The organism is Salinivibrio sp. ML323 (assembly GCF_001995745.1).
GTDB classification, from domain to species: domain Bacteria; phylum Pseudomonadota; class Gammaproteobacteria; order Enterobacterales; family Vibrionaceae; genus Salinivibrio; species Salinivibrio kushneri.
In genome coordinates this window covers 1-57,671 of the sequence record NZ_MUES01000001.1, presented here as the reverse complement: position 1 = coordinate 57,671, position 57,671 = coordinate 1, and the positions used below count along the sequence as shown (strand labels likewise).

At 52.6% G+C, this 57,671-nt stretch carries 52 protein-coding genes, 1 tRNA gene, 3 rRNA genes and 1 riboswitch (1 of these 57 running past the window's edge); of the genes, 26 read left to right on the top strand and 30 right to left on the bottom strand.

Annotated features, from left to right (window positions below):
- The 6 genes in view from ibaG to mlaF are tightly spaced (at most 5 nt apart) and all read right to left on the bottom strand, a layout consistent with a single transcriptional unit that may run on beyond the window.
- Positions 1–138, bottom strand: the 5' portion of a protein-coding gene (gene ibaG, locus BZG13_RS00280; RefSeq protein WP_077484160.1) for a BolA family iron metabolism protein IbaG. Its footprint begins 132 nt before the window's first position; only the first 138 of its 270 coding nucleotides appear in the window; the start codon lies at positions 136–138; its stop codon lies beyond the left edge, outside the window.
- 2 nt (positions 139–140) lie between these two features.
- Positions 141–455, bottom strand: coding sequence for an STAS domain-containing protein (locus BZG13_RS00275; RefSeq protein ID WP_077484158.1), 315 nt, complete (start codon positions 453–455; stop codon positions 141–143).
- Positions 452–1,126: a phospholipid-binding protein MlaC gene (gene mlaC, locus BZG13_RS00270; RefSeq protein ID WP_069363314.1), complete on the bottom strand. Its 675-nt coding sequence runs from the start codon at positions 1,124–1,126 to the stop codon at positions 452–454. The genes BZG13_RS00275 and mlaC overlap by 4 nt, the downstream gene beginning before the upstream one ends.
- Positions 1,127–1,131: 5 nt before the next feature.
- Positions 1,132–1,611 carry an outer membrane lipid asymmetry maintenance protein MlaD gene (gene mlaD / locus BZG13_RS00265; protein WP_069363313.1) on the bottom strand — a complete coding sequence of 160 codons (480 nt, stop codon included), beginning with the start codon at positions 1,609–1,611 and terminating at the stop codon, positions 1,132–1,134.
- A 2-nt stretch (positions 1,612–1,613) separates the two neighbouring features.
- Positions 1,614–2,393, bottom strand: coding sequence for a lipid asymmetry maintenance ABC transporter permease subunit MlaE (mlaE, locus tag BZG13_RS00260; RefSeq protein WP_369801985.1), 780 nt, complete (start codon positions 2,391–2,393; stop codon positions 1,614–1,616).
- On the bottom strand, positions 2,393–3,190 hold the full coding sequence (gene mlaF, locus BZG13_RS00255) for a phospholipid ABC transporter ATP-binding protein MlaF (RefSeq protein ID WP_077484156.1): 798 nt from the start codon (positions 3,188–3,190) through the stop codon (positions 2,393–2,395). The genes mlaE and mlaF overlap by 1 nt, the downstream gene beginning before the upstream one ends.
- Positions 3,191–3,561: 371 nt before the next feature.
- Between mlaF and BZG13_RS00250 the strand changes: the two genes are divergently transcribed.
- From BZG13_RS00250 to mgtE, 12 genes are all read left to right on the top strand, one after another.
- On the top strand, positions 3,562–4,524 hold the full coding sequence (locus tag BZG13_RS00250; protein ID WP_046073915.1) for a calcium/sodium antiporter: 963 nt from the start codon (positions 3,562–3,564) through the stop codon (positions 4,522–4,524).
- Positions 4,525–4,536: 12 nt separating this feature from the next.
- Positions 4,537–5,511, top strand: a complete 975-nt coding sequence (locus tag BZG13_RS00245; protein WP_069363309.1) for a KpsF/GutQ family sugar-phosphate isomerase — start codon at positions 4,537–4,539, stop codon at positions 5,509–5,511.
- Entirely contained in the window at positions 5,511–6,071 is a 561-nt protein-coding gene (gene kdsC / locus BZG13_RS00240) for a 3-deoxy-manno-octulosonate-8-phosphatase KdsC (protein WP_069363308.1), read from the top strand. The genes BZG13_RS00245 and kdsC overlap by 1 nt, the downstream gene beginning before the upstream one ends.
- The gene (lptC, locus tag BZG13_RS00235) at positions 6,068–6,631 is read left to right on the top strand and encodes an LPS export ABC transporter periplasmic protein LptC (RefSeq protein WP_069363307.1); all 564 of its coding nucleotides are present in this window, start codon (positions 6,068–6,070) and stop codon (positions 6,629–6,631) included. The genes kdsC and lptC overlap by 4 nt, the downstream gene beginning before the upstream one ends.
- Complete coding sequence (lptA, locus tag BZG13_RS00230) at positions 6,612–7,145, top strand: lipopolysaccharide transport periplasmic protein LptA (protein WP_077484491.1); 534 nt, start codon at positions 6,612–6,614, stop codon at positions 7,143–7,145. The genes lptC and lptA overlap by 20 nt, the downstream gene beginning before the upstream one ends.
- 8 nt (positions 7,146–7,153) lie before the next feature.
- A complete protein-coding gene (lptB, locus tag BZG13_RS00225) occupies positions 7,154–7,879 on the top strand; it encodes an LPS export ABC transporter ATP-binding protein (protein ID WP_046073911.1) in 726 nt (241 codons plus the stop codon).
- A gap of 172 nt (positions 7,880–8,051) precedes the next feature.
- Positions 8,052–9,527, top strand: coding sequence for an RNA polymerase factor sigma-54 (locus BZG13_RS00220; RefSeq protein ID WP_069363306.1), 1,476 nt, complete (start codon positions 8,052–8,054; stop codon positions 9,525–9,527).
- Positions 9,528–9,552: 25 nt separating this feature from the next.
- Positions 9,553–9,840, top strand: a complete 288-nt coding sequence (hpf, locus tag BZG13_RS00215; RefSeq protein ID WP_046073909.1) for a ribosome hibernation promoting factor — start codon at positions 9,553–9,555, stop codon at positions 9,838–9,840.
- A gap of 3 nt (positions 9,841–9,843) precedes the next feature.
- Complete coding sequence (gene ptsN / locus BZG13_RS00210) at positions 9,844–10,287, top strand: PTS IIA-like nitrogen regulatory protein PtsN (protein ID WP_069363305.1); 444 nt, start codon at positions 9,844–9,846, stop codon at positions 10,285–10,287.
- Between the two features lie 25 nt (positions 10,288–10,312).
- Positions 10,313–11,164 (top strand): RNase adapter RapZ, encoded by an 852-nt coding sequence (gene rapZ, locus BZG13_RS00205; RefSeq protein ID WP_069363304.1) that lies wholly within the window; start codon positions 10,313–10,315, stop codon positions 11,162–11,164.
- A complete protein-coding gene (locus BZG13_RS00200; protein WP_069363303.1) occupies positions 11,161–11,436 on the top strand; it encodes an HPr family phosphocarrier protein in 276 nt (91 codons plus the stop codon). Before rapZ ends, BZG13_RS00200 begins: the two co-directional genes overlap by 4 nt.
- A gap of 135 nt (positions 11,437–11,571) precedes the next feature.
- Positions 11,572–12,939, top strand: coding sequence for a magnesium transporter (gene mgtE, locus BZG13_RS00195; RefSeq protein ID WP_069363302.1), 1,368 nt, complete (start codon positions 11,572–11,574; stop codon positions 12,937–12,939).
- Positions 12,940–13,007: 68 nt separating this feature from the next.
- On the opposite strand, the gene rpoD is transcribed toward mgtE, so the two are convergent.
- The 4 genes from rpoD to rpsU form a co-directional block, all read right to left on the bottom strand.
- Complete coding sequence (gene rpoD / locus BZG13_RS00190; protein ID WP_069363301.1) at positions 13,008–14,855, bottom strand: RNA polymerase sigma factor RpoD; 1,848 nt, start codon at positions 14,853–14,855, stop codon at positions 13,008–13,010.
- Between the two features lie 93 nt (positions 14,856–14,948).
- Positions 14,949–16,700: a DNA primase gene (gene dnaG, locus BZG13_RS00185; RefSeq protein ID WP_069363300.1), complete on the bottom strand. Its 1,752-nt coding sequence runs from the start codon at positions 16,698–16,700 to the stop codon at positions 14,949–14,951.
- A gap of 83 nt (positions 16,701–16,783) precedes the next feature.
- The gene (locus tag BZG13_RS00180; RefSeq protein WP_069363299.1) at positions 16,784–17,227 is read right to left on the bottom strand and encodes a GatB/YqeY domain-containing protein; all 444 of its coding nucleotides are present in this window, start codon (positions 17,225–17,227) and stop codon (positions 16,784–16,786) included.
- 24 nt (positions 17,228–17,251) lie between these two features.
- Positions 17,252–17,467, bottom strand: a complete 216-nt coding sequence (gene rpsU / locus BZG13_RS00175; RefSeq protein ID WP_046073901.1) for a 30S ribosomal protein S21 — start codon at positions 17,465–17,467, stop codon at positions 17,252–17,254.
- A gap of 250 nt (positions 17,468–17,717) precedes the next feature.
- On the opposite strand from rpsU, the gene tsaD reads away from it, so the two are divergent.
- The gene (tsaD, locus tag BZG13_RS00170; protein ID WP_069363298.1) at positions 17,718–18,743 is read left to right on the top strand and encodes a tRNA (adenosine(37)-N6)-threonylcarbamoyltransferase complex transferase subunit TsaD; all 1,026 of its coding nucleotides are present in this window, start codon (positions 17,718–17,720) and stop codon (positions 18,741–18,743) included.
- 88 nt (positions 18,744–18,831) lie between these two features.
- Here tsaD and plsY read toward each other — a convergent pair whose 3' ends face one another.
- A complete protein-coding gene (gene plsY, locus BZG13_RS00165) occupies positions 18,832–19,431 on the bottom strand; it encodes a glycerol-3-phosphate 1-O-acyltransferase PlsY (RefSeq protein WP_077484154.1) in 600 nt (199 codons plus the stop codon).
- A gap of 170 nt (positions 19,432–19,601) precedes the next feature.
- Between plsY and folB the strand changes: the two genes are divergently transcribed.
- From folB to BZG13_RS00150, 3 genes are read left to right on the top strand one after another with little or no spacing between them, the layout of a single operon-like run.
- Positions 19,602–19,955 (top strand): dihydroneopterin aldolase, encoded by a 354-nt coding sequence (gene folB, locus BZG13_RS00160; protein ID WP_077484152.1) that lies wholly within the window; start codon positions 19,602–19,604, stop codon positions 19,953–19,955.
- Positions 19,952–20,449, top strand: coding sequence for a 2-amino-4-hydroxy-6-hydroxymethyldihydropteridine diphosphokinase (gene folK / locus BZG13_RS00155; RefSeq protein WP_077484150.1), 498 nt, complete (start codon positions 19,952–19,954; stop codon positions 20,447–20,449). Before folB ends, folK begins: the two co-directional genes overlap by 4 nt.
- Positions 20,450–20,454: 5 nt before the next feature.
- Positions 20,455–21,252: an undecaprenyl-diphosphate phosphatase gene (locus tag BZG13_RS00150; protein ID WP_077484148.1), complete on the top strand. Its 798-nt coding sequence runs from the start codon at positions 20,455–20,457 to the stop codon at positions 21,250–21,252.
- A gap of 67 nt (positions 21,253–21,319) precedes the next feature.
- Here BZG13_RS00150 and pmbA read toward each other — a convergent pair whose 3' ends face one another.
- On the bottom strand, positions 21,320–22,660 hold the full coding sequence (gene pmbA / locus BZG13_RS00145) for a metalloprotease PmbA (protein ID WP_077484146.1): 1,341 nt from the start codon (positions 22,658–22,660) through the stop codon (positions 21,320–21,322).
- A 128-nt stretch (positions 22,661–22,788) separates the two neighbouring features.
- Here pmbA and yjgA point away from each other — a divergent pair, with 128 nt between their 5' ends.
- Positions 22,789–23,316: a ribosome biogenesis factor YjgA gene (gene yjgA / locus BZG13_RS00140; protein WP_046073894.1), complete on the top strand. Its 528-nt coding sequence runs from the start codon at positions 22,789–22,791 to the stop codon at positions 23,314–23,316.
- Positions 23,317–23,358: 42 nt separating this feature from the next.
- Here yjgA and tldD read toward each other — a convergent pair whose 3' ends face one another.
- From tldD to csrD, 10 genes are all read right to left on the bottom strand, one after another.
- The gene (tldD, locus tag BZG13_RS00135) at positions 23,359–24,807 is read right to left on the bottom strand and encodes a metalloprotease TldD (RefSeq protein WP_077484144.1); all 1,449 of its coding nucleotides are present in this window, start codon (positions 24,805–24,807) and stop codon (positions 23,359–23,361) included.
- Between the two features lie 66 nt (positions 24,808–24,873).
- Complete coding sequence (locus BZG13_RS00130; RefSeq protein WP_077484142.1) at positions 24,874–25,692, bottom strand: carbon-nitrogen hydrolase family protein; 819 nt, start codon at positions 25,690–25,692, stop codon at positions 24,874–24,876.
- 2 nt (positions 25,693–25,694) lie between these two features.
- Positions 25,695–29,543, bottom strand: a complete 3,849-nt coding sequence (locus tag BZG13_RS00125) for a YhdP family protein (protein WP_443216348.1) — start codon at positions 29,541–29,543, stop codon at positions 25,695–25,697.
- A gap of 12 nt (positions 29,544–29,555) precedes the next feature.
- Positions 29,556–31,025: a ribonuclease G gene (gene rng, locus BZG13_RS00120; RefSeq protein ID WP_069361774.1), complete on the bottom strand. Its 1,470-nt coding sequence runs from the start codon at positions 31,023–31,025 to the stop codon at positions 29,556–29,558.
- Between the two features lie 47 nt (positions 31,026–31,072).
- Positions 31,073–31,639 carry a Maf family protein gene (locus tag BZG13_RS00115; protein ID WP_077484138.1) on the bottom strand — a complete coding sequence of 189 codons (567 nt, stop codon included), beginning with the start codon at positions 31,637–31,639 and terminating at the stop codon, positions 31,073–31,075.
- 23 nt (positions 31,640–31,662) lie between these two features.
- Positions 31,663–32,151: a rod shape-determining protein MreD gene (gene mreD / locus BZG13_RS00110; protein WP_077484135.1), complete on the bottom strand. Its 489-nt coding sequence runs from the start codon at positions 32,149–32,151 to the stop codon at positions 31,663–31,665.
- Positions 32,151–33,080, bottom strand: coding sequence for a rod shape-determining protein MreC (gene mreC / locus BZG13_RS00105; RefSeq protein WP_077484133.1), 930 nt, complete (start codon positions 33,078–33,080; stop codon positions 32,151–32,153). Before mreC ends, mreD begins: the two co-directional genes overlap by 1 nt.
- A 33-nt stretch (positions 33,081–33,113) precedes the next feature.
- Positions 33,114–34,157, bottom strand: a complete 1,044-nt coding sequence (locus BZG13_RS00100; protein WP_046073887.1) for a rod shape-determining protein — start codon at positions 34,155–34,157, stop codon at positions 33,114–33,116.
- Between the two features lie 158 nt (positions 34,158–34,315).
- Positions 34,316–34,825 carry a hypothetical protein gene (locus BZG13_RS00095; RefSeq protein ID WP_077484131.1) on the bottom strand — a complete coding sequence of 170 codons (510 nt, stop codon included), beginning with the start codon at positions 34,823–34,825 and terminating at the stop codon, positions 34,316–34,318.
- The gene (gene csrD / locus BZG13_RS00090) at positions 34,822–36,801 is read right to left on the bottom strand and encodes an RNase E specificity factor CsrD (RefSeq protein WP_069361771.1); all 1,980 of its coding nucleotides are present in this window, start codon (positions 36,799–36,801) and stop codon (positions 34,822–34,824) included. The genes BZG13_RS00095 and csrD overlap by 4 nt, the downstream gene beginning before the upstream one ends.
- A gap of 120 nt (positions 36,802–36,921) precedes the next feature.
- Here csrD and BZG13_RS00085 point away from each other — a divergent pair, with 120 nt between their 5' ends.
- Entirely contained in the window at positions 36,922–37,809 is an 888-nt protein-coding gene (locus BZG13_RS00085; RefSeq protein ID WP_077484129.1) for a LysR family transcriptional regulator, read from the top strand.
- A 144-nt stretch (positions 37,810–37,953) separates the two neighbouring features.
- The gene (locus BZG13_RS00080; RefSeq protein WP_077484127.1) at positions 37,954–39,114 is read left to right on the top strand and encodes an alpha-hydroxy acid oxidase; all 1,161 of its coding nucleotides are present in this window, start codon (positions 37,954–37,956) and stop codon (positions 39,112–39,114) included.
- 105 nt (positions 39,115–39,219) lie between these two features.
- Here the strand turns inward: BZG13_RS00080 and BZG13_RS00075 are convergent, their stop codons facing one another.
- Positions 39,220–39,768: a single-stranded DNA-binding protein gene (locus BZG13_RS00075; RefSeq protein WP_069361768.1), complete on the bottom strand. Its 549-nt coding sequence runs from the start codon at positions 39,766–39,768 to the stop codon at positions 39,220–39,222.
- Between the two features lie 285 nt (positions 39,769–40,053).
- Here BZG13_RS00075 and BZG13_RS00070 point away from each other — a divergent pair, with 285 nt between their 5' ends.
- The 5 genes from BZG13_RS00070 (at position 40,054) to BZG13_RS00050 (ending at position 47,462) form a co-directional block, all read left to right on the top strand.
- The gene (locus tag BZG13_RS00070) at positions 40,054–40,761 is read left to right on the top strand and encodes a LuxR C-terminal-related transcriptional regulator (protein WP_069361767.1); all 708 of its coding nucleotides are present in this window, start codon (positions 40,054–40,056) and stop codon (positions 40,759–40,761) included.
- A 63-nt stretch (positions 40,762–40,824) separates the two neighbouring features.
- Complete coding sequence (locus BZG13_RS00065) at positions 40,825–41,790, top strand: acetyltransferase (RefSeq protein WP_077484125.1); 966 nt, start codon at positions 40,825–40,827, stop codon at positions 41,788–41,790.
- A gap of 180 nt (positions 41,791–41,970) precedes the next feature.
- Positions 41,971–42,834, top strand: a complete 864-nt coding sequence (galU, locus tag BZG13_RS00060) for a UTP--glucose-1-phosphate uridylyltransferase GalU (protein ID WP_069361765.1) — start codon at positions 41,971–41,973, stop codon at positions 42,832–42,834.
- A gap of 132 nt (positions 42,835–42,966) precedes the next feature.
- The gene (gene uvrA, locus BZG13_RS00055; RefSeq protein ID WP_077484124.1) at positions 42,967–45,792 is read left to right on the top strand and encodes an excinuclease ABC subunit UvrA; all 2,826 of its coding nucleotides are present in this window, start codon (positions 42,967–42,969) and stop codon (positions 45,790–45,792) included.
- Positions 45,792–47,462, top strand: a complete 1,671-nt coding sequence (locus BZG13_RS00050) for a Wzy polymerase domain-containing protein (protein ID WP_077484123.1) — start codon at positions 45,792–45,794, stop codon at positions 47,460–47,462. Before uvrA ends, BZG13_RS00050 begins: the two co-directional genes overlap by 1 nt.
- Here the strand turns inward: BZG13_RS00050 and BZG13_RS00045 are convergent.
- Positions 47,459–48,592, bottom strand: coding sequence for a pyridoxal-phosphate-dependent aminotransferase family protein (locus BZG13_RS00045; protein ID WP_077484122.1), 1,134 nt, complete (start codon positions 48,590–48,592; stop codon positions 47,459–47,461). The two genes, BZG13_RS00050 and BZG13_RS00045, sit on opposite strands and share 4 nt — an antisense overlap.
- Positions 48,593–48,855: 263 nt before the next feature.
- Positions 48,856–49,043: riboswitch (Lysine riboswitch) on the top strand.
- 120 nt (positions 49,044–49,163) lie between these two features.
- Here BZG13_RS00045 and lysC point away from each other — a divergent pair.
- Positions 49,164–50,522 carry a lysine-sensitive aspartokinase 3 gene (lysC, locus tag BZG13_RS00040; protein WP_077484121.1) on the top strand — a complete coding sequence of 453 codons (1,359 nt, stop codon included), beginning with the start codon at positions 49,164–49,166 and terminating at the stop codon, positions 50,520–50,522.
- A 38-nt stretch (positions 50,523–50,560) separates the two neighbouring features.
- Here lysC and metH read toward each other — a convergent pair whose 3' ends face one another.
- Positions 50,561–54,220 (bottom strand): methionine synthase, encoded by a 3,660-nt coding sequence (gene metH, locus BZG13_RS00035; protein ID WP_077484120.1) that lies wholly within the window; start codon positions 54,218–54,220, stop codon positions 50,561–50,563.
- 183 nt (positions 54,221–54,403) lie between these two features.
- On the opposite strand from metH, the gene BZG13_RS00030 reads away from it, so the two are divergent.
- On the top strand, positions 54,404–55,696 hold the full coding sequence (locus tag BZG13_RS00030) for a cation:proton antiporter (RefSeq protein WP_077484119.1): 1,293 nt from the start codon (positions 54,404–54,406) through the stop codon (positions 55,694–55,696).
- 45 nt (positions 55,697–55,741) lie between these two features.
- Here BZG13_RS00030 and metA read toward each other — a convergent pair whose 3' ends face one another.
- From metA to BZG13_RS00005, 5 genes are all read right to left on the bottom strand, one after another.
- Positions 55,742–56,689 (bottom strand): homoserine O-acetyltransferase MetA, encoded by a 948-nt coding sequence (gene metA / locus BZG13_RS00025; RefSeq protein WP_077484117.1) that lies wholly within the window; start codon positions 56,687–56,689, stop codon positions 55,742–55,744.
- Positions 56,690–56,869: 180 nt separating this feature from the next.
- Positions 56,870–56,985 (bottom strand): 5S ribosomal RNA (gene rrf / locus BZG13_RS00020).
- A 7-nt stretch (positions 56,986–56,992) separates the two neighbouring features.
- Positions 56,993–57,068, bottom strand: a tRNA-Thr gene (locus tag BZG13_RS00015).
- Between the two features lie 197 nt (positions 57,069–57,265).
- Positions 57,266–57,381: ribosomal RNA gene (gene rrf / locus BZG13_RS00010) — 5S ribosomal RNA — on the bottom strand.
- Positions 57,382–57,496: 115 nt separating this feature from the next.
- Positions 57,497–57,671 (bottom strand): 23S ribosomal RNA (locus tag BZG13_RS00005); the annotation flags it as partial.

Genomic DNA, 57,671 nt, shown 5'->3' with positions numbered 1-57,671 from the left:
TGACATCCCGTCAAACATCTCTGCCACAGCAATCACTTCAAAATGGCTGCCATCGCCTTTGACGTGCAGCTCGTCCACTGACAAAGCCTTTTCTGAAAAAGCGGCCTCTAAAATGGCTTTAACTTCGCTTGCTTCCACGTTTAAACCCCTTCTTGATGCTCAGCATCGTCAAAAAATGTGTCTAAATTACTCAGCGTTAACAACAGCTTAAGTTGCTCTGGCACCCCTTGATAACGCACCTGTTGCCCCTGGCTGCGTAGTTGCTTATCAAGGTGTAGCAACATCGCCATACCGGCGGAATCGACGCGTGACAACGCGCTTAAATCCAGGCTAAAGGCGGTGTCGGCGGGGAGCCACTGTTCACGCTGACGCCAAAAGTCAGGCACTGTGTCACGATCTAATCGCCCTGACAAGTGATACTGTTGCCCGTCCCCGGCGGTTAAGCGGATGCTCATGAGGCGTCCTGTTTTTGCTTATCTTCGCGACGGATGGGGCGCTCTGCCAAGGTTTTTAATTGTTCGATGACCGAATCAATGCCATCACGACGTAGCGGCGCTTTCCACTCCGACTGCTTAGACTGGATCATACTCACCCCTTCAGCGGTGACGTCATAGGCTTGCCAATTTCCTGTCCGAGAATTTTTACGTAAGCTAAAATCAAGGCGAATTGGCGGTCGTGATGGGTCGGTAATGTCCACCCGCACTTTGACAATTTTATCGTCCGGGGCAATCGGCTGATCTTTTTGTACCTCGACGGCCTGGTCATCATATTCGAGCAGGATTTGGGCATAAGAAGCAATCATGTATTCAGTGAAGGCCTCGGTAAAGGCATCACGCTGCGCCGGTGTCGCTTTGCGATAATACTGCGCCCCTAACACCAACGATGCCGCATACCGGGTATGGATATAAGGCAGCAACTCGTCTTTCACCACATCTCGCAGCAAGTCCGGATCGGCGCGGAATAAGGTGCGATCTTTACGCAAGCGACTAAACGTGTTGTCCGCAACTTGCTCAATCAGCTGATAAGGGTTGGATTGATCAACCGGCTCACTGGCCTGCGCCACAGAACTAAGGCTAGAAACCATTAAGCAAATGGCGCTACCCAGAGCGATCAATGTCTTCTTCATGCTGTTTACTCCTTGTCACCCATGCTGTAGAGGAATTGACCGATCAGGTCTTCTAGCACCAGTGCCGATTTGGTGTCCTGAATTTTATCTCCCGCCTCGAGATAGCCAATGCCGAGGGCTTCATCCACGAAACCTGGGGTAATACCAATGTACTGCTCGCCCAATAACCCCGCGGTATAAATCGAGGCCGAACTTGATTCCGGAAAGCGCCCGGCGTCCGCGTTTATTTGCAAGGTGACCTGAGGGACATACGTCTCTGCATTCAAAGAAATATCTGTGACCTGGCCGACCGTCACGCCGCCCACCTTGACGGGTGAGCGTACTTTCAAACCACCAATATTGTCGAACTCAGCGGTTAAGGTATAGGTATCCGCCCGCCCCCAACGTTGGACGTCTGCCACTTGAAACGCCAAGACCAATAACGCTGCAATGCCCGCAATGACAAAGCAGCCTACCCAAAATTCTGTTTTACGACTCTGTTGCATGATTAATTCCCAAACATGAGTGCAGTAAGGACAAAGTCAAGGCCAAGCACGGCCAACGATGAATGTACCACAGTACGTGTGGTGGCGCGGCTGATCCCTTCCGATGTCGGCGTGGCATCATAGCCGTTAAAAAGCGCAATCCAGGTCACAGCCACCGCAAACACCACGCTTTTGATCAGGGCGTTGCCCACGTCATAACCCAGATCAACCGACGCTTGCATCACTGACCAGAAACTGCCGTGATCAATGCCTTTCCAGTCGACGCCAACTAACTCGCCGCCCCAAATGCCCACCAGCATAAAAATCACGGCCAGCAGTGGCATGGCGATTACGCCCGCCCAAAAACGCGGGGCAATCACTCGGCGTAGCGGGTCGACCGCCATCATTTCAAGGCTAGAGAGCTGCTCGGTGGCTTTCATCAAGCCTATTTCTGCGGTCAGTGCTGACCCGGCGCGTCCGGCAAACAGCAAGGCGGTCACCACGGGGCCAAGCTCACGCAGCAGCGACAAGGCCACCATTTGCCCAAGGCTGGTTTCCGCGCCAAAGTCTGACAACACCAGATAGCCTTGCAAGCTCAGTACCATGCCAATAAATAAGCCGGACACCATAATGATCGCCAGTGAGCGAACGCCCACCGAATAAAGCTGTTTGACCAACAATGGAAAGGTTTTGCTCGGCTGTGGACGGCCAATCAGTGCGCCTGCCATCACAAAGGTTGCACGGCCCATGGACTCGGCCACACGCATCGCCCGGCGGCCCACATCTTCAATTTGTGTTCTGATCACCGGAAAATCTCCTGCGTTAACTCGCCAGCGGGGTAGCGAAAAGGCACAGGGCCATCGGCATGGCCTTCTAAGAATTGTTTGACCCAAGGATCAGGATTGTCACGCAGCGACTGGGGCGAGCCACTGGCGATAATGCGGCTATCGGCCAGTAAATAAACCTGATCAGCAATGCTCATCACCTCAGGGACATCGTGTGAGACCACCACACAGGTCAACCCTAGTGCTTGGTTGAGTTGGCGAATCAAGGTGACCAGTACGCCCATGGTAATCGGGTCTTGGCCAACAAAGGGCTCATCAAACAAAATCAGTTCAGGATCGAGGGCTATCGAGCGTGCGAGTGCTGCACGACGTGCCATGCCGCCAGACAGATCACTGGGCATTAAGTCGTGTGCACCACGCAACCCCACCGCTTCTAACTTGAGCATCACGATGGTGTGGATCAATGACTCGTCTAAAGCGGTATGTTCGCGCAATGGGAAAGCGACATTATCAAACACCGACATATCGGTGAACAGCGCCCCTGATTGAAATAGCATGCTCATTCGCTGACGGACTTCAAACAGCTTGCGTCGTCCCAAGGTAGGAATAGCGTGACCATCAAACACAATCTCGCCCGCATCCGGTTTAAGCTGACCGGCAATCAAACGTAGCAAGGTGGTTTTGCCAATGCCTGATGGCCCCATGATCGCGGTTACCTGGCCACGTGGCACTTGCAAATCAATATTGTCAAAAATGCATCGATTGCCCCGTGAGAAAGTCATCCCACTGATATCTATCAGGCTCTGTGCTGCCATGGCCGCATCTCATGGTTATAAAGGAACAAAATGAAGTGGCTGATAATAAGGCGTCACCCATTCTAACACAAGCCACGCCGCACCTCAGCGCCCGCAGGACGTGACTTATCCCTGATAATAGCAGCTTCTTTTCGCTTTTCGTGTCAGACATCAGTCAGCTAACGTCCGGTAAATGTAACGCTGCCATTGATGCTGACTGTTTCACGGCGACCATTTCATGGCGACCGTTTCATGGCGACAACTCTCATGTTGATGAATGAAATCGCTGATTTCATCGCTAAAGCACGGGCTTTTCGCTTCACATTTACCCCGTTAGCCGTCAGAATTGCACCTCATTTGTACCCAATCAAAAAACGCAAAGGATAGGTGTCATGGTCATAGCGGTTGCCATACTCATTGTTGGACTCATCGTGCTAGTGTGGAGTGCCGACCGATTAGTGTTCGGCGCGGCAGCAATCGCGAAAAACTACGGGGTCTCTCCGCTGGTGATCGGGATGACTATTTTGGCCATGGGCTCCTCTGCCCCCGAGATGATGGTCTCGGCCAACGCCGCCTTAGCGGATAAAACCGACACCGCCGTAGGAAATGTGTTGGGCTCCAACATCGCCAATATTGCGCTGATCCTCGGTTTCACCGCACTGATCAAGCCCCTTTCTATTGGCTCGACCATTATCCGCCGCGAGCTGCCTCTGATGCTAGGGGTCACCGTATTGGCTGGGGTGCTGCTTTGGAACAACCACCTGGGCTTTTTTGAAGGCGTGGGGCTGTTCACCCTGTTTGTGATTTTCATCCTAATGATGCTAAAAATCGGCAAAGACTCGGGTGGCACCGATCCAATACTGGCCGACCAACAGTCGGATATTCCTAATGATGTCAGTAACCTGAAAGCGGTGCTGTGGATCATCATTGGTTTGCCATTGCTGCTGGTCTCTTCCGATCAAGTGGTTGACTCGGCGGTGACCATCGCGCAGTACTTTGGCATGAGCGATTTGGTGATCGGCTTGACCATCATCGCCATTGGCACCAGCTTGCCTGAGCTCGCCGCGTCGATAGCGGGGGTAATGAAAGGGGAAGATGATTTGGCCGTCGGCAATATTATCGGCTCAAACGTGTTCAATATTCTCGCGGTGATGGGGATCCCAGGATTACTCAACCCCTCAGCGATCAGTGAGTATGCCATGAGCCGCGATTATTATATTATGTTGGTGCTTTCCATCATGTTGCTGATTTTTGCACTCGGTAAATCACGTAGCATCAACCGCATTGAAGGCGCTGTTTTTCTCCTTTGTTATATCGGCTATCAAGGCTACCTGTTTGTTAACGCAGCAGCCTAAACGGACACGAGTATGAGTGATTACAGTTTTGATTTTCGCCGCGCAGGGCTTGATGTGCTCAACATTGAGCAAGACGCGATTGCCCAACTAAAAACRGCAATTGATGCCCACTTCGAGGCCGCATGCGAGCTTATTTTGCACGCCACCGGCAAGGTCGTGGTCATGGGCATGGGTAAATCCGGTCATATTGGTAAAAAAATTGCCGCGACATTGGCGAGCACGGGCACACCGGCGTTTTTTGTCCACCCAGGGGAAGCCAGCCACGGCGATCTGGGCATGATTCACCAAGGTGATGTGGTCCTTGCTATCTCTAACTCGGGTGAGGCGGGTGAAATTTTAACCCTGCTGCCCGTGATTAAGCGCCTCGGGATCCCACTGGTGTGTATGACCGGCAACCCCAATTCCAGTATGGGCCAGCTGGCAAAGGTCAACTTGAACATTCATGTGCCACAGGAAGCCTGTCCATTGGCTTTGGCCCCCACCTCCAGCACCACGGCGACCTTGGTGATGGGTGATGCCCTTGCGATGGCATTAATGCAAGCCAGAGGCTTTACCGCGAACGATTTCGCCCTCTCCCACCCCGGCGGCGCACTGGGGCGTAAGCTATTATTACGTATCAGTGATTTGATGCACCAAGACGCGCGCTTGCCCATGGTAAAGGAAACCGCCACTGTCCGTGATGCACTTTTAGAGGTGTCGGAAAAAGGCCTGGGTATGACAGCGATTGTTGATAGTCATGGGCAACTCACGGGCGTGTTTACCGATGGTGATTTGCGCCGCTTGCTGGATATGCGCATTGACCTGCACACCACCACCATCGGCTCGGTGATGTCGAAAAATCCGGTCACCATTGAGCCGGAACTGCTCGCGGCAGAAGGACTCAAACTCATGGAAGAGCGTAAAATTAACGGGTTGCTGGTTGCCAAAAACGGCCAGCTGCTTGGCGCCCTTAACATGCATGACCTTTTAAAAGCCGGAGTAATGTAATGGCTTCCACTGTGATTGACACCCTTTATGGCCCTGTAGCCGCCGACGTATTTCAACGTGCCGCGGCGATAAAGTTGCTGATTTGTGATATTGATGGCGTGTTCTCCGATGGCCGCGTTTACATGGGCAATCATGGCGAAGAGCTCAAGGCGTTCCACACCCGTGATGGGTATGGTATCAAATCGATCATGAATGCCGGCATTGAGGTCGCGGTGATCACTGGCCGCCAATCGCAGATTGTCGCGAACCGCATGCAGGCGCTCGGTGTCCAACATGTGTATCAAGGACAAAGTGATAAACTTTCGGCGTATCAAGACTTGTGCCGCCATGTTGATGTTTTACCCGCCCACACCGCCTATATGGGCGATGACTTAATTGATTGGCCGGTGATGGAGAAAGTCGGGCTTGCCTGCTGTGTCGCGGATGGTCATCCACTCCTTAAGCGTCGCGCGCACTTTGTCACGCAAACAGGCGGTGGCTTCGGCGCCGTGCGTGAAGTGTGCGATCTCATGTTAGAGGCGCGTGGTGAACTCGACCAACACAAGGGCTTGAGTTTATGATCCGGCGGCTTGGCCTGCTTCTATTGGTCGTGCTTTGTAGCGTAAGCGGTTACTATCTATTGGTTCAGCATGGCTGGCAGCAAGTACAACAGGTTACCCCTGATGCCGAAAAGCCGCTTTTTACTGGCGAAGCGATCCAAACTGTGCAATATGATGCGGATGGTGTGCGCAGCTACACCGTACACGCCAAGCATCTTGAGCATTATGCCAAGATTGATGAAACCCACTTTAATGAGCCCGTTCTGTGGACGTACAAAGCAGGCACAGAGGAAGAGTGGCGGGTGAGTGCAGACTACGCAATATTGTCCGATGACCACCTGTTGACCATGACGGGCAACGTGCGCATTTTTAACCTACTACCGAATGCACAAATAGATTCGGTAGCCACTGATTCGGTGACCTTGAATCTCACCACGCGAGATTTTTGGTCTGAGAGTCCGACGACGATCACCGGCACCCGTTTTCAAACCAAAGGTCAACGGGTGAAAGGAAATTTCGGTAACCACCAGATGGAATTGTTAGACGATGTTAGAGGCCGATATGAAACGACCCCTCGTTAAAGCGCTGGCAGGTGCCATGTTGCTACTGTCGCATTACTCACTGGCTCTAAGCAGTGATACTGAGCAACCTATTCACATTCAATCAGAAAGCCAGCACCTGGATATGGCCACCAACACGGTGACCTTTACCCAGAATGTGGTCCTGACCCAAGGCAGCATTAAAATCTTGGCTGATAAACTGATCGTGATTCGCCCGGAGGGCCAAGAGGGGGATGAAACCATCGAAGCCTATGGCAAGCCGGCCACGTTTGAGCAAACCATGGACGATGGCAAAGAGATTCATGGCGAAGCCAACAAGCTGCGCTACGAAGTGGGCAATGAATTTCTTAAAATGTCGACCAATGCGATGCTTGAGCAAAGTGGCAATCAGGTGGAAGGCAACGTGATCACCTATGAAATCGACAAGCAACAGCTTGTGGCAGAAAGTGATAGCACCAAACGCGTCACCACGATTTTGCAGCCGAGCACCAAGTCGTCATCCTCTCAGGATGCATCCACGTCAGACGAGCAATAAGAGGCGACATGGCAACACTCACAGCGGCCAATCTGGCCAAAAGTTATAAAGGGCGAAAGGTGGTCGCCGATGTCAGCTTAGAAGTGAAATCCGGTGAAATTGTTGGCCTTTTAGGCCCTAACGGTGCGGGTAAAACCACCTCGTTTTACATGATTGTCGGCTTGGTCGCTCGTGACGAAGGGGCCATCTATATCGATGACAAAGACATCAGCATTCAGCCGATGCATAACCGTTCACGCTTGGGGATCGGCTACTTGCCACAAGAGGCGTCGATATTTCGTAAGCTGAGCGTCTACGATAACCTGATGGCTGTGCTACAAACCCGTAAGTCGCTAAGCAAAGAAGAGCGCCAAGACAAGGCAGAAGATTTGCTCGATGAGTTTAATATCCAGCATATCCGTGACAGCTTGGGGATGGCCTTATCCGGCGGTGAACGCCGTCGGGTAGAAATCGCGCGTGCATTGGCCGCCAATCCGAAATTTATTTTGCTGGATGAGCCCTTTGCCGGGGTCGATCCGATATCGGTGATCGATATTAAGAAAATCATCGAGCATTTACGTGATCGTGGCTTAGGCGTATTGATCACCGACCACAATGTGCGCGAAACGCTCAGTGTCTGTGAACATGCTTACATTGTCAGCCAAGGACACTTGATTGCACACGGCACCCCTGATGAAGTGCTTAATGATGAGCATGTCAAACGGGTCTATTTGGGTGATCAATTCAAACTCTAGTGCGCCCGATCATGCCAGCTTGGTGAGCGTGTTCGGATAAAATATAGTGGACTGGCTCACGCTACAAACTGCCAATCAAGGCTATAGTTACTAAAGAGCGCTTGCCCTGTTAGCCAGAGCAAGCGTTTTTAACCTCTTCGGTCGTTGAAATAAGGAAAGGTGTACCGCCTCTATGAAACCCACGCTTCAGCTTAAGCTTGGACAACAACTCGCAATGACACCGCAGTTGCAACAGGCGATCCGCCTGTTGCAACTATCGACGCTGGACTTGCAACAGGAAATCCAAGAAGCGTTGGAAAGTAACCCGCTGTTGGAGCATGACGAGGGCCAAGAGCAAGAGGCCACTCAGCACGAGCCATCCCATGATAAAGACGCGGACGCACAAGAAACTGCAACCGCCAGCGCGGACACCATGGAAGCCTCTGACGCGTTTGAAAAGAACGAAATGCCAGACGATCTCCCGGTCGATACCACCTGGGATCATCTCTACTCGGCTGGCACGGGCAACACGGGCGCAGGTGCCAGCGGATACGACGACCAACCGGTTTATCAAGGCGAAACCACCCAAACGCTTTACGACTACTTAAAGTGGCAGCTCGAGCTGACGCCTTTTTCGGAAAACGATCAGGTGATTGCGATGGCGATCATTGATGCGGTGGACGATCAAGGTTACCTGTCAGTGAGTACCGAAGAGATCCTCGATAGCTTAGGCAGCGAAGAGATTGAACTTGACGAAGTCGAAGCGGTGCTCAAACGCGTGCAGCATTTTGATCCCCTAGGCGTTGCCTCTCGCACACTGCAAGAGTGCTTGATGCTGCAACTGGCCACCTACGACGCCGATACCCCTTGGCTGGACGACGCGCGGAAGGTGCTCACCGAACACATGGACTTGCTCGCCAACCGTGATTATCGCCAGTTGATGCGTGAAACTCGGCTAAAAGAGCCTGAGCTTAAATCCGTGATGCAATTGATTCATAGCCTCGAGCCACGCCCAGGTAACTTGATTGTGACCAACGAGGCCGAATACGTCGTCCCTGATGTCTCCGTATTTAAGCATCAAGGTCAGTGGGTAGTTCAAATCAACCCAGATAGTGTGCCCAAACTAAAAGTGAATGAGCAATACGCCGCCTATGGCCGTAATGGGTGTAGCCCTTCTGATAGCCAGTTTATTCGCTCACACCTGCAAGAAGCCAAGTGGCTGATCAAAAGCCTCGAGAGCCGCAATGACACCTTGCTGAAGGTAGCGCGCTGTATTGTCGAACATCAGCACGACTTCTTTGAGTATGGGGAAGAGGCCATGAAGCCGATGGTGCTTAACGACATCGCCTTGGATGTCGATATGCATGAGTCGACCATCTCCCGTGTGACCACCCAAAAGTTCATGCATACGCCACGCGGTATTTTCGAGCTGAAATACTTTTTCTCTAGTCATGTCAGTACCGACAATGGCGGCGAGTGCTCATCCACGGCGATTCGCGCACTGATCAAAAAATTGGTCGCTGACGAGCCGGCTAACAAACCGCTCAGCGACAGTAAGATTGCCACATTGCTGGCCGAGCAAGGCATTAAAGTTGCACGACGGACCATTGCTAAATACCGAGAATCTCTAGGTATTGCACCGTCAAACCAGCGTAAGCGTCTACTATAGGCGCCTCAACAGAAGGAAAGTGTGTATGCAAATCAATCTGACCGGACAGTCTGTCGACGTCACGCCACCACTACGCGAGTATGTGGAGACCAAGTTTGCTAAACTCGAGCGCTTTTTCGAGCACATTAATAATGTCCATGTTGTACTGAATGTCCAAAAGCTCGACCAGATTGCAGAAGCAACGCTCCACGTCAACAACGGGGAGATCCATGCAAAAGCACAATCGCATGATATGTATGCGGCCATCGATGGGCTGACCGATAAGCTGGTCAAGCAACTGAGTAAACACAAAGAAAAGCTCAAACAGCACTAAGCTATGGAACTGAAAGAAGTACTGTCAGTGGACTGCACCCGCAGTGCCGTCCACTGCTCTAGCAAGAAACGCGCACTGGAAATTATCAGCCAGGTTGCTGCGGACAAGCTAGGCACCAACGCACAAACCTTGTTTGAATGCATGCTAAGTCGCGAAAAGCTGGGGACGACCGGCATAGGAGCGGGGATTGCCATTCCCCATGGTCGCACACTCGATAGCCAACATGCCGTGGGGGTGCTGCTACAATGCGCCCAGCCCATTGAGTTTGATGCGGTGGACAAACGGCCTGTCGATCTGCTGTTCGCGCTACTGGTCCCCGACGAACAGTGTAAGGTACACCTGCAAACCCTGTCCGCGATTGCCGAGAAGTTGAATGACAAAAAGCTGTGTCGTCAACTGCGCAATGCTAATTCAGACCAAGAGCTGTACAATATCATTACCCAATAATGGGCAATGCTGACGGGAGCGAACTATGATGCTAAAAATTGTTAGTGGCCGTTCCGGCTCAGGAAAGTCAGTGGCATTGCGGGTGCTGGAAGATCTTGGCTATTACTGCGTTGATAACCTGCCCGTCAACTTACTGCGTGACTTTGTGGTCTCTCAAGACGATGTGGACGCCAAGATTGCGGTCAGTCTCGATATTCGCAATTTCCCTAACGCTAAAGAACCGGTTGCCGACACCTTGGCGGCGCTGCGCGACATCTGCGATGTCACTGTGTACTATTTAGACGCCGACGATAAAGATCTGATTAAACGCTTCAGTGAAACACGTCGGTTGCATCCACTGTCTCGCCAAAACCTTTCTTTAGAGCAAGCCATTTTGGCCGAGCGTCAGCAGATGGCACCGATTAAAGAGCACGCCGATCGGGTGATTAACACCACGGGCTTGTCGATTCACGACTTAAGTGAGTCCGTCCGTTCATTGGTGCTAGGTCGCACCAGTAGCGATTTGGTGATGGTGTTTGAATCTTTTGGCTTTAAACATGGCTTGCCTGCCGATGCCGATTATGTGTTTGATGTTCGCTTTCTCCCCAATCCACACTGGGAGCCCGCGCTCCGCCCTCATACTGGGTTGGAAAAACCGGTGCGTATGTTCCTCGCCGCCCAACCTGACGTGGCCATGTTAGTGGCGCAGATTAAAGGGTTTCTCGAGTCTTGGTTACCTGCGCTTAAAAATAACAACCGTAGTTATGTCACCGTGGCGATTGGCTGTACTGGGGGCAAACACCGCTCGGTGTATGTCGCGCAATACTTATCGGATTATTTTCAGGAGCTGGGCGAGCAAGTGCAAACACGTCACCGTACCTTGGAGCAAAAACAGTGACCTCGATATCGGCTCAAGTGTGTATTCGTAACCGCTTAGGTTTGCATGCGCGCGCGGCGATCAAATTAGTGGAACTGATGCAAGATTATGATGCTGATGTGATACTGCAAAGCGCGGATAAATCCGCGACGGCTGACAGTGTGATGGCGATGCTGATGCTGGAATCGGCGCAAGGTGAAACTATTACCGTTTCAGCCACTGGCCCACAAGCATCGCCTGCTCTCGATGCCGTGAAAGCATTATTTGAAGCCGGCTTCGACGAAGACAGCTAAATCGTCTCTCCTTCTATGCCACTGCGCAGACCAGCGCGTTGAATCGCGCTAAATCCCGCCGATAACCGATTTGTCATGCGACAGACTCCCCTGATTGGGTTAGAATTTTAGTCATTGCATTTGGGGGAGTGGCCGATGGCAGAAACACTAGAACAAGAACAAAGTAACCTAACCCACCAACGGCTCCAAGAAGTCACTCAATTGCTCGAGCAAGGGATGTTCGTTCGCGTACGCCGTATGCTCGAGGACATGGAGCCAGAAGACATAGCACACCTTTTAGAGGCCTCTCCACCGAAAGGCCGTCTAGTGCTTTGGCAGCTCACCGATCCTGAAGATCAAGGTGAGATCCTTGATGAGCTATCAGAAGATGTGAAAGACGGCATCATGGTTCGCATGGCCCCTGACCAGCTCGCGGCAGCGACGGAGGGGATGGAAACCGATGATGTGGCTTACTTGCTCCGCAGCCTACCGCAAGACGTGTCCCAAGACGTGCTGGCGGAAATGGACGCCCAAGACAGGACGCGGGTACAGCAAGCCCTTTCTTACCCCGAGGAGTCCGCTGGCGGGATCATGAACACGGACGTCATCACTATCCGTGATGATGTCACCGTGGATGTGGTATTGCGCTATTTGCGGATGCGCGGTGAGTTACCCGACACCACAGATACCCTGTATGTGATCGACCCCAACGGCCGCTTGATTGGTAACTTGCCGATCAGTGCCCTGTTGGTTAACCAGCCGGATACCGATATCGCTGACATCATGGATGCCCCGGATGAAGCGATCAGTGTCACCATGGACGACGGGGATGTCGCCAGCTTGTTTGAACGCCGTAATTGGGTCTCTGCGCCCGTGGTGGATGAGCATAATCACTTGGTTGGTCGGATCACCATTGATGATGTGGTAGACATTATTCGTGAAGACGCTGAACACTCAATGATGAGCATGGCAGGTCTTGATGACGAGGAAGACACCTTTGCCCCCGCGTTTAAAAGTGCGCGTCGCCGTAGTATTTGGCTAGGGATCAATGTGTTGGCAGCGTTAACCGCGGCCTCGGTGTCCAACATGTTTGAAGGGACCCTGGATAAAATGGCGGCGATTGCGGTGTTGATGACCATTGTTCCCTCCATGGGCGGTGTGGCCGGTAACCAGACCGTCGCCTTGGTGATTCGCGGCCTGGCCGTTGGCCATATTGGTGATTCCAACACCCGCTGGCTGTTGGCCAAAGAAGCCACTGTCGGCATGATTAACGGCCTAGTGTGGTCGATGATCATTGGCGGTGTAGTGGTGTTATGGAAAGGTAATATTGAGCTGGGCTTGATCATCTCAGGCGCGATGATGGTTAACCTGTTTGTCGCAGGTATTGCTGGGGTAGCGATACCGACGTTGCTGAAAAAGTACAATATCGATCCGGCATTGGCGGGGGGGATGGCGCTGACCACGGTCACCGATGTGGTCGGTCTGCTCGCCTTTTTAGGGCTGGCTACCTTATTTATTACTTAGCCTCTGTCGTATAAAAAAGGCGAGCCACCTGGCTCGCCTTTCTCATTGGATAGCTTGAAACCGCGTCATTACTCGTCCAAGAAACTACGCAATGTCTCAGAGCGGCTTGGGTGACGTAACTTACGCAGCGCTTTCGCCTCAATCTGGCGAATACGTTCACGGGTCACATCAAACTGCTTACCCACTTCTTCCAGGGTATGGTCGGTATTCATTTCAATACCAAAGCGCATACGCAGGACTTTCGCTTCACGCGGTGTCAGACCGGCCAGCACATCATTGGTTGCCATCTTAAGGTTGTTCGACGTCGCCGAATCCATCGGTAGCTCCAAGGTGGTGTCCTCGATAAAGTCACCCAGGTGTGAATCTTCGTCATCACCGATTGGGGTTTCCATCGAGATCGGCTCTTTAGCGATCTTCAATACCTTGCGAATTTTGTCTTCCGGCATCAACATCCGTTCAGCCAGCTCTTCAGGCAACGGCTCTCGGCCCATTTCCTGAAGCATCTGACGCGAAATGCGGTTGAGCTTGTTGATGGTCTCAATCATGTGCACCGGAATACGGATGGTTCGCGCTTGGTCAGCAATCGAGCGCGTGATTGCCTGACGGATCCACCAGGTCGCATAGGTTGAGAACTTATAGCCACGGCGATATTCAAACTTATCGACCGCTTTCATCAAGCCAATGTTACCTTCCTGGATAAGGTCCAAGAACTGTAGGCCACGGTTGGTGTATTTCTTAGCAATCGAAATAACCAGACGTAGGTTGGCCTCAACCATTTCTTTTTTCGCACGGCGTGCTTTCGCTTCACCGATAGACATGCGACGGCTGATGTCTTTGATCCGCTCGACCGACAAGCCCGTCTCTTCTTCGATAATCTTCAGCTTCTGCACACAGCGGCGAAGATCTTCTTCGTAACGCGCCACACGCTCTGCGTAAGGCTTGCCAGAGTTCAGCGCTTCGTCAATCCATGCATCCGATGACTCATTGCCCGCAAACAGTTGCACGAAGGTTTTCTTCGGCATTTTGGCCTGGTCGACACAAAGACGCATCACCAAACGCTCTTGGGTGCGCACCTTGTCCATGGTTTGACGCATGTCATTAACCAGACGATCAAACTGCTTGGGGATCAGACGGAACTGCTTAAACGTTTCAGACAGCGCATCGATCGACGCTTTAGTACGCTCATCATAACGACCGTACTGTTGGATCGCGGTTTCCATCGCCGCATAGGTACGACGAAGCTCGCTGAACTTCTCACGCGCCAGTTCAGGATCGATACCAACATCTTCATCACTCTCATCGTCTTCGTCGGTATCGTCTTTTTCTTCGTCTTCATCATCTTCGTCATCAAGCTCTTTTTCGCTGAGCTCGGAGCCGATATGGGTCGCCGTGGGCGCGACGTCATCCTGGTCTGGATCGATAAAACCAGAAATAATGTCGGTTAAGCGAAGCTCTTCCGCTTCCACTTTATCGAACTGATCAAGCAGTGAGGCAATCGAGGCCGGATATTCTGCCACCGAACACTGCACCTGGTTGATGCCGTCTTCGATACGCTTGGCGATATCGATCTCACCCTCACGGGTCAACAGCTCAACCGTGCCCATTTCTCGCATATACATGCGAACAGGATCCGTGGTGCGACCGATTTCACTCTCCACGCTAGAAAGTGCCGCCGCCGCTTCTTCGGCTGCGTCTTCGTCGGCCACGGTTTCTGACATCATTAGCTCATCGGCATCAGGGGCGGATTCCACCACTTGAATGCCCATGTCGTTAATCATCTGAATGATGTCTTCTATTTGGTCGGAATCGACAATGTCTTCCGGGAGGTGGTCATTAACTTCGGCATAGGTCAGATAGCCTTGCTCCTTGCCTTTTGCGACAAGCAACTTCAGCTGTGACTGCGGATTTTGATCCATAGACGATATCCAACTTCGGGTCTGAGTGAAGAATTTAGTATGCGGAAACGCAAACCGCCAATTTTAACAAATGTCACCTTTGCTGGCTACTTTCTAAACGGACTGGCTCTGTATCAGTAGCATCAGTTCCCGCTTCTCTTCGACTGATAAGCCGACGGTATTTGACTTCGCTTGCAACTTGGCTATTTGTTGTTCGACACACTGGGCGAGTATTTTATCCAGTGAATCGCAAAAAAGTTCTGACGCATTTTCATCGTCAACATGTAGATCCCAGCCAGCCAACCGGGCTAGCAAGGCTTCTTGCTTGGTTCCCCGCCAGTGCTCTAGCAACTGACCGGTAGTGATATGGGGGCGCTGTCGGCAAATCTCAAGGATGGGGTTTAACAACGCTAACCCGGGTAAATCAATGGTATCGGCCGATGGCAACGGCGGCACTTCTTGGCCGAGTTTGGGGTACTGCACTAACAGCGCAATCACCTCACGCATCGGCGTGCGCTTAATGTCCTGTTGACCATGCACTTTCACCGGCTGACCTTGACGACGAATCAGGGTATCAAGCTGATGATCATCCATAATCCCCAGCTTCTGTCCCAGAGTATTACGCAAGTAAAGCCGCAAGGTATCACCCGGCACCTTTTCAATCAGCGGCACCGCCAAATTCGCCAGCTTGGCTTTCCCCTCTTGGCTACTGGTATCCACCTGCTTGAGCAAGGTGGTAAACATAAAGGTCGATAAACTCTGCGCCTCGCCCAGACGCTGCTCAAACCCTTCTTTGCCTTCTTGGCGGATGATAGAGTCCGGGTCGTCACCGTCAGGCAAAAACATAAATTTTAACTGGCGGCCATCGTGGATATAAGGCAGCGCTTGCTCCATCGCCCGCCAAGCGGCATCGCGTCCTGCTCTATCGCCGTCGTAGCAACACAGTATAGTACCGGTTTGCCGGAAAAGGGTTTGAATATGTTCGCCCGTGGTCGAGGTGCCCAAGGAGGCCACCGCATAATCCACGCCAAATTGCGCCAACGCGACCACGTCCATGTACCCTTCTACCACGAGTATACGCTCGGGATGGCGATAGCGTTGCATCACCTCATACAAGCCGTATAGCTCACGCCCTTTATGGAAAATCGGCGTTTCTGGCGAGTTAAGGTATTTGGGGGTGCCATCCCCTAATACACGGCCACCAAAACCGATTACTCGCCCACGGCGATCACGGATTGGGAACATCACGCGGCCACGGAATCTGTCGTAGCTATGGCCGTTATCGTTCTCAATCAACATGCCAGCGGTGAGCAACTGACGAATATCAGCTTGATTGCGACCAAAGCGGCGCTTAATGGTGTCCCATTTATCCGGGACAAAGCCAATACCAAATTGCTTAACTACTTCGCCGGATAGACCACGCTGTTTGAGGTAATCAATGGCCACTTGCCCCGCATCAGTGCGTAGTTCGCCACTGTAGGTACGCGCAATGGCTTCCATCATCTCGTAGATCTGACGCTTGTCATCACTGGGCATACTCGGACGCGTGTTGCCGCCCCCGGTTTGCTCACGAGGTACCTCTAAGCCTAAGGTGCTGGCGAGCTCTTCGATGGCATCAGGAAACTCAAGTCGCTCGAATTCCATCACAAAGTCGATAGCATTGCCGTGCACACCACATCCGAAGCAGTGATAAAATTGCTTGTCTTGGCTTACACTGAATGAAGGCGTCTTTTCGTTATGGAAAGGGCAACAGGCACTGTAGTTTTTGCCTTTTTTCTTGAGCTTGACCCGTGCATCAATGATCTCAACGATGTCGAGACGTGAAAGCAAGTCATCAATGAATGCGCGCGGGATTCTGCCTGCCATAACCTGAAATTTATAGGGAGAGAAGCAAACAAGCCGCGCCGTCCAAATGAGGAAAGCACGGCTTGTTATAGAGTGGAAAAAGACTAGCCTAGGTGTGCTTTAACACGCTGGCTTACTTTTCCCATATCAGCACGGCCTTGAACCTGAGGTTTTAATACCCCCATGACTTTGCCCATGTCTTGCATTGACGATGCACCGGCTTTCTCAACCGCTGCTTTCACCAATGCATCGACCTCGTCATCGCTTAACGGTTGGGGTAGAAATTCTTCTATCACCGCAATCTCGGCAAGCTCTGTCTCGGCAAGATCATCACGACCGGCTGCTTGGTACTGGGCTACGGAATCACGGCGCTGCTTCACATTTTTGGTCAGCACAGCCAGGATAGCTTCGTCGCTTAGCGACTGACGGGTATCCACTTCTTGCTGTTTAATCGCTGCCATCACAAGGCGAAGCGTCCCGAGACGCGCCTTGTCTTTTTGTTTCATCGCCGTTTTTTGCGCGTCTTTTAGACGTTCAAGCAATTCCATAGCACCTTCCTGAATCTGTCTTTATTAGTACAGACGTACGCGGCGTTGGTTTTCGCGGGCCAACTTCTTCAGGTGACGCTTCTGAGCGGCAGCTTTAGCGCGTTTGCGAACGGTCGTTGGCTTTTCATAGTTCTCACGACGACGAACTTCAGAAAGAATACCGGCTTTCTCACAAGAGCGCTTAAAGCGACGCAGTGCTACGTCAAATGGTTCGTTTTCACGTACTTTAACTACTGGCATGTGCCTTTCACCTCGGGGGTTGTCAGTTACTGCTGGCGAACAATTGGCCAGCCTTGATTAAAAATGGTGCGAAATTCTAATCCGAATAGGGGGTGATTGTAAAGCGCATCTGGCGAATTACTTCTAAGCCATGTAAGATTGCGCGCACGGTCAGCCTGCGCTGACACTGTCTTCTTCGCTTTGGTCATCACAATATACGTGAAGCATGACTGTAAGCACTCCATCTATCGGCTGTTATTCTGAGGTTATGATGCGCATTCTAGGCATAGAGACATCTTGTGACGAAACCGGCGTCGCCATCTACGACGACCAAGCGGGCCTGCTGTCACATAAACTTTACAGCCAAGTCAAGCTTCACGCTGATTATGGTGGCGTGGTGCCTGAACTTGCCTCGCGCGATCATGTTAAAAAAACCTTGCCGCTGATTAAAGCGGCCATGGCGGAGGCAAACCTCACCCCCGCTCAGATTGATGGAATTGCTTATACCGCGGGCCCCGGCCTAGTCGGTGCCTTGCTGGTTGGCTCAACCATTGGACGCAGTCTGGCCTATGCATGGCAAGTCCCCGCGGTGGGCGTTCACCATATGGAAGGTCACCTTCTCGCCCCGATGCTAGAAGACAACCCGCCGCCTTTTCCATTTATTGCTCTATTGGTCTCGGGCGGCCATACACAGCTGGTCGAAGTGAAAGGCATTGGTCAGTATCGCATTCTTGGTGAGTCAATTGACGACGCCGCCGGTGAGGCGTTTGATAAAACGGCCAAACTGATGAATCTCGATTATCCCGGTGGCCCCTTGCTGTCGAAATTGGCAGAAAACGGCACCCACGGCCGTTTTACTTTTCCACGCCCGATGACCGATCGCCCCGGGTTAGACTTTAGCTTCTCCGGCTTAAAAACCTTTGCCGCCAATACCATCGCCGCTAATGAGACGGACGAACAAACGCGCGCCGATATTGCTTATGCGTTTCAAGATGCCGTGGTCGATACCTTAGCTATCAAGTGTAAGCGAGCGCTCGATCAGTGCGGTCTGAATCGCTTAGTGGTCGCGGGCGGCGTGAGTGCCAACCGTCATTTACGGGAAAAGCTGGAGGCGCTGACGCAAAAGCGCGGCGGCGATGTGTTCTATCCTCGTCCTGAGTTTTGTACCGATAATGGCGCAATGATCGCTTATGCGGGCATGCAGCGGCTTAAAAACGGCGAGCATCTGGGTCTCGGTGTAAAAGCCCAGCCACGTTGGCCACTCGACACGCTTGCCGCGGTCGAAACCGACGCATAGTCGTTGGTCAAACCAGACAGACAAAAGGCAGCCTGAGGCTGCCTTTTTTGCTGCGAACGCGCTAGCGTAACCTGCTTCTCACCCGTCGCTAACGTCGCCACCAACCAAGAAACACGGGTTTTTCGTCACCATCCAGCAAGCGCCGGATATTGTCGTAGTGACGAAACAAAATCAAACACGAAAGCATGGCAACGGGCATGGTAAATTGCGGCTTTATCCACCAGGTAAATAGCGGGGCGACGATCGCTGTCACAATCGCACTGAGTGACGAGTAGCCCGTCAACACAAGCACCAACCCCCAGGTCACCACCAGCAGGCCAGTTAAGCTCAAACCAATCGGAGCCATGGCGCCCAGTGCGGTCGCCACCCCTTTGCCGCCACGGAAATGGAAAAAGACCGGATAAATATGTCCTAGACAGGCCGCAATGGCGATAAGGCCCAGTAGAAATGGATTAATGCCAATCAGGTAGCTTAGCCAAACGGGGATCATCCCTTTTAGCATATCACACAGCAGCACCCAGGCCGCGGCAAAGCGCCCACCGAGACGATAAACGTTCGTCGCCCCTGGGTTTTTCGACCCTTGATCTCTTGGGTCTGGCAAGCCAAACGCGCGACAAACCAACACGGCACTGGACACAGAGCCAAGTAAGTAGGCAGCGATGATGATGGCAATGGCCAGTGCAGTCATGTGAAATCCCTAGAGTTTGTGCCGCATTCGTTGCTATAGTGCGCCGACGTTCATCGATAAACCTATCATGGATCGGAACGCATTGCGTATCCATCTGTCAATGAACACATCCAATAATACGAACTTTCTTACCACAGTGGTATCCGACCTGTCACGGAGTGTGAAAAAACATGGATTCCGTATTCATAGAGCAACTCGACGTGTACACCACTATCGGTGTCTACGATTGGGAACAAGCCATCCAGCAAAAGTTGGTGTTCGATATTGAAATGGCGCACGATAATCAACCCGCCGCCCAGCAGGATGACGTGTCGCTAGCGCTTGATTATGCCAGTATCAGTGAGGCGGTTATCGCCCATGTACAGGCTAGCCGCTGTGCGTTGATCGAACGCGTGGCGGAAGAGGTTGCTCAATTAATTCAAACCCAGTTTGGCGTCAGCTGGATTAGAGTGCGGGTGGCCAAGCCAGGCGCGGTCGCTCAGGCTGGTAACGTGGGTGTAGTCATAGAGCGAGGTACACGGTGACACAAGCATTACTTAGTATCGGCTCTAATATCGAGCGCGATCATCACATCGAACAGGCCGTTAAAGCCTTGCGTCAGCTTGACCCACACTGTCGCTTTTCCCGCATTTTTGAAGCCGAACCAGTCGGGTTTGAAGGCCCTCACTTTTACAACCTGATTGCCGAGCTTCACACCTCGCTTCCGTTGCACGATTTTTGGCAAGCCGTTCGTGACATTGAACAGCAACATGGCCGTCAGCGTGATGACATTAAATATCGCGATCGTACCTTAGATATCGACTTACTCACCTTTGGTGATCACTGTCAATCCGGTGGCCCCACCTTACCACGTGATGATATCTATAAATTTGCCTTTACCCTGTGGCCACTCGCCGAGCTCTGCCCTGATCAAGCCATTCCTGGCGATGGCCGGACATTCGCCCAGCTTTGGCAAGCCTTTGACCAAGATCAACCACTATGGCCGATTGAGACGCCGACGTATTTGAAGGATATTTAAGCACCATGAGCCTCTTTGAAGCCTTTTTTTTGGCCTTGATTCAAGGGTTAACCGAGTTTCTTCCTATTTCTAGCTCCGCGCACCTTATTCTGCCTTCACAGCTTTTTGGCTGGGTCGATCAGGGCCTTGCCTTTGATGTTGCTGTACACGTCGGCACACTGGCCGCTGTGGTGGGGTATTTTCGCCGTGAAGTGTGGAATCTCCTTAAAGCCTTTTTTGCCTCGCTCAAAGGTGAGCACAGCTCGGATAGTCAATTGGCATGGATGATCGTCTTAGCCACGATCCCAGCGTGTATCGCCGGTTTGTTTTTAAAAGACGTGATCGAGCTTTACCTGCGTGCAGCCTGGGTGATCGCGGCAACCACACTGATTTTTGGTGGCTTATTGTGGTGGGCGGATCGCAAAGCGACCCAAACATGCGATGAGTATCAAACCACGCCCTACCGCGCCGTACTGATAGGTGTGGCGCAAGCCCTTGCCTTGATTCCTGGGACGTCGCGCTCAGGCGCCACCATCACTGCGGCATTAATGCTCGGTTATACGCGCGAAGCCGCGGCACGATTTTCGTTTTTGATGTCGATTCCTATCATTACCCTCGCTGGCTCCTATCTGGGGCTGCAATTGGCGACCAGCCCAGAGCCGGTGGCCATGGACGCGATCGGTGTTGGGCTATTGGTGTCGTTTGTCAGTGCTTACGCGTGTATTCACGCCTTTTTAAAGCTGGTGACACGGGTGGGCATGTTACCCTTCGTGATCTACCGCTTGGTATTGGGTGTGCTGTTACTCGCCTTTATCGCCGGATAAAAAAACACCAAGCACGATACACGTGCTTGGTGGTCTCTCCGTCAGGAATGGGTGGCTGACCGAGGCGTTACTCTCCGGCCACCTTCATGCCATCAATGATCACTGAGCCGGTTTGAATTTGGCTGCGCGTCTCGATATCGGTACCAATCGCGACAATGTTAGCAAACATCTCATTAAGATTGCCGGCAATGGTGATCCCGCTCACCGGGTATTGGATCTCACCATTTTCCACCCAAAAGCCGGCGGCACCGCGTGAGTAATCGCCAGTCACTGGGTTCACTCCTTGTCCCATCAACTCAGTCACCAATAATCCCGTGCCTAAGGTTTTTAGCATGGCATCGGCATCTTGACCGGTGTGGCTCACGTACCAGTTGTGAATGCCGCCGGCATGGCCGGTTGGTTCCATGCCGAGCTTACGCGCGGCATAACTGGTGGCGAGATAGGTGTTTAATACCCCCTTTTCAATGATGCGCCTGTCTTGTGTGATCACTCCTTCACTATCAAAGGGTGCACTCGCGGCGCCTTTTCGTACATGGGGTAACTCGTTGATGGTGAGCCAATCTGGGAAGATCTGCTCGCCTTTCTTATCCAATAAGAAAGAGGACTTGCGGTAAAGCGCTGAACCGCTGATCGCCATCACCAAATGGCCAAACAGCCCGGTCGCCACACTGCGGTCGAACATCACCGGCACTTGGCACGTCGAGACACTGCGTGGGTTAAGCCGCGCCACAGCGTGTTTGGCCGCTTCGACTCCCACAAAGCCCGGTGTCCATAAGTCCGCTTTGTCCCGTGCCACCGTGTAGCTCATGTCACGCTCCATCCCTGCGTCACTCTCCGCTATCACTGAGCAGCTTAGCGCTTGGCGGCTTGAAGGGTAACTGCCGAGCATGCCATGGCTATTGCCATAGACACGCACCCCATAGTGGCTGTCATAGCTGGCACCATCGCTGAACTTGATTCGGCTGTCATGGCTCAGTGCCGCTTGCTCGGCTTCAATCGCCAACGCGGCGGCGGTATCCGGCTCGGGCTCATCGGGATAGAATAAATCGAGGTCAGGATAGTCAAAGGCCATTAACGCTTTAGGGGCTGGGCCTCCGAAAGGATCCGGCGAGGTATAGCTTGCGATCTCAAGCGCCGCTTCAACGGTTTTCGCGATCGCTTTGTCCGACAAATCAGTGGTGGATGCGCTGCCTTTGCGCTGATCCCGGTAAACGGTGATCCCAAGGGCACCATCTTGATTGAACTCCACGTTCTCGACTTCGCCCATCCGCGAGCTGACGCTGATGCCGGTACTTTTGGTAATCGCCACTTCCGCCTGGTCACTTTTGGCCGATGCCATGTCGAGCGCACGGCTGACAGCTTGACGAAGTTGCTGCTCTTGCTCGGCGACTTGTTGTTTCACACTCATAGTTGACCTTTTTGATTCGCATTCAAGTTCGACACACTCAGCGCCACGCGCCTATGATAAAAAAGCCCGCGTTTGGGCGCATTTCTTGTTAACATACGTGTCATTGCACATTCTCACTGAGGTTGAACATGGGCCGTAAAAATAAACCCGCTCCCTGGGAGGAAGAGGAAGAGATCATCTGGGTCAGCAAGTCCGAGATGAAACGCGATATGCTTGCCTTGCAAGAACTTGGCGAAGCACTGGTCAAACTCAAACCAGCCGTGTTAGAAAAATTCCCGCTCGACGATGACTTGCTCAGCGCGATTACAGACGCCCAACGCTTGAAGAACGAAGCGCGCCGTCGCCAACTGCAATATGTTGGCAAGCTTATGCGCTCTCGTGACCCTGAGCCGATTCAGGCTGCGCTTGATAAGTTGCAAAATAAGCATGCTCAGCAAACGGTCGAGCTTCACAAGCTTGAGCAACTGCGTGACCGCATCATTGACCAAGGCGACAGTGCGATTAGCGATGTGCTGTTGCAGTACCCTGATGCCGATCGTCAACGTTTACGTCAGCTAGCACGCCAGGCTAAAAAAGAGCAGCAGCAAAACAAACCGCCCAAGGCGTATCGCGAGATTTTCCAGTATCTCAAAAGCTTTTACGACCAAAGCCTGTAAATTGCCACGCCAGTGCCCCGCACTGGCGTGCAGACTTAGGACTTAAGACTCAGTGCCTCCGACCGTCATCGCATCCAGCTTCAAGGTCGGCTGTCCAACCCCCACAGGAACACTTTGCCCAGCTTTACCACACACCCCAACACCGGGATCGATGGCCAAATCATTCCCCACCATCGAGACTTGCTGCATCGCTTCGACGCCGCTGCCAATTAAGGTCGCCCCTTTCACTGGCGTGGTCAGTTCACCGTTTTCAATCAGGTAAGCCTCTGAGGTGGAGAATACAAACTTACCCGAGGTAATATCGACCTGACCGCCGCCAAAGTTTGGCGCGTATAAGCCACGCTCCACGCTGGCAATCATCGACGCTGGCGAGCTTTCACCGCCTAGCATGTAGGTATTGGTCATCCGCGGCATCGGCAGGTGCGCATACGACTCACGACGGCCATTACCGGTGGGCGCGACGCCCATGAGGCCGGCATTGTGCTTATCTTGCATATAGCCTTTGAGCACACCCTTTTCGATTAACACATTGTACTGACCCGGAACCCCCTCATCATCGATGCTCATTGAGCCGCGGCGATCATTCATGGTGCCATCATCAACAATGGTACACAGCGGTGAGGTGACCTGCTCGCCAAGGCGACCGGTAAATACCGACGACTCTTTACGGTTAAAGTCTCCTTCTAAGCCGTGTCCGACCGCTTCATGCAATAAGACGCCTGGCCAGCCGGCCCCCAACACCACGGGCATGGTGCCTGCCGGTGCCGCGTCGGCGCGTAGGTTAACCAGGGCTAGGCGAATCGCTTCATCGGCAAACTGCAGCGCGCGTGATTTACCGGCATCCTCTTGCAAGAATACGTCATAGCCATAACGGCCACCGCCCCCCGCACTGCCGCGTTCACGGCGCCCATCTTGTTCAACCAATACAGAAACCGACAAGCGAACCAATGGACGAATATCGGCGCCATAGGTGCCATCGGTGGCGGCCACCAGCACTTGCTCATAAAGGCCGTTTAGGCTGGCATTCACTTCTTTCACCCGTGGTTCTTTAGCACRGATGTAGCTGTCTATTTCTTTGAGTAGAGCGATCTTTTGCTCGCGGGTTAGGCTCGCGAGCGGATCGATGGGACCATAGTACGGCCTTGCGTGCACCGCAGAAAACGCGCTCACCTTGCCTTGCCCGCCAGCCGGGGCAATCCCGCGTGCTGCAGTGGCACTTTGCATTAAGGCATCGGGGGTGAGCTGATCCGAATAGGCAAATCCGGTTTTTTCACCGCTGATCGCTCTCACACCGACCCCGCGGTCGATATTAAATGAACCGTCTTTAATGATGCTGTCTTCCAAGGCGAGGGATTCATGCCAGGTGGATTGGAAGAAAATATCACCGTAGTCAATCTGGCGACCGCTCAGGTGCGCCAGTGTCGCATGCAGTTGCGACTCACTCACGCCCGCCGGGCGCAGCAAGGTTTCTTCGACCTGTTCCAGACTCATTCGTTTACTCTTGGTTGTGGCTGCCGAGCCGGCAGCCGAGAAAAAAGATAACGCGCCGAGGGTGCGCTATTTCAATTGGCTTTGCAACCGGGTATGAGACAGTACGGGCATCTTATGCCGAATGGATTCCCCTGTACTTAAATCAAGCTCAGCCCAGGTCACGCCTGGCTCACTCCCCAGCGACGCCACGACCTGTCCCCAGGGATCGATGATCATCGAGTGCCCCCAGGTTTGGCGTCCTTTACTATGCTCACCACACTGCCCTGCCGCAATTACCCAGCATTGGGTTTCTATTGCTCGCGCCCGCAACAAGGTTTCCCAATGCGCTTGACCGGTCACGCGGGTAAAGGCCGCTGGCACGGTTATGATATCGGCACCTTGGGCGCGTAGCGCTTGATACATGGGGGCAAAGCGAACATCGTAGCAGATACTTAATCCAAGGCAGCCGAACGGCGTATCGAGCGTGGCCAGACGGTCACCAGCCTCAAAGTAGTCAGACTCGCAATACCGTCCGTGGGCATCGGCCACTTCTACATCAAATAGGTGCAATTTGTCATAAYTGCCGCGCAGGTGTCCGGCGTTGTCAAACACCAAGCTCGTGCTGCTTAACATGCCATTATCGTTTTGAATCGGAAAGGCGCCCACCACCAGCCAAAGGTCGTAATGATGGGCCAGTTCGGCAAGCTGTTGCTGCAGTGGACCATGACCCAATCGCTCGGCATGCCGTTGATAATCTTGTTTGCCGCCAAACACTAGGGCATTTTCTGGGGTGAGAACCAGTTTCACCCCTTGCTCGTTTAACCGATGTAAACTGGCTTGCAATGCCTTCATGTTGTGGCTGGGATCGGCGCTGGATGTCATCTGGACAACACCTGCTTTCATCATGCTCACTCCTTGGCGTTTTCTGCTTGTTGGCGCAATCGTTCCGTCGCGTCGGCTGGCAAAGCGAGTGCCTCTTTATCGCGCGACACTTCCCTAATATCGGGCGTCCCTATCGGCCCGCTTACTTGATAACGAACTTGGGTGAAAACGTCCACCACGGGTGAAATGGCGGTGGTGACCGCTAACACATACAGCGCCGTCTGTGGCGTGACCGCAAATGCGCTCAGTACTGGGATCCCAGAGGTAATATCCGGCGTAAATCGCACATCGGCGTTCACGCGATTGGTCACCAAATTGGCAATTCCTTTAATAACCATATCACCGGCAATCCCATCCATGCGGATATTATCCGTCACCACTACGCCATTTGTGATCACAGCCCGCCCGGTAATGTCATCAAAGGCCAAACCATCTTCAAATACGCCCGAAAAATCGAGCTGAATTTTACGCAGAATGGAGTCGAGACTGAAAAGCCCTAACAGCTTCCCAGCGCCTCCCACCCCGCTTATATAGCCGTCTTTAACATCAGAGCGGATATCACCATTAAGGCTGGCAATATCGACTTTCCAAGGCAGACCCGCGTAATCTAACGAGGCTTGCGTTGTGAAGCTGGCATCTTGGATCCCGCCACTGATACCAAATCGTCCCATGAGATCTGACGTACTCTCCCCGCCTAACGCGAGGGTTAACGCGGTTTGATTGTGGCCTTGATCGTCAATCAGCCAATGGCCGCTGATGGACGCGTGGTTTTTCCCACTTTCTAGCGTCAGGGAAGAAAGGTCGACTTGTGAAGATTGCTTATCGAGTACCGCCTCAATGCGCCCGAGCCGATACCCTTGCAGCCACAGATCCTCAATCACCAAGTGTGTCGGCGGAATCGCAGCCAGCAAAGCTTTCTCTTCCGGGCTCGCCCGGGTATCCACAGGTTCAAAAAGCGGCTTATCCGTCGTCTGTTCCTCCTCAGTCAACTGACGATTGATATGCCAATGATCAATCTCAACGTTCAAGCGCCCTTGTGTCGGCCACATGGCTTGCCCGCTTAGCTCACGACTGCCCATTAACAGATCCCAGCCCTCAGCTTTGTGTCGCGCCGCTAAAGACACATCGTGAAACGCTAAAGGGTCTGCTCTCACCGTCTCGATCTTGGCATTAATACGCTGCGGCATGGGTAAAGCAGGATATGGCCCGCTTCCGCTCGGCCAGGATTGACTGGCCTGCTGCCAAACTCGCTTCCAAGCCGCGAGATCGAGTTGCTCAAGCTTTAGATCAAAACGATGACCACGCGTTGCCAATAAGCGGCTACCTTGCTCACCAATCTGCCATTGACTGGCGGTAAACTGCGGACGCCGGCCTTGGGTATTGATGCGCGCTTGATAATTCACGCCAGGAAGCGCCACACGCCCAGCCAAGCCTTCACTGTTCCCGGTCGCCTCGATACGCGCCTGCCCTTTTTGCCAGCGTGGTTTGTTTAGTGGCGCGGGCAAGGTCGACTGCAACGGCGTGGTATCGACATCCACACCGAGCCGATAATCAAAACCGGTATCATTTAAGGTTAAATCGAGCCCCGCCTGCCAACGTGCACCGCCCGCCAGGTAAGCGTCAAGTGGCAACGAAAGCGTGTCCAGCAATGGCACCACATCCCAATCCGCATCCATACCTAAGTCAAGCTGATACCCGGCGGCCACGGTTTCGCCCGTAAACTGGAGGCTGACGGGCTGCCCTAACCATTGAGCCTGCATAGACTGAGTGGTGAGGGTGTCGTCGCTAAAGGCCAGCTCGCCGGACAGGTTATCCAGTTGCATATCGGGTGCCTGAATCGATACCTGGTTGCCGGTAAAGCGCACTCTCCCCTCGGCATGAGGCTGCTCACCATTGAGCGGGATATTGAGCCCGAGGTTAGCATTAACCAGCCCATCGACTTGCACATGAGTCAAGGCCGCTCCCACCGTGTCTACTAAAGGCGTTGCCAGCATGTATTGGCGGACAGCCGATCCGGTTGCCGCCAATGACGCGTGAATATCGAGTTCGCTGTCCGGCTGGGTCATATCGGCAATCTCAGCTTGCACTTGGCGACTGACAGCGTCGCCCAAACGAACATGGTCACCCTCAATCGCTAAGCGCGCATTTTCAAACAGTAAACGGGCGTCGAGCTCCGTCAACGTCGGCCAAGCGGTGTTAAAGCTAAACGCCCCGCCGCGCAGCGGTACCTTGGCTTGAAAAATGCCGCTGTGATCCTGGTAAGGAAACGCATCGAGGGCACCAAACCAAAGAATTTCACTGTCTTTGGCCCGTCCGGCTTGAATGGCGCGAGAAAGGTAATCGGTTAACGAGTCAGGCAATGCCCGGGTGGGGAGATAGCGCCATGTCTGCCCAGCATCCGATACGTCGGCCTGCACGTATAACGCCAAAAAAGGCGCGCCTTTTGAGGGAATATCCAGACGAAATGCACCTTGCCCTTGCACGTCTGCTCCCTTGACCACTGCCTGCTCACTCCATACTGACAAGCCTTGTTTGGTGGGCTGCCAATTGAGGGTCAACGCACCGTGTTCAAGCGGCAGCGGCGCTTGAAAAAAGTCGCCGTAAGGCAAGGATTGTGCGCCAAGCTCAAGCTGTGCTTGGCCTTGCTGGCCTTGCCCGGAGAGAGTCGCGCTCAGGCCTTGGAACGCAGGCAGGTAGCCCCAGCGCTTGGCTGAGACCTTATCCAGTGTCGCTTGGTAACGCAACGGGGCGTCAGGTGATTTACTCAACGCTAACGAACGGATTTGCCCTGATGGCGATAAAGCGGCCGCCGCACTGTGCTGTTGCGCCGATTGACTGGCAAGCCCAAGCAAAGGCCGTAAAGAGGCAATATCAACATTCGCCGCATTGAGACGCCAGTTGTCGAGCGCCCCCTGCCAAGAGAGCTGTGACAGCGCTGCCTGAGTGGTCGCGCCGGTTTGTACCCATAGCCCATCCGTGTCGAGACGCCACGTCTGTTCATCGACAGCCTGCCACTGAACCTGACTGTCTTTTATCGCCCATTGCTTCGCTTGGTGATCACCCTCTTGCCACGCTAACGCGAAATGATCAATCGACAACAGTCCATTGTCGACACGCCCCTGCTCCACCCTGACCCAGGCTTTTGCGTCTAAACGGGCGGTGTTGATCGTGGCGGATGGCGTCAGATTTTTCGTCAACCAAGGGGCAATATCCATCGCCTCACTGGCCAAATAAACGTCGCCCGTTAACGTACTCAAGCCGTCCGTTTCGCGGAAAGCGGCATTCACTCGCACCTTATCGAGTTGCGTGCCTTGCATGCCAAGCCTGGCTTGTACCTGGTGCTCACCTTGGTTATTGCGCCAAAACAAGTCACTGATCACCAGTGTTTGGGTTTCCAGCGAAGGGGTGACCAGGATCACCTTGGCATTGGGGATGGAAAATTGTCCCAGTCGCGCCAAGAATAAGTCTTCTAGTCGCTCTCGCACACCCGCTTGGGTGTTTTTATCGGGTAGTTGACCGGTATCGAACACCAGTCCATCGAGGGTGACATGGGAAAAGACGGGCTGACGCCGAATGAGGGTGGCAGAGACATCCAATTGCRAATTAATGGCGCGAGCGGTTAACAACGGGGGGCCGTTGTCGCTGGTGGCGAGCGCGACGTTTTCAAGTTGCAATGACGGCGTTAGATTGCGCCACTGGCCAGCAATGCCTTCCACTTGCGCACTAAAACCGGTTTGCTCAGACACCCATTGCCGCAATGGGGCTTGCAATATATCCATATTGGGCAATAGAAAGCGCAAACCGCCGATTAGCAAGGCGGTTATCACGATGACACTGATGGCGCTGACCGTTAGCCAGCGCATACCCTTTCTCATCCAGGCCATGGATTACATCATTACTACATCAAACTGTTCTTGCGTGTATAAAGGCTCGGATTTCACTTTCACTTGCTTGCCAATAAACACTTCCAACTCCGCCACAAGGTGCGAATCTTCCTCTGCCAATGCCTCAATCACCGCCGGGGCCGCGTACACCACAAACTTATCCGCTTCATAAATGCGGTTAACGCGCGTGATTTCACGTAGCACTTCGTAGCAGACAGTTTCTACCGTTTTGACCGAGCCTCGTCCGTCACAGGTTGGACAGCCACCGCACAGCACATGTTCAATACTTTCTCGCGTACGTTTGCGTGTCATTTCCACTAGCCCTAGCTGGGTGAAGCCATTGATATTGGTTTTTACCCTGTCTTGGCTGAGCGCCTGCTCGAGTGAGTGCAACACGCGACGCCGGTGCTCATCGGTGCTCATATCGATAAAATCGATAATGATGATCCCGCCTAGGTTTCTTAGCCGCAATTGGCGAGCAATCGCACGTGTGGCCTCAATATTAGTATTAAAGATAGTCTCATCCAGGTTCCGTCGCCCGACGAACGCACCTGTATTGATATCAATGGTGGTCATCGCCTCGGTCTGATCGATAATCAGATAGCCGCCAGACTTGAGCTGAACCTTGCGCTCCAATGAGCGTTGAATTTCATTTTCGGTGTCGTACATGTCAAAAATCGGCACCTGGCCGTCGTAATACACCAATTTATCGGCCAGCTCCGGCACAAACTCAGAGGTGAACTCTTGGAGTTTTTCATAGGCTTGCTTGGAATCCACCCGAATTAAATCCAGCTCGGTGCCCACAAAGTCACGCACAATGCGCTGTGCCAGTGCCAGCTCACCATACAGCATGGATTTGGCGGGATAACGCGTGCGACGCTCTAACACCTTATTCCACAGACGCTTTAAAAAAGCGGCGTCTTGCGCCATCTCATTGTCTGTTGCCCCTTCAGCGGCAGTACGGATAATAAAACCACCCAATTCGTCACAGTAATCACTGACAATGCTTTTTAGGCGCTTACGTTCATCTTCACTTTCAATGCGTTGTGATACCCCAACATGGGCCGCTCCCGGCATAAAGACCAGATAACGCGAAGGCAAGGTAATATCGGTGGTAAGACGCGCGCCCTTGGTGCCCAGCGGATCTTTGACCACTTGCACCACAATATCTTGCCCTTGGCGAACCAATTCGGAGATATCGCGCACTTGGAATTGTTGCTTCTCATTTTCCGACACGCACTCGGTATGAGGAACAATATCTGAGGCATGTAAGAACGCCGCTTTCTCTAGGCCAATATCGACAAAGGCTGCCTGCATGCCAGGCAACACACGACTGACTTTACCTTTGTAGATATTGCCTACAATGCCACGCTTTGCTTCACGTTCGATATGGATTTCTTGGAGGTTCCCCCCATCAATCATCGCCACCCTCGTCTCGCTAGGGGTGACGTTTATTAGCAGTTCCGCACTCATGGTTTCCCCGAATCTCTCAAAAGTGGGGCCTAGCGACAGATGTGCGCTCAGACCGAAAATTGTTTGAGCAGCTGCTCGGTTTCATACAGTGGCAAACCAACCACGGCGTGATAGCTACCATCAATACGTGTCACAAATTTACCGCCCAGCCCTTGAATCGCATAGGCGCCAGCCTTATCGACGGGCTCGCCCGATTGCCAATACGCCTCAATCTGCTCATCACTGAGCGTACAAAACCATACCTTGGTGGTCACCACAGTGGTGATCTGCTTCATGGCATWGGCGACAGTGACCGCGGTCATCACTTGGTGCTCGCGTCCTGACAGTTGCTTAAGCATTCGGACTGCCTCCGCTTTATCATCAGGCTTTTCGAGTACCTGCTCGCCATCTACCACAATAGTATCCGCACCGAGCACCGGGGTATGGCCACCGGTTTGCACCACCCCTGCTCGTGCCTTGTCTTGCGATAAGCGCGACACGTAGGCGTAAGGGGACTCACCGGCCTGTTGTTGCTCCGCTACATCGACCACCACCCGGGAAAAATTCACGCCCATTTCGGTGAGTAATTCATGACGTCGAGGCGACCCCGAGGCCAGATATAAGTCACAGCTCATGATACCTCTTTACGATTAGTGCGTTAGCGAATGGCAAAGCGACGACGTAAACGGCGCAATAACAGAAAGATCCAAGGCCAGAGTATAAAATTAAGCACACCGGCCCAAAGCTGCTCTGGGTTAAACTGTACGTTAGACACCAAGTACTCCGCCCAGAACTCGATCAATTTTCCCGCCAAGGTCAGTAATGCCAACAAGAGTGCCTGCTGCCAATACGACATGTTGCGTAACAATTGAAAGTTCAGCGCCACGATGTAGACCAAAATCGCCATCATCAAGCCGCGCACCCCAAGGGTTGAGCCCAACATTAAATCCCATAACAGGCCGAGTACTAGCGCCGTACCAACATTCACCCGATGGGGTAATGCCAGCACCCAATAAAACGTGACGAGCAAGACCCAAGAAGGACGAAAGGGAGCCAGTTCCCCCGGCCAGGGAGCGGCTTGCAAAATCAGCGCAATGATAAAAGAGAGCCAGACGACAAACTGGCCGCGAAATGTCACATTTGCCATTACGGCGCTTCTCCCTCACCATCTGACGATGGCGCTGTATCAGGTGATGGTGCGGTGTCTGACGACGACTGCGCGACAGGCTGATCCGGGCGCGCGTTCTCGCCCTTTTCGGGAGTTGGCCACACCAAAAGCAGATAACGCAGGCGATCAAACTTCACCGCTGTGGTGGCTCGCACTTGCGCAAACGGGCGCTTGTTATCAAACGAAAACTCCGTCACCGTGCCCACCGGGTAGCCTTCAGGAAAGACTCCGCCCAGTCCCGAGGTGACTAATTTGTCACCCACTTTAATGTCCGTGCTGCTAGGAATATTGTCCAACCCGACGTAGTGGGTCGACCCGCGCCCAGACGCAATCACCCGAATATCATTGCGCATGACCTGAACGGGGATCGCATGGGTGGGATCGGTCAGCAGTAGCACGCGGCTATTGTGGGCACCCACATACGCAATTTGGCCAACCACCCCGTGCTCGTTGATCACCGGTTGCCCTTCATACACGCCATTCGTCCGCCCTTTATCTAGCATGACTTGATGTTTATAAGGGTCCGAGTCAACGGCCATGACTTCAGCCACCATTTTGCGTTCATCACGAATAAACGACGAGCCCAGCAGCTCGCGTAGACGCTGATTTTCACGCTCTGTCTGCGCTAACAGAAGCTGATCACTTTCCAGTTGTAACACCTGCTTTCGCAATGCGCGGTTCTCTGCCACCAAACGTTGGTGAGAACGAAACTGCATCACCAGTTCATCTAGCGTGTCGCGCGGGACGTTGGACGCATATTGTAGCGGCGCCACCAACGTGTTTAGGAAATAACGCACCCCAGCGAACGCATCAAGACGACTATCAGCCAGCATAAGGCTGACTGATAGTAAAAGAGCGAAAAACAGGCGCAATTGCAGAGAGGGTCCTCTGCCAAACATAGGTTTCATAATGAAAACGACCTGTTTGTAGGCGCAGTCACGTTAATCTTCGCTAAAAAGATCACCGCCGTGCATATCGATCATTTCCAGCGCTTTACCCCCGCCACGCGCGACACACGTCAGTGGATCTTCGGCAACGACCACTGGAATACCGGTTTCTTCGGTCAGCAAGCGATCAAGATCACGTAGCAGCGCACCACCGCCGGTGATCACCATGCCACGCTCAGAAATATCAGATGCTAGCTCCGGTGGGCATTGCTCGAGCGCCACCATCACCGCAGAGACAATCCCAGTTAGCGGCTCTTGCAGGGCTTCTAAGATCTCATTGGAGTTAAGCGTGAAGCTACGCGGCACCCCTTCAGCGAGGTTACGACCACGTACCTCAATTTCACGCACTTCATCGCCTGGGTAGGCGGACCCGATTTCATGCTTAATCCGCTCTGCAGTGGCTTCACCAATCAAGCTGCCATAATTTCGGCGAACATAATTGATGATAGACTCATCAAAACGATCCCCACCAATACGGACCGACGATGAATACACCACGCCATTAAGCGAAATGACCGCCACTTCTGTGGTACCGCCGCCGATATCGATCACCATCGAACCGGTTGCTTCGGACACCGGCAAGCCTGCGCCAATCGCTGCCGCCATCGGCTCATCAATTAAGTAGACTTCACGGGCACCGGCCCCTAATGCCGACTCACGGATGGCTCGGCGTTCAACTTGGGTTGAGCCACAAGGTACCGCCACCAAGACGCGCGGGCTTGGACGCATGTAGCTGTGATCGTGTACCGATTTGATAAAGTGCTGCAGCATTTTTTCTGTGACGTAGAAATCAGCAATCACACCGTCTTTCATCGGACGAATCGCGGCAATGTTCCCCGGTGTTCGACCTAGCATCTGCTTCGCATCATGACCCACAGCAGCCACACTCTTGGGAGAGCCTGCACGGTCTTGGCGAATAGCAACAACAGACGGCTCATCCAGAACAATGCCCTGTTCTTTTACGTAAATCAGTGTATTGGCGGTTCCCAAGTCAATGGATAGATCGTTGGAAAACATCCCGCGAAGTTTCTTAAACATGATGGTCGATTAATCCTGCAAGCTATGAAATCAGACAAATTGAGCTAAATGTATCAACGCGTAAGGTAAGCGGCAAGATACGGTGCTGTAAACCTGAATGAGATCTGTGTTTTTTTTCAATGCGCTGTCATTTTGATGTTTTTTTCATCAACAACACATTATTCCTGTTGTCTTTCTCGGGTTGGTGATTGGCATGACTGATGGATCACCAACTGCGTCGATGCCTTCGTTGACGCCGTTGCCTCGTTATACGTTAAGTAACAATCCGTCGCGGGCTGCTCATGGAACAGCCAGATCAAGTCGACCCGATTCTTATCTGGATAGCGTCGTAACTGCCAACGCGTTGCATCCTTCAGCGCCGTCACTAACTCAGGCAGGGCACTGATCTCGGGGTAGCCATAAGAAACGCGAATGGACGTGCCATTGACGGTCAGTGTGTGTTCAGCCTGATCACTGACCTTTTTCTTTTCGGCCAATGCATGTGTTTGCGTCATGGCGCTTTCGATACCGCTTTTTAAGCCTTTAAGCGCTGACACATTGGCATCCGCCTCATAATCGTAAAACTTCGGGATCGCAATCACCACCAGCACCGACAAGATACTGACGACGAGTAAGGCTTCTAACCATCCGCGTCCGTGTTGGTGGGAGAGCTTGATAGCTGGACTCATCGCTTCCCCCATCGGCGGCGTTTTCTCTGTGCCGGATGCGGAGACATTTCCGCCCCAAGCAGCCGCCCTTGTCCGCCAGCGACACCCAGTTCTTTCACCACAGACCATTCCTCATTGGTTTCCACGCCCACCGCCAGTACCTCGGTAGTGGTGGCCTCACAAGCACCTAACACGCTGCGTAAATACAACTGGTTCTCTGGTCGTTGGTCAATATTGCGCACCAAACTACGGTGAAGCTTGATATAGGCTGGTTGAATATCCTTAACATAGTGAGTGCTCACTATCGTTCTACCTGCTTGGTCAACAACTAGACGGCACCCTAACGCGGCAATCATTCGTAAGCAAGGCCGCGCCGCATCAAAGTGTGAAACCAAAGCGCCTTCAGACACTTCCACCAGTAAGCGATTCAAGGTACTGCGTGGCGTTTGTAGCAAGATATCGCGCAGCCACACCACAAACTCACGTTGACAAAGTGAGTATGCACTTACATTGACGGCGTAGTTATCGATATAGTCACGCGTTTTTAACCACCACAGCGCGCGACCCATGGTCGCCTTGTCAAACGCCACATCCATACCGACCCACTCGACGCCTGGCCAAAAGCGCGAAGCCTTGAGTACCTTGCCCTTTTCGTCCTTAATTCGGCCTAAAAGTTCATAATGAAGGCGGGTTTTGCCATCTCGCGCAAACACAGGTTGGCGATAAAGCATCGGTCCCTCTCCTGCCATCACCGACTCGAGCAACGTCCGCCAACGCACACTGCCCCGCTTATCCAGTTGGCTGAGTTGCTTATCGAACTGTGACCAACCATTCTGGCCGGTTAGTACCGCCGCTTTAAGTGCGCGCTCGGCTTCGTCCATTAATCGTCCACGTCGCTCACTGGCACCAAACGAGGTCATGCCAAGATGAAACCAGTTGTCTTGATCAAGTGCCTCCGGGGGAGCGAGCTTATCTAACGCATTGGTGATTTGCGCTAAAAAGGGATGCACTTCGTCTCCAGCTTGGTTGACCAGTAAAATGGCGAAATCCGAGGCAAAATAGCGCGCCAGCACCGCATCGGGAAAGCGCTGAATCGCATTAGACAGGACATTGCCAATCGCTTGAATCAGTTGGTCGGCGGCTTCTTGCCCATGCTGCGCCACCAAATCTTCCCATTCTGCCACTCGCACCAAGATCACACTACCTTGGCTGGCATCATCACTGGCCAGGGTATGCAGGCGATTATCAAACATCACTCGATTCGCAGCGCCGGTGAGTTGGTCTAAAAAGGTGTTGGTGCGAATAAAGGTATCAAAGCGGCTTCGCTCTTGGCGGGCTTCTTTAAGCTCTTCGATAAGCTGAGTCAACGCCGCACTGGCTGGGATTGGCCACTCGCGGGGGTCGCCTTGCTGCGCATCGTCGAGTCGCCCTGCTAAAATCAGTCGGCCACGCTGCTCGAGCACCTCACTGCCATACAGCTGACGCCGGAGCCAACGGATCCCCCATGTGAGCCCCAATACAATCACCAAAATCGCCGCCGATAACGAGGACAATGGACCAATCGAATAGGCAAACTCCGCATAAGGCGGTACGAAGGTCAATTTGACGGCAAAACCAGGGTTGCTCTCCAAAGGAATATCGCGCGAGATCACCTGCTGGTTAGCAACTGTCTGGTACTGAATTTGTTCGTATTGATACAGAATGCCAGCGTCCGAGTAAATCGTTAGGGACGTTACATCACTGGCTTTCAACATCTTGGGGAGCCAACGCGAAAAGTATTGGTTATCGCGCTGATCGCCTGCCATCTCTTGATCGATGACCTCCACCATGCCATCGACATAATGCGAGATAAAATCAATCCCTAACTGGCGAAAACTGATCGCACCGCCAATAAACAACACAAAAATGGCGCACACCACAATAAGGGTGACAAATGCTACGAGTCGGTTGGTCAGCTTCATACCGCTGACTTTGATCGCATTGGCTGTTCTATCCATGATTCTCTGCTGACTTGGGTCGCCTTTGGGGGCTAATAGCCGCTATTATCAGGCTTGGTTATCATAATGTGAATGCCTAGACCACGAATCGGTGGCTGTCTTTTTACGCAACGAGGACTCATGGACTGGATTACCTGTACACAAAGCTTTATCTGCGTGGTGGATCATGGCTCGCTAGCCCAAGCGGCCACCAAGCTACACACCTCAAGCTCTGCCCTTTCAAAACGCTTAAGCTGGCTAGAGCGCCAATTGGGCGTGCAATTGCTCAAACGCACCACGCGCAGTCTGTCGATGACGGATGCGGGCGATCTCTTCTACCATCGCGCCAAGACGTGGGTCGACGACTGGCAACAATTAGTCAGTGAGACCACCTCCACCTTTGGTGAGGTCAGTGGTGTGTTGCGTATCGGGGCACCATTGGTGACAGGGAACCGCTTTCTGGTCAACTTTATTGCTGAGTTTCTTGAGATTTACCCGAAAATCAAAGTCGAACTCACCACCCTCACCCCTGGTCAGCTGCCGGATCTGAACCTAGACGTGGTGATCAGCCGTGAACTCGAATATTTTAACTCCGCCAGCTACATCGCCGCTAAGTTATTTGATTTTCAACCTGGCTTTTTTGCCGCCCCTGCCTATCTCGAACGCCATCCTCCTATCACCGCACCCGAGCAGTTAACCCAACACAATATTTTGCTGTACGGTAATTYACATCAGCCTCAAGAGCGGGTGTTTGAAGATGGCACCCGCTTACAATTATCCGGGAATTTTGTCTCACCTAACCCTGAAGCCTTAGTCAGTGCTGCCGTGATTGGTATGGGGATCATTTTAGGGGGCGCCGGGACGGTGCAGAAAGAAATCGATCAAGGCTTATTGGTCCCGGTGCTGCCAGCCCTTAAGCAACCACGATTATCGGCCTACGCCTACTACCCTAAGCTGGAGTACAACCACACCAAAACCAAATTATTCATCGACTTTATTAAACAAAAAGTTAAAGGCTTGTACGTTTAGTGTGCCGTTAAAGCATAGGTAATACCAAGCTTCATCAGGGCTTAGCCGATTTTGGAAAAAGTATTTTATCTTTTATCTATATATCGATAACAATCACTGCGCTAGGGTGAGCCAAGACACTCACCGCAACAAGGCACGAGACCCATGGCCTATTATAATCCTAAATACCCTGATACTCCTTCTCTCAAACGCGCCGCAAAGCGGCGTATCCCCGCGTTCGCCTTTGATTACCTTTGTGGCGGTTGCCATGATGAGATTGGCGTGGCGCACAATGCCGGGGCGTTTGAACACGTAAAACTGCAATCTGACTTGCTTGCACCTACCCCAGAGATCGACTTATCCGTCGAGTTATTTGGCCAACGCTATGCCGCGCCTTTTGGTGTCGCCCCTGTGGGACTTCAAGGGTTAATGTGGCCCAAGGCCCCGGAAATTCTAGCGAAAGCGGCCTATCGAGCAAAGCTTCCTTATGTACTCAGCACCGTATCCTCAGCGAGTCTTGAAACCATCGCCGAGATCTCTGAGGGAACGGCGTGGTATCAACTCTATAATCCGACGGATGCCAAGATCCGTGAGGATCTCATGGGGCGTATCAAACGCGCAGGGTATAAGGTACTGGTGGTGACCGTGGATGTGCCGACCTTCGGTTATCGTCCGCGCGATATAAAAAATGGCTTGGCGATGCCGCCGAAAATGAACCTTCGCAATATCCTGCAAATGATGCAGTGTCCGGCGTGGAGCTGGCAGACGTTACTGGCCGGTGTACCTGAAATGCAAACCCTCAAGCCTTATATGCCAAAAAACATGCCCACCAGCGAACTGGCCAACTTTATGAACAATACGGTGATGGGCGCCGTCGACTTCGACAGCCTTAAGGTGATCCGCGATAACTGGGACGGCCCCTTGGTACTAAAAGGCTTGGTCAACCCAGACGATGTCAAACAAGCGGTTGCGCTCGGGGCCGACGCGGTGGTCTTATCTAACCACGGGGGGCGTCAGTTAGATGTTGGCGAGTCGCCACTGGATACCATTCAAACCATCAAGCGCTTATATGGTGACAAGATTAAACTATTGATGGACAGTGGCGTACAAAGCGGCGGGAATGTGGCCCAAGCGATGGCCATGGGCGCTGACTTTACCTTGCTGGGCCGCACTTTTGTCTATGCCTGTGGCGCGGTGGGTCACCACGGCGGTGAGCATGCAATAGACATGCTCACCCAACAAATGACGCAAGTGATGGGCCAGTTAAAATGTCCAACGCCGACACAACTGCCACACTTCTTAAAAGCAGGGCCTGGCGTCGCCTAACTCCTTCCGTTCAGTGACCGACCATGCCAAAACGCAAAAAGCCCCAACCGGGGCTTTTTCGTTGCAACAACCTTGGCGTTGACACGCCATTTCACGCCGCGCGTTTTAGAACGGAATGTCGTCGTCAAAATCAGGCAAATCGTTATATTGCTGCTGAGGTTGCGACTGTGGCTGTGGTGCCGACTGTTGTTGCGGTGGCTGTTGGTTAAAGTTTTGCTGTGGTTGCTTAGGCTGCTGAGGCTGTCCCCATCCACCTTGCTGCTGCGGTGACTGCTGCATGGGCTGACCTTGGTTCTGACCACCACGGCCACCCAGCATTTGCATGCTGCCACTAAACGGCTGTACCGCGACTTCCGTGGTGTAACGGTCTTGCCCGTTTTGGTCTTGCCACTTACGTGTCTGCAGTTGACCTTCGATATACACCTGAGAGCCTTTGCGCAGATACTCACCCGCGACTTCGGCGGTTTTACCGAACAGCACAACACGGTGCCACTCTGTTTTCTCACGCATCTCACCGGTGTTTTTATCACGCCATGACTCTGAGGTCGCGAGGCTGAGGTTCGCCACCGCACCGCCGTTGGGGAGGTAACGGATTTCCGGATCGTTGCCCAAATTACCAATCAAGATGACTTTGTTTATGCCACGGCTGGCCATAGGTGACTCCCACTGTTCTTGGTTGCGCGCGAAACGATTTCGCAAACTGGATAAATAAGGAGGAAGTCTAGCACGAGCACCCCAGAGGTTCGAAGCTTTTCCACGCGATCTGTTTCCATATTCTGCAGTTAACGCGTCGGCACAATGGGTTATCCCTCGCAACGTATACCTTAAAGATAAAAATGGTTTAGACTGATGGAAAGCTTGCCCAGCCTTGACGTCGGTGATCATCCCACTGACGTCATGTGCGGATACGCATGTTGAGTCATCATCAGTAGGATGCTTATGAACCAGGCCGAAACCACCTCAGATAGTTACACTCTGCTTCTTATCTCTCAGCCCAGCATGTCTGTGTCTGCACTGATGACATGCTTGGAAAAAGAAATCCATAGCGAGGTTGAGCTCGTCACGCCCGATGCGATCACCGACAAGCTCACCGCCCGCCCAGGCCTGGTGCTGGTCGACTTAAACGCCTTTGATGATATGGCCACCGAGCAGCTAAAACAATCGCTGATCCCCTTTGCCGACCAACATGTCTTTGCGCTGCTCAATGCACATGATTTAAGTGCCAAAGAACTCGCCAGCTGGCCATTTATCAAAGGGGTCTTCAAAAAAGAAGATGAGATCCGGCATCTGTGTTACGGCATCGAAAAAATGTTCTCTGGCGAGTACTGGCTACCCCGTCATAAAATGGCCGCGTTAATTCACTATTATCAGCAGCACCACCAACAAGCGATCGATGAGCAGACCATTGTCCTGACCAACCGTGAACAACAAATCCTACGCCACCTAGTCACGGGCGCTTCCAACCAAGATATAGCCCGTGCATTGGACGTCAGTGAACACACCGTCAAGTCGCATCTTTATAATGTGTTCAAGAAAATCAATGTCAGAAACCGGGTGCAAGCGGTGTTTTGGGCGAAAAACAATTTATCCTTAATTGGCTCAACAGGGCTTGAGGCCTACCCTGGCGCTGACGACGATCACCGCTAGTTGGGCCAAGCTCGTCAATCAAGGTAAGATGGCGCGTCACTCAATTAACAAGGAAGTCACGGTATGGGGTTTGATGTCTTTAACGGGGATGCAGATGGGCTTACCGCGCTGGTGCAATGGCGCTTAGCACACCCACAAGCCACCACGTTAGTGACTGGGGTGAAACGCGATATTGCCCTGTTAAAACAGGTACCCACCGACACCGAACAGGTCACTGTACTCGATATTTCGATGGCGAAAAATCAAGAGCCACTTGCCACACTGCTCGCCTCGGGCGCGCATGTTTTCTACGCCGATCATCACCAAAGTGGCCCCATCCCTGACTCGCCGTTGTTAGACGCGCATATTCATACCCGTGCCAATACTTGTACCGCGCTTATTATCGACAAGCTTCTCGGTGGCCAGTATCGAGAATGGGCGTTGGTTGGCGCGTATGGCGATAACCTGGATCGCACGGCTAATGCCCTCGCCCGACAGTCGGGTATTGACGAACATACCCGTGCACGCTTAGAGCAGCTCGGCCACTACCTCAATTACAACAGCTATGGCGCGAGCTTGGATGATCTGATTATCCCGCCCGCGGTGTTATACCGCCACCTGTGTGGCTTTTCGACCCCCGATGCTTTTATGCGTGCTTATCCGGACATGGTGATGGAATTAGCTAATGCGTATCAACACGATCGGGAGCGCGCCCAAACCCTCAGCCCCGAGCTTAGCGATGAAAACGCCCAGGTCTATCTGCTCCCTGATACCGCGTGGGCACGGAGAATCAGCGGCATGCTTGGCAACCAGTTAGCCAACCGTCACCCTGACCGCGCCCATGCTGTGCTCACCCCTATGCCCGGAGGAGAGTGGATGGTCAGCATTCGTGCCCCGTTAAATCGTCCCACTGGGGCCGCGCAATTGGCGGAGCAGTTCATCACGGGCGGAGGGCGCGCTGCTGCGGCGGGGATTAATGCCCTTCCCTCTGCATCCTTATCGGCCTTTACCGATGCATTTATGACACATTTTTCCGCCCATGCGGACTAAGCAACGCGGGTGTGGTCACGCTATCTGGGGGCATTGGTGCGTAGGACTTGCTTAGCCGCACTGAACCCAGCAAACTATTGACCCAGATAACATTGTTAGCAGCCGCTTGCTAGCAACCCGCTTGGTGGTGTCGACCGAATAAAGATCCGTCGCCACCCAATATAAAAGAAAGGATCTGAGATGATTAAAAAATGTCTGTTCCCAGCGGCTGGCTATGGCACCCGCTTTTTACCGGCAACCAAATCGATGCCCAAAGAGATGATGCCAGTGGTCAACAAGCCTTTGATTGAATACGGCGTGGATGAAGCCTTGGAAGCGGGTATCAACGGCATGTGTATCGTCACGGGGCGTGGTAAGCATGCCATCATGGATCACTTTGATAAGAACTATGAACTGGAACATCAGATCAGTGGCACCAACAAAGAAGTGCTACTCGATGACATCCGCAACACCATTGAAAAAGCCTCTTTTACTTACATTCGCCAACACGAAATGCGCGGTCTGGGGCATGCGATTTTAACCGGCCGTGAGCTGGTTGGCGACGAAGCCTTTGCCGTCGTACTCGCCGATGATCTTTGCATCCATCCTGATAACGGCGTCCTCAAACAAATGGTGGCCTTATATAATCAATTCCGTTGCTCGATTGTCGCGGTGGAAGAGGTGCCGGAAGATGAGACCCATAAATATGGTGTGATTGCCGGCCAAGAGATCAAAGATGACCTTTTCCGCGTAGATAATATGGTGGAAAAACCCGATCCGGGCAATGCGCCAAGCAACCTTGCCATCATTGGCCGCTATATTCTGACGCCAGATATCTTTGATCTGTTAGAAACGACCCCGCCGGGTAAAAACGGCGAAGTGCAGATCACCGATGCGCTGCTCAAACAGGCACAATCAGGCTGTGTACTGGCGTACAAATTTAAAGGTGAGCGCTTTGATTGTGGCAGCGTGGAAGGCTTTATTGAAGCCACCAACCACTGCTACCAACATCACTACCTTGGCGGACGCAATAAAGACGAAGCGACGGTGAAAAATCGCCGATAACGTTAATCGCGTCGGATCGCGTGTTTTCCCCTTCATGTAAAGGCTGTGTAAATATACAGCCTTTTTATTTGGTCATGGTCATGTCTAATACTAGGCGACCAACCAGTGAGCTGACTGAGTAGTAGGATAATAATGGACAATATCGACGTCAGAGGCGCGCGCACGCACAACCTCAAAAACATCAACCTCACCATCCCTCGCGACAAGCTGATCGTGATCACTGGCCTGTCTGGTTCCGGAAAGTCATCATTGGCTTTCGATACCTTATACGCAGAAGGCCAGCGCCGCTACGTTGAATCCTTGTCAGCGTATGCACGCCAGTTTCTTTCCTTGATGGAAAAACCCGATGTTGACCATATTGAGGGCCTGTCGCCTGCTATCTCGATAGAGCAAAAGTCCACCTCGCACAATCCACGCTCAACGGTCGGCACCATCACTGAAGTGTATGATTACTTGCGCTTGCTCTATGCCCGTGTCGGTGAGCCACGCTGTCCCACTCACGATGTGACCTTGGCCGCTCAGACCATTAGTCAGATGGTCGATAAAGTGCTCGCGCTGCCAGAGGGCAGCAAGCTGATGCTGCTCGCGCCGATCATTAAAAACCGTAAAGGAGAGCATGTTAAGACCCTTGAGAACCTCGCCGCACAAGGGTTTATCCGTGCAAGGATCAATGGTGAAGTGTGCGATCTGTCCGATCCGCCGACACTCGAGCTGCAGAAAAAGCACACCATTGAGGTGGTGGTCGACCGCTTTAAAGTGCGCGATGATCAGCAACAGCGTTTGGCGGAATCTTTTGAGACTGCGCTCGAGCTAACAGGCGGCAGCGCGGTGATCAGTTGGATGGACGGTGAAGGGGAAGAGATCATTTTTTCCGCCAACTTTGCCTGCCCACACTGCGGTTACAGCATGCAAGAGCTTGAACCTCGCCTGTTCTCCTTTAATAATCCAGCCGGTGCCTGTGGTACCTGTGACGGCTTGGGAGTGCAACAGTATTTTGATCCCAAGCGGGTGATTCAAAACCCAGCGGTTAGCTTGGCGGGGGGCGCGATCCGCGGCTGGGATCGGCGTAATTTTTATTACTTCCAAATGCTACGCTCGCTGTCTGAGCATTACGGGTTTGATTTGGAAGAGCCATGGCAGGATCTTTCCGGCACCATTCAGGACATTCTCTTGTATGGGTCAGGGCCGAAAGAGATCGAGTTCAAATACGTCAACGATCGGGGCGATATTCGTGTACGCAAACATCCGTTTGAGGGGATCCTCAACAATATGGAGCGTCGCTACCGTGACACCGAATCGAATGCCGTGCGCGATGAACTGGCCAAATATATCGCTACTAAACCCTGTGCCAGCTGCGGCGGCTCACGCTTACGCCAAGAAGCTCGTCACGTGTTTATCGACGGCCACAATCTACCCGAGATTTGTGAGCTGAGCATTCAACAGGCGCTAGACTTCTTTGAACAGCTTACCTTAACCGGACAGCGCGCCAAGATTGCCGAAAAGGTGATGAAAGAGATCCATGACCGGCTACGGTTTTTGGTCAATGTAGGGCTCAATTACCTGAATTTATCGCGCAGTGCCGATACCCTCTCTGGCGGTGAAGCACAGCGTATTCGACTGGCCAGCCAAATTGGCGCGGGCTTGGTGGGCGTCATGTATGTTCTGGATGAGCCCTCTATCGGCCTGCACCAGCGTGACAATGCCCGCTTGCTTGACACCTTGGAGCACCTGCGCGATCTGGGGAACACCGTGATGGTGGTCGAGCATGATGAAGATGCCATACGTGCGGCCGACTATATCATTGATATTGGCCCGGGGGCCGGGGCACATGGGGGTCACATTGTTGCCGAAGGCAGTTTAGAGGACATACTGACCAGTGAGTCGTCACTGACAGGCCAGTATCTAAGTGGCAAGCAAGCGATCAAGGTGCCTGCAAAGCGTATTGAGCGCGACCCGAACAAAATGTTGACCCTGAAAGGGGCAACGGGCAACAACCTGAAAAACGTTGATCTTCACCTACCTGTCGGACTCCTTACCTGCGTGACGGGTGTGTCAGGCTCAGGCAAGTCAACGCTTATCAATGACACCTTCTTTAAAGTCGCCCACCAGCAATTGAACGGCGCGACCACCGCTGATCCCGCGCCGTATCAATCGATTGATGGCTTGGGGCACTTTGATAAGGTGATCGATATTGACCAAAGCCCTATTGGCCGTACCCCACGCTCAAACCCAGCCACTTATACGGGGATCTTTACTCCGATCCGTGAGCTGTTTGCCGGCACGCAAGAAGCGCGTGCGCGCGGCTATAAAGTGGGTCGCTTCAGCTTTAACGTGCGCGGCGGTCGCTGTGAAGCCTGCCAAGGGGATGGCGTAATCAAAGTGGAAATGCATTTCTTACCCGATGTGTATGTGCCTTGTGATGTGTGTAAAGGCAAGCGCTATAACCGGGAAACATTGGAAGTGCGCTATAAAGGCAAGACCATCGATGAAGTGCTGGAGATGACCGTCGAGGACGCGCGTGAGTTTTTCGACGCCGTGCCCGCGATCAAGCGCAAGCTACAGACGTTGATGGATGTTGGCCTGAGCTATATTCGCCTTGGCCAAGCCGCCACCACCTTATCGGGCGGTGAAGCACAGCGGGTTAAGTTAGCCCGAGAGTTGTCTAAACGGGATACGGGTAAAACGCTCTACATCCTCGATGAGCCGACCACAGGGCTTCATTTCCATGATATTCAACAACTGCTTAATGTCTTGCATCGCTTGCGCGAACAGGGCAACACTATCGTGGTAATCGAGCATAATCTGGATGTGATAAAAACCGCGGACTGGATCATCGACTTAGGACCTGAGGGCGGTAACGGCGGCGGTGARATCATCGCGCAAGGTACGCCAGAAGACATCGTCGATGTTTTGGGTAGCCACACCGCCCACTTCCTCAAACCTATGTTGGAGCGATAATGACCTCAGCGCTGCCGCCGAGTCGCGTAATAAGAAAGCCGCTAACAGCCCCATTTCTGCTTGCGTTAGCGGCCTTGTGGTTAATCTGTTTGCCCCTCTATTCGGTGTCTCTCCCGTTAGTGGGCATTCGTCACCCTGCGGCAGCGTTATCACTACTGACCTTGGCGTTTACCTTAGGGTTTGCCTGCTTGGAAGTCGTGCGTCAACATACCTGGCGGGCAAGCCGACTGACCTGGATGCTTGGTTTGGCAACGGGCCTGGCGATTATTCCTTATTACTATCCGCACACAGAGGCACTCAATAGCGGTTATGCCATGGCCGCCTTGATACTGAGCCTCGGTTTCTTCTCCAGCCTTCAGCAGTTTGTTTTTAACCATTCGCAGCGGCAAAAGCTACTCGGGGTATTTTTGCTCGCCTCTTGGCTCGCGGTGCTGTCGGTGTTGGGCAATCAACCACCACCGGGCATGGCACCTTTTATGTTTAACAACTGGGTGCCTCACTTGCCCCCAGCGGTCACGCATACCCTGCTGCTCACGGGGCTGACGTTAGGCGCATACATTCTCGCCAGAGAGCCGAGTGGCCGCTATCGCCACCCTATCAGCCAAAGCTTATTGGCCGTCACCCCCTTCATTTTTATTCCCGTATTAGCGATGCAAGGCCAGCCCCTGCTGCTGCTCTTTGCCTTGTGTGCCGTCGTGTTACAGCAAGCCTATTTGGCTCGCTTTGCCTCCAGGCGCCAGCACAAAGCCTGGCTTGTGGCGGTCTGTCTCGGCGCTATCCTGGCGGTATTTTTCCTCAGTGGTCAAGATAGTTGGCAATGGCTGAGCGCCAGCGAGCAACGTGCGTTGTTGTTAGCGTGGCAACAATGGCAGACAACGCCGTTTTTTGGGGTAGGCATGGGGAATGGCAAGCAGGCCTTGCTATTGCTTTCTGCTTCACAACCCGGCCATCTGGGTCCAGTGAACCTGCCCAGTGCACTGCTATTTTGGTTGTTGGAAGGAGGCTTATTGATTGGATTGGGCTATGTGTTGGTGATCATGGCTATCGGCGTCAGGATCTTTCGTGCGCCCCCAGGAACACGGCGGATCTTGATTGCTTTAGTGCTCCCTCCGCTCACAGGACTGATGATCTATCCGGTGAGCGGCACCCAGTGGTTTAATGGGATATTGTTACTCCTTTGGCTATACTGGCTTGATAACCTCACCAGTAAATATCGCCGCTACCCAGTCCTCACTCATGGTTACAGCCAACGTATGGCCAGTCGCACCGTGATCACTGCCCTCGTCATCGCGACACTCGTGTGCCTGTCGTCCGTGTATTTGGCCAATCGTTATTTGCGCGACTCTTTACTCAGCTCACAACGCTTTGCCTTGTATCAGCAGCATCCATGGTGGCAGCAAAAGCTGGCCCACGCACAACAAAGCCGTCACTTTCAGGCTAATTTGGCGACTCTGTCTGACACTGAGCGCCGCCAACATCTTAACCAATTATTGCGTCAAGTGGCGCAAAGACCACGCTTTGCTGGCTACCAGCACGCCTATCAGGTGGCTCTGCAAATCGGTGACCGTCAACGGGCTCGCGATATCCAGCAAGAAGCGCGTTACTTGTATCCAAACGCGGCGAAGGTATGGACAACCCGCCATACCCTCCCAGACCATGCGACGCCCTAGCGTAATGCCTCTTCCAGGGCTTTAAGACACAGGGCAATGTTCTCATCCCTTGCGCCATAGCCCATTAAGCCGATCCGCCAGGCTTTGCCGGCAAGATCGCCCAGCCCCGCGCCAATTTCCAAGTTATAGGTGTTGAGGAGATGCTGGCGCACGGCGGCATCATCCACGCCCTCAGGAATATAAACGGCGTTAAGCTGGGGCAAACGATAGGGTTCATCGACCACAAAGCCAATTCCTAGGTTGTCTAATCCCGCTTTTAAACGCTGATGCATCGTGCGGTGGCGCTGCCACGCGTTTTCAATCCCTTCTTGATACAATCTAAGCAGGGCTTCATGTAAGGCATATAAACTATTCACGGGTGCCGTATGGTGGTAGMTACGTTTGCCGTCGCCGCTCCAATACCCTAACACCAAACTTTGGTCGAGAAACCAGCTTTGCACCTTGTGAGTGCGCGCCTGCATTTTTTCGATTGCACGGGGCGAGAATGTCACGGGCGATAAGCCCGGCACACACGATAAGCACTTCTGACTGCCTGAGTAAACCGCATCCAACTGCCATTCATCGACTTTCAACGGCACGCCACCGAGTGAGGTCACCGCATCGACAATAGTGAGGCAGCCATGCTCGCGCGCCAAGGTGGCAAGGGCCTGTGCATCTGAGCAAGCGCCTGTGGACGTCTCAGCATGGACAAATGCGACAATGCTAGCCTCCGGGTGCGCTTTCAAAGCCGCTTCAACCTTTTCAGGATTGACCGGATCGCCCCAAGCATCATCAACCATCACCGCGTGTGCGCCACAGCGTTCCACGTTTTCTCGCATCCGGTCGCCAAACACGCCATTGCGACACACGATCACTGTGTCGCCAGGCTCCACCAAATTGACAAAACAGGCTTCCATCCCGGCACTCCCGGGGGCAGAGACCGCAATGGTAAACGGATTTTCGGTTTGAAAAGCGTACTGCAGCAGCTGCTTGACCTCATCCATCATGGCAATGAATAAGGGATCAAGATGCCCCAATGTCGGCTTACTCAATGATTGCAGCACCGATGGATAAATGTCAGAAGGGCCTGGCCCCATCAGTGTGCGAGCGACAGGTTGAAAAGACTGAATATCGGAAATTGCACGAGCCATCACGAATCCTTGTTGTTGGTACCGAAGCTCACCGTTATAGCATATTTTTTCGCCATCCCCCTAGCCTCTGGCACATGAACTGTGTGATCGCTAGCGTCGATTTGCTTTTCTTGTCAGGGTCGATAATGGGCAATGGCCTTTTCTTGCCTGGGTGAGAGGCAGGCGCTGGGCAGCGCTCCTATCGAGCGTAAAAACACGGTTGACACCCTGCGATCACACCCGTAATGTTAAAACTGTTCATGCGGTCACCGACCCATGACTGAACATGCAGAAGAGGTGCATTTCTCAGGCAGTTATCAAGCGGAGCCCCACTCCTAAGCATGATAACCAGGGGAGACAATGCCGAGGTGGCGTACGTTCGGGGTCGATACGCTGCCGGCCTTGAAGGCTGAATCCTTCAGGCTGTCACTTGTCATCCATATGGACAGACAGGTGGAGCGCTTCTGGCAGACTACACCTGCCGTTTGCTCTTCCTACCTTGTCGCGGTATTTATCGCGGTCACGATGTGACTTCTGATGTTCCCCATCATTTTTAATTTTTTGACTCTGCTAGCCAGAGAGGGGAAAGGACGTGAGGCCATTACCATCAATTTCAGTCGCTAAGTTTGGCGGCACCAGTGTCGGGACGCTAGCGGCGATGCAGCAAAGCGCCGCTGTTATCGAGCAAAACCCGCAAACCCGTTTAATCGTGATCAGTGCGTGCGCCGGTGTGACCAATCATTTGGTCGCGCTGGCAAAAGGGATCAGCGACCCTGACGCGCGCCAAGCCAAATTAGACGCCATTCATGCCATTCACCAAGCAATATTGCAGCAACTTCCTGATTGCCAAAACACGCAAACAGCCGTCGACCACTGGCATCTCGCCATTGCCGAGTATGCCGAAAAAGCAGCTGCCACTCCGGATTCGGCCTTAACCGATGCGTTGGTGGCCTGCGGCGAGCTGATCTCGACCCATATTTTCACCCATTTACTCAACAGCCGAGGTATGGCAACAATACGGGCCGATGCGCGTGAATTGCTGCGCACCGACAGCCAGTTTGGCTGTGCCCAGCCTGACCCACAGCAGACGCAAACACAGTGCCACGACCAATTGCTTCCGCATTTAGCCACACACCGAGTGGTCACCCAAGGGTTTATCGGCGCGGATGCCCACGGACAAACCACCACCTTAGGCCGTGGTGGTAGCGACTACAGCGCCGCACTGTTCGCCGAAGCCGTGAACGCAGAGAGTTTGGCCATTTGGACTGATGTACCGGGGATTTATACCACCGACCCGCGGATTGCCGACCAAGCGCGCCCAATCAGTGAAATTAGTTTTAGCGAAGCCTCAGAAATGGCCACGTTTGGTGCCAAAATCCTTCACCCATCCACCTTAGTGCCTGCAGTGCGCCAACATATTCCTGTGTTTGTCGGGGCTGCGAGCGCGCCTGAGCAAGGCGGTACCTGGATCCGCGAACAAGCGCACTCGGCACCGCTGTTTCGTGCCGTCGCCTTACGTCGAAACCAAACCATGGTGACACTGACCAGCTTAAACATGTTCCATGCATATGGCTTTTTGGCCAAAGTATTTGAGGTTTTGGCACGATTTGAAATCTCGGTAGACTTGATCACCACCTCGGAGGTCAGTGTCGCTTTAACCCTTGATCAAACCAACACTCAGGGCGACGCACCGCAGCTGCCAGAAGCGGCTATCGCCGAACTGACCCAGTTATGTCATGTCGAGATCTGCGAGAACCTGGCGGTGGTGGCGCTGATTGGCAACGAGATGAATCATACTGCTGGCGCGACAGCGCCGGTGTTCAGTGCCTTAGCACAACACAAACTACGCATGATTTGCTACGGTGCCAGCAACCACAATGTCTGTGTGGTGGTTGAAGATGACGATGCCACCCAGGTGGTGCAGCGGTTACACGCGGACTTATTTGAATAATAAAGAAGCCAGCACAGCTAATGTGCTGGCTTCTTTCGTTAGCCGTTTAAGTTCGGCCCGAGCCATTTTTCCGCTTCTTCGCTGCTCCACCCTTTGCGTGCTGCATAGCTGTCTCGCTGATCGTTTTGGATCTTCGCCACCGCAAAGTAGCGTGACTCAGGGTGGGAAAAATACCAACCTGAGACCGACGCCCCCGGCCACATCGCGTAGCTTTCAGTGAGTGTCATCCCCGTATGCGCTTCTACCGACAGCAATTGCCAAATTTTGCCTTTCTCACTGTGTTCAGGACAGGCGGCATAACCCGGCGCTGGCCGGATCCCTTGGTATTGCTCGCGGATCAGCGCGTCGTTATCGAGCGTCTCATCGGGCGCATAGCCCCACAAGGTGATTCGAATTTGCTGATGGAGATACTCTGCAAAGGCTTCTGCGAGTCTATCGGCGACCGCCTGGATCATGATCGCGTTATAATCATCCCCTTTCGCTTTGTATTCTTCCGCCAGGGCATATTCGCCAATACCACCTGTGACCGCAAATGCGCCAATCCAATCCGGCTGGCCACTGCTTTTTGGCGCAATAAAGTCCGACAAGCAATAGTTGGCACCACGTGGCTTTTTCGTTTGCTGGCGCAAGTGGTTCAGTATAGTGAGCGTCGCTTGGCGAGACCCATCCTCATAGACCTCAATATCATCATCAATGCTATTGGCAGGAAAGAGGCCACACACCCCTTTTGCCGCCACCAAGCCTTCTGCCTCGAAACGATCGAGCCAAGCATTGGCGTCCTGGTACAAACGACGCGCTTCCTCACCCACCAGTTCGTGATCCAAAATCGCCGGGAATTTGCCACTAAGTGACCAAGTCATAAAGAAGGGTGTCCAGTCGATATACTGACGTAAGGTTGCTATCGAGACATCATCGTACACATGGACGCCCGGCTTCGCCGGTTGCGGAGGCACATAGTTTGTCCAATCCGTTTGCCACTTATTGTCGCGCGCCTGCTCAAGGGACACCGGTGCCGTGCGCGGGGTTTTACGCTGGTGCTGCTCACGTACAGCGGCATAGTCTTTAGCTAAACGGGCTACAAAATCCGGTCGCTGCGTCTCGGATAATAACGATGAGCATACCCCCACCGCACGTGACGCGTTGGGCACATAGACCACGGGCGCATGGTAATGCTGCTCAATTTTCACCGCGGTATGGGCTTTGGACGTGGTCGCGCCGCCAATAAGTAGAGGAATATCAAATCCTTGGCGCTCCATCTCTTTCGCCACGTTCACCATCTCATCTAACGATGGGGTAATCAGGCCAGATAGACCAATAATATCGACGTTTTCTTCTCGCGCCACCGACAGGATTTTATCGGTCGGCACCATCACGCCGAGATCAATAATCTCGAAGTTATTACATTGCAGCACCACACCAACAATGTTTTTGCCAATGTCATGCACATCCCCTTTGACCGTGGCGAGCAAGATCTTGCCATTGGTCTGTCCTTGCTGCTTTTCAGCATTGATGTAGGGCTCAAGGTAAGCCACCGCCTGCTTCATCACCCGTGCCGACTTCACCACTTGTGGCAGGAACATCTTGCCTTCACCAAACAAATCCCCGACCACGTTCATGCCTGCCATCAACGGGCCTTCAATCACTTCTAGAGGTTTACTTGCCGCGGCGCGAGCCAGCTCGGTATCTTCAACAATAAACTCGGTAATGCCTTTGACCAGTGCATGTTCAAGGCGCTTTTCCACTGGCCAACTACGCCACTCTGCGGTTTCTGCGACCTCGCTCTCCCCGCTATCGCGATAGCTGTCGGCGATGTCCAGCAAACGCTCTGTCGCCCCATCGTCTTTGTTGAGAACCACATCTTCCACTGCTAGGCGCAAAGACTCGGATAAATCATCATAAATCGCCAATTGACCGGCATTGACGATCCCCATGTCCATGCCATTTTTGATGCAGTGATACAAAAACACCGCATGAATAGCCTCACGGACGGGATTGTTGCCTCGAAACGAAAACGACACATTTGAGACGCCGCCCGAGATCATGGCATGCGGCAGAGTTTGTTTAATGTCGGCCACGGCGTTGATGAAATCAACCGCGTAGTTATTGTGCTCATCAATGCCGGTGGCAACCGCAAAAATATTAGGATCGAAAATAATGTCTTCCGGTGGAAAGCCAACTTGCTCGACCAGAAGGTGATAGGCCCGCGTACAGATTTCCACTTTCCGCGCCTGGGTATCAGCCTGTCCTTGCTCATCAAACGCCATCACGATCACTGCCGCGCCATAGCGACGGACTAAACGTGCTTGGTGTAGAAAGGCTTCTTCTCCTTCTTTGAGCGAAATAGAGTTGACGATGCCTTTACCTTGAATGCACTTGAGGCCAGCTTCAATCACCTCCCATTTGGAGGAATCAATCATCACAGGCACACGGGCAATATCCGGCTCCCCCGCGCAAAGGTTGAGAAATCGCACCATGGCCTTTTCGGCATCCAACATGCCCTCATCCATATTGATATCGATGATTTGGGCGCCGTTCTCCACTTGCTGCAATGCCACTTCAAGCGCTTCGTCATATTGCTCTTCAACGATTAAGCGTTTAAAGCGTGCTGAGCCGGTGACATTGGTGCGCTCCCCCACGTTGACGAACAAGCTATCAGCATTAATGGTCAGGGGCTCGAGCCCAGACAAACGGCATGCCACAGGATGATCAGGAAGCGCGCGTGGCGCATGTTGCTTCACCGCGTCGCTAATCGCTTGAATATGTTCGGGCGTAGTGCCACAGCACCCCCCGACCAAGTTGATAAAGCCAGACGCCGCCCACTCATCAATGTGTGTCGCCATCTCTTCGGGAGAAAGCTCATACTCGCCAAAGGCGTTGGGCAACCCCGCATTGGGGTGGACGGAGACAAAGCCCTCACAAATATCGCTCAGCTCTTTGACATACTGGCGCAATTCAGCTGGCCCAAGTGCGCAGTTTAAGCCAAACGACAGTGGCTCAACATGACGCAACGAGTGATAAAAAGCGGCGGTGGTTTGTCCGGATAAGGTGCGTCCAGACGCATCAGTGATGGTGCCGGAGATCATAATGGGTAAGCGAAAACCGCGGGCATCAAAGACCTTTTCAACCGCAAACGCGCATGCTTTGGCATTCAAGGTATCAAAAATGGTCTCCAACATGATGATATCAACACCGCCGTCAATGAGCGCTTCGGTGGACTCGGCATACACGTCGACTAACTGATCAAAGCTGACATTGCGAAAGCCCGGGTCATTCACGTCTGGAGAGATTGAACACGTTCGGTTCGTCGGCCCTAACACGCCCGCGACAAAACGGGGTTTATCCGGCGTTTTCGCCGTCCACGAATCAGCAACCTCACGCGCAAGCCGGGCTGCCGCGCCGTTGATTTCCGCACTCAGCGCCTGCATGTCGTAATCAGCCATCGCGATTTGGGTGGCGTTAAAGGTGTTGGTTTCAATAATGTCCGCGCCCGCCGCCAGATAATCACTGTGTAGCGAAGCGATCTTATCAGGCTGCGTCAGCACCAAGAGATCGTTATTGCCTTTCACATCACAGTGCCAATCTTTAAAACGTTGGCCACGATAATCGGCTTCGCTCAGTGCCAAACCTTGGATCATGGTGCCCATGCCACCATCGATCACTAGAATACGGTCGCGCAGTTGCTGTGTTAGTCGGTCCATACTATTACGCTTATCATCTTCCTCGTTGCAGTCATTTCATCCTACCACAGCGGAAATGGAAATCTAGACGTCTATAAATAACAATTTATTTTGATCTATTTCAATTCAGCTGTTCGTTTTGAAAGCGATTTCTATTAATATTTCGACACACTTTTTCATTCCCTCATTGCACTAGGAAGCGGCATGTCAACCTACGCAATCCTCAGCTTTATGGCTGCTGCAGCCATCTTTATCGCTTTTATTAATAGTAAAATCAGCCGAGTACAAACCACGATCGCCATCACCGCCAGCTCGCTCCTACTGTCTTTGCTGATAGTGATCGCCGGTCAATACCAAGCAATTCCACTAAAAGCCATGGCCGAGCAAATACTGACAGATATCCACTTTGATACGTTTTTGCTCAAAGGCGTCCTCGGCTTTTTGCTCTTCGCAGGGGGGATTGGCGTCAAGCTTCCCTCTTTCTCCGACCAAAAGTGGGAGATCACAACCCTGGTGATCGGCGGGCTATTGGTCTCTGTGTTGTTAATCGGCTCCGGTATCTGGGGCGTGTTTCAACTGATTGGCATCCCCTTTGATTTCCTCTACTGCCTGTTATTTGGCGCGCTGATATCGCCCACCGACCCCATCGCTGTGCTTGCTATCGTCAAAAAGCTGCAAGCACCGACGCGGATCACCACACAAATTGAGGGAGAGTCATTATTCAATGATGGTGTGGGTATCGTGATCTTTGTGACCCTTTTTACCCTAGCCTTTGGCGACAACAACCCGACGGTGGGCGGTACCATTGCCTTGTTTTTACAAGAAGCCGTTGGCGGGGTTTTATATGGCCTAGTGCTGGGCTATCTTTTCCATCGCTTGATTTGTGCCACTAACGATCACTCGATGGAATTGCTATTAACGCTGGCTATCCCCAGCGCTGGCTATGTCTTGGCCGATATGCTGCATGTCTCTGGCCCGCTGGCAATGGTGGTATCGGGGATCATGATCGGTAACTGGACCCGCTTTATTGGCTTTTCCAAAGAAAGTGAAGATCACCTCGACCACTTCTGGGAATTAGTCGATGAATTTCTTAACAGCCTACTCTTTCTCCTCATCGGGGTTAGCTTGCTGCAAATCAGTTTCCATAAAGAAGACTGGATCATTATGGCGGCGGTGGTTCCTATTGTGCTTCTCGCCCGTTTTATTAGCGTGAAAATGTGCTATCTCGGTTTCAACCGCTTTCGTTCTTATAACCCTTGGGCGGTGCGTATATTAAGCTGGGGTGGGTTACGTGGCGGTCTCGCACTGGCGATGGCGATGGCCGTGCCCGCTGGCATCATGGTGGTGCCGGAAAAAAATATCGATGTTCGCGAGCTGATCCTCATCATGACCTACGCGGTGGTGGTGTTTTCCATTTTGGTGCAAGGCTCAACCATGACAGGCATGGTTGATAAAGCAAACGCAGCACAAGACGAAATGGATACACATCAAACCTAAATCCACACAGCTCCCTAAGCAAAAGGCGTCCGCGGGCGCCTTTTTTTATTCATCCAGGGTAAAGTTAGACGCAGAGAAGGTATCCAAGTCGAAGGGCGTTTGCTGGTAAACACAATAGTTTAGCCAGTTGGCAAACAGTAAATGGCCATGGCTGCGCCAACTCACATACGGTGGCTGGGAAGGATCGTCATCCGGGTAATAATTAAGGGGGACAGCCGGCTCCATCCCTTCTTCTAAATCCCGATGATATTCATGATGCAAGCTATGAGAATCATACTCAGGGTGACCGGTGACAAACACATTGCGCTTATCTTTCGTCGCCGCCAGATAGGTACCCGCTTCATTAGAGGTTGCTAAGATGTCGAGATCCGTATGCTCTGCAAGATAGTTAGGCGAAAAATCCGCATAGCGCGAGTGGGGCGCTAAGAAACTATCATCAAAGCCGCGTAATAGCGGATGTTTGCATAAGTCAGCATTAATGTCGTGCTGATAGACACCCGATAACTTCTCCTTACGAGTTTTCTTTGGCAAGTCGTAAAGTAGCTTTAAGCCCGCTTGCGCGGCCCAACAGATATAGAGGGTTGAAGTAACGTGTTGGTGCGCCCAATTCATCACATCCTGTAAATGCTCCCAGTAAATCACATCCTCGAACTGTACCAACCCGAGTGGCGCGCCTGTCACGATAAGACCATCGAAATTACGTCCGCGAACGGCCTCAAACTGACGGTAGAAGGTATCGAGATGCTCGGTTGGCGTATTTTTGCTTGGCCGGTTATCTATCCGTAAAAGCTCAACATCCACTTGCAAAGGACTGTTAGAGAGTAGACGCATAAATTGCGTTTCCGTCTCGATTTTCTTTGGCATCAGGTTGAGCAGCAGCACCTTCAGCGGGCGGATGTTTTGACTCACCGCGCGCGTCTCGGTCATTACGAATATGTTTTCACGCCTTAGGATATTAGTCGCGGGGAGCTGATCCGGGATTTTAATCGGCATCACTGCCTCCTAGAGATGTTTAGACGTCCAGATATCTAATAACATAACCTAGTCACTGATTAAGCTCAAGCAGTGATCACCCTTAGACCAACATTGTTTTAAGCATAGGAGAAGACAGTATTGATAAGAGAGACAGAAACGAAAAAAGCCCTCCGCGAATGCGGAGGGCTTCAAAAAAGCTCTTGGCAGTGACCTACTCTCACATGGGGAGACCCCACACTACCATCGGCGCAGCAACGTTTCACTTCTGAGTTCGGCATGGGTTCAGGTGGTGCCGTTACGCTATGGCCGCCAAGAAAATTCTGGTGCTGATAGGCAGATTTGAACTGCCGACCTCACCCTTACCAAGGGTGCGCTCTACCAACTGAGCTATATCAGCGAAAACGCTTCATCAAAGTCTTACGTCAATCTGCTTTGATACTTAAATGTTTGCTAACTAAAGCCTAATACTAAGCTCTAATTAGATTATCTTGTTTGATGCGATGAGGATTTTGAATCGAGACGCGCAGTGTATGCCAATACATGAGCATCGCAGATATCAAAAGCATCGAGCTATCAACAAGATAAGCAATGAGAGCCTGGCGATGTCCTACTCTCACATGGGGAGACCCCACACTACCATCGGCGCTGCTTCGTTTCACTACTGAGTTCGGCATGGAGTCAGGTGGGTCCAAAGCGCTATGGTCGCCAAGCAAAATTTGGTGTGTCTTCACTTTTCAGTCAAAACACGTAATCTAGAAAGCTRTTCGTTCTCGCCACAATCAACTGGCTTATTTCAAGTCCGACCCAAAACCGCTTGGGTGTTGTATGGTTAAGCCKCACGGGCCATTAGTACAGGTTAGCTCAACGCCTCACAGCGCTTACACACCCTGCCTATCAACGTCGTCGTCTACGACAACCCTTTAGAGAGCTCGAAGCTCTAGGGATGACTCATCTCGGGGCCAGCTTCGCGCTTAGATGCTTTCAGCGCTTATCTGTGCCG

Coding starts and splice junctions, on each gene's coding strand:
- yjgA (WP_046073894.1), top strand. CDS start 22,789: ATGGGCCGTAAAAATAAACCCGCTCCCTGGGAGGAAGAGGAAGAGATC.
- tsaD (WP_069363298.1), top strand. CDS start 17,718: ATGCGCATTCTAGGCATAGAGACATCTTGTGACGAAACCGGCGTCGCC.
- lptB (WP_046073911.1), top strand. CDS start 7,154: ATGGCAACACTCACAGCGGCCAATCTGGCCAAAAGTTATAAAGGGCGA.
- galU (WP_069361765.1), top strand. CDS start 41,971: ATGATTAAAAAATGTCTGTTCCCAGCGGCTGGCTATGGCACCCGCTTT.
- hpf (WP_046073909.1), top strand. CDS start 9,553: ATGCAAATCAATCTGACCGGACAGTCTGTCGACGTCACGCCACCACTA.
- metH (WP_077484120.1), bottom strand. CDS start 54,220: ATGGACCGACTAACACAGCAACTGCGCGACCGTATTCTAGTGATCGAT.
- BZG13_RS00275 (WP_077484158.1), bottom strand. CDS start 455: ATGAGCATCCGCTTAACCGCCGGGGACGGGCAACAGTATCACTTGTCA.
- BZG13_RS00100 (WP_046073887.1), bottom strand. CDS start 34,157: ATGTTTAAGAAACTTCGCGGGATGTTTTCCAACGATCTATCCATTGAC.
- BZG13_RS00095 (WP_077484131.1), bottom strand. CDS start 34,825: ATGAGTCCAGCTATCAAGCTCTCCCACCAACACGGACGCGGATGGTTA.
- kdsC (WP_069363308.1), top strand. CDS start 5,511: ATGGCTTCCACTGTGATTGACACCCTTTATGGCCCTGTAGCCGCCGAC.
- BZG13_RS00180 (WP_069363299.1), bottom strand. CDS start 17,227: ATGGAATTGCTTGAACGTCTAAAAGACGCGCAAAAAACGGCGATGAAA.
- lptC (WP_069363307.1), top strand. CDS start 6,068: ATGATCCGGCGGCTTGGCCTGCTTCTATTGGTCGTGCTTTGTAGCGTA.
- ptsN (WP_069363305.1), top strand. CDS start 9,844: ATGGAACTGAAAGAAGTACTGTCAGTGGACTGCACCCGCAGTGCCGTC.
- csrD (WP_069361771.1), bottom strand. CDS start 36,801: ATGGATAGAACAGCCAATGCGATCAAAGTCAGCGGTATGAAGCTGACC.
- BZG13_RS00065 (WP_077484125.1), top strand. CDS start 40,825: ATGGGGTTTGATGTCTTTAACGGGGATGCAGATGGGCTTACCGCGCTG.
- rpoD (WP_069363301.1), bottom strand. CDS start 14,855: ATGGATCAAAATCCGCAGTCACAGCTGAAGTTGCTTGTCGCAAAAGGC.
- mgtE (WP_069363302.1), top strand. CDS start 11,572: ATGGCAGAAACACTAGAACAAGAACAAAGTAACCTAACCCACCAACGG.
- metA (WP_077484117.1), bottom strand. CDS start 56,689: ATGCCGATTAAAATCCCGGATCAGCTCCCCGCGACTAATATCCTAAGG.
- BZG13_RS00030 (WP_077484119.1), top strand. CDS start 54,404: ATGTCAACCTACGCAATCCTCAGCTTTATGGCTGCTGCAGCCATCTTT.
- BZG13_RS00070 (WP_069361767.1), top strand. CDS start 40,054: ATGAACCAGGCCGAAACCACCTCAGATAGTTACACTCTGCTTCTTATC.
- folB (WP_077484152.1), top strand. CDS start 19,602: ATGGATTCCGTATTCATAGAGCAACTCGACGTGTACACCACTATCGGT.
- rapZ (WP_069363304.1), top strand. CDS start 10,313: ATGATGCTAAAAATTGTTAGTGGCCGTTCCGGCTCAGGAAAGTCAGTG.
- plsY (WP_077484154.1), bottom strand. CDS start 19,431: ATGACTGCACTGGCCATTGCCATCATCATCGCTGCCTACTTACTTGGC.
- mlaD (WP_069363313.1), bottom strand. CDS start 1,611: ATGCAACAGAGTCGTAAAACAGAATTTTGGGTAGGCTGCTTTGTCATT.
- rng (WP_069361774.1), bottom strand. CDS start 31,025: ATGAGTGCGGAACTGCTAATAAACGTCACCCCTAGCGAGACGAGGGTG.
- BZG13_RS00220 (WP_069363306.1), top strand. CDS start 8,052: ATGAAACCCACGCTTCAGCTTAAGCTTGGACAACAACTCGCAATGACA.
- BZG13_RS00250 (WP_046073915.1), top strand. CDS start 3,562: ATGGTCATAGCGGTTGCCATACTCATTGTTGGACTCATCGTGCTAGTG.
- mreD (WP_077484135.1), bottom strand. CDS start 32,151: ATGGCAAATGTGACATTTCGCGGCCAGTTTGTCGTCTGGCTCTCTTTT.
- mlaC (WP_069363314.1), bottom strand. CDS start 1,126: ATGAAGAAGACATTGATCGCTCTGGGTAGCGCCATTTGCTTAATGGTT.
- lptA (WP_077484491.1), top strand. CDS start 6,612: ATGAAACGACCCCTCGTTAAAGCGCTGGCAGGTGCCATGTTGCTACTG.
- pmbA (WP_077484146.1), bottom strand. CDS start 22,660: ATGAGTGTGAAACAACAAGTCGCCGAGCAAGAGCAGCAACTTCGTCAA.
- BZG13_RS00075 (WP_069361768.1), bottom strand. CDS start 39,768: ATGGCCAGCCGTGGCATAAACAAAGTCATCTTGATTGGTAATTTGGGC.
- BZG13_RS00080 (WP_077484127.1), top strand. CDS start 37,954: ATGGCCTATTATAATCCTAAATACCCTGATACTCCTTCTCTCAAACGC.
- rpsU (WP_046073901.1), bottom strand. CDS start 17,467: ATGCCAGTAGTTAAAGTACGTGAAAACGAACCATTTGACGTAGCACTG.
- BZG13_RS00050 (WP_077484123.1), top strand. CDS start 45,792: ATGACCTCAGCGCTGCCGCCGAGTCGCGTAATAAGAAAGCCGCTAACA.
- dnaG (WP_069363300.1), bottom strand. CDS start 16,700: ATGGCAGGCAGAATCCCGCGCGCATTCATTGATGACTTGCTTTCACGT.
- BZG13_RS00150 (WP_077484148.1), top strand. CDS start 20,455: ATGAGCCTCTTTGAAGCCTTTTTTTTGGCCTTGATTCAAGGGTTAACC.
- mlaF (WP_077484156.1), bottom strand. CDS start 3,190: ATGGCAGCACAGAGCCTGATAGATATCAGTGGGATGACTTTCTCACGG.
- mreC (WP_077484133.1), bottom strand. CDS start 33,080: ATGAAACCTATGTTTGGCAGAGGACCCTCTCTGCAATTGCGCCTGTTT.